General features: G+C 42.7%; 39 protein-coding genes (2 of these 39 only partly in view). 22 read left to right on the plus strand and 17 right to left on the minus strand.

Going from position 1 to position 57,671, the window contains the following annotated elements; genetic code table 11:
• From mrdA to BMW86_RS21855, 3 genes are all read left to right on the plus strand, one after another.
• On the plus strand, nt 1–686 hold the 3' end of the coding sequence (gene mrdA, locus BMW86_RS21845; RefSeq protein ID WP_089784070.1) for a penicillin-binding protein 2. The gene continues 1,270 nt to the left of window position 1, outside the view; 686 of the gene's 1,956 nt are visible here — the last part of the coding sequence; the start codon falls outside the window, past its left edge; its stop codon occupies nt 684–686.
• A gap of 36 nt (nt 687–722) precedes the next feature.
• Complete coding sequence (locus BMW86_RS21850; protein ID WP_089784071.1) at nt 723–1,517, plus strand: bestrophin-like domain; 795 nt, start codon at nt 723–725, stop codon at nt 1,515–1,517.
• 128 nt (nt 1,518–1,645) lie between these two features.
• Nucleotides 1,646–4,423 carry a pre-peptidase C-terminal domain-containing protein gene (locus BMW86_RS21855; protein ID WP_089784072.1) on the plus strand — a complete coding sequence of 926 codons (2,778 nt, stop codon included), beginning with the start codon at nt 1,646–1,648 and terminating at the stop codon, nt 4,421–4,423.
• Nucleotides 4,424–4,654: 231 nt separating this feature from the next.
• Here the strand turns inward: BMW86_RS21855 and BMW86_RS21860 are convergent, their stop codons facing one another.
• Nucleotides 4,655–7,333 carry an SGNH/GDSL hydrolase family protein gene (locus BMW86_RS21860; RefSeq protein ID WP_089784073.1) on the minus strand — a complete coding sequence of 893 codons (2,679 nt, stop codon included), beginning with the start codon at nt 7,331–7,333 and terminating at the stop codon, nt 4,655–4,657.
• A 182-nt stretch (nt 7,334–7,515) separates the two neighbouring features.
• Between BMW86_RS21860 and BMW86_RS21865 the strand changes: the two genes are divergently transcribed.
• The 3 genes from BMW86_RS21865 to BMW86_RS21875 all read left to right on the plus strand — a co-directional run bounded on the left by BMW86_RS21865 (nt 7,516) and on the right by BMW86_RS21875 (nt 11,849).
• Nucleotides 7,516–7,701, plus strand: a complete 186-nt coding sequence (locus tag BMW86_RS21865) for a hypothetical protein (RefSeq protein WP_089784074.1) — start codon at nt 7,516–7,518, stop codon at nt 7,699–7,701.
• Between the two features lie 138 nt (nt 7,702–7,839).
• Nucleotides 7,840–9,648, plus strand: coding sequence for a glycoside hydrolase family 9 protein (locus BMW86_RS21870; RefSeq protein ID WP_089784075.1), 1,809 nt, complete (start codon nt 7,840–7,842; stop codon nt 9,646–9,648).
• 398 nt (nt 9,649–10,046) lie between these two features.
• Nucleotides 10,047–11,849: a T9SS type B sorting domain-containing protein gene (locus BMW86_RS21875; RefSeq protein ID WP_089784076.1), complete on the plus strand. Its 1,803-nt coding sequence runs from the start codon at nt 10,047–10,049 to the stop codon at nt 11,847–11,849.
• A gap of 767 nt (nt 11,850–12,616) precedes the next feature.
• On the opposite strand, the gene BMW86_RS21885 is transcribed toward BMW86_RS21875, so the two are convergent.
• The 3 genes from BMW86_RS21885 to BMW86_RS21895 are packed head-to-tail and all read right to left on the minus strand — an operon-like array spanning nt 12,617 to nt 20,621.
• Nucleotides 12,617–13,030: a hypothetical protein gene (locus tag BMW86_RS21885; RefSeq protein WP_089784078.1), complete on the minus strand. Its 414-nt coding sequence runs from the start codon at nt 13,028–13,030 to the stop codon at nt 12,617–12,619.
• A 4-nt stretch (nt 13,031–13,034) separates the two neighbouring features.
• A complete protein-coding gene (locus BMW86_RS21890; protein ID WP_089784079.1) occupies nt 13,035–17,393 on the minus strand; it encodes a DUF6443 domain-containing protein in 4,359 nt (1,452 codons plus the stop codon).
• A gap of 9 nt (nt 17,394–17,402) precedes the next feature.
• Nucleotides 17,403–20,621: an RHS repeat protein gene (locus tag BMW86_RS21895; RefSeq protein ID WP_089784080.1), complete on the minus strand. Its 3,219-nt coding sequence runs from the start codon at nt 20,619–20,621 to the stop codon at nt 17,403–17,405.
• A 472-nt stretch (nt 20,622–21,093) separates the two neighbouring features.
• On the opposite strand from BMW86_RS21895, the gene BMW86_RS21900 reads away from it, so the two are divergent.
• Complete coding sequence (locus BMW86_RS21900) at nt 21,094–22,593, plus strand: S8 family peptidase (protein WP_089784081.1); 1,500 nt, start codon at nt 21,094–21,096, stop codon at nt 22,591–22,593.
• A gap of 55 nt (nt 22,594–22,648) precedes the next feature.
• On the opposite strand, the gene BMW86_RS21905 is transcribed toward BMW86_RS21900, so the two are convergent.
• Both BMW86_RS21905 and BMW86_RS21910 read right to left on the minus strand, forming a co-directional pair.
• The gene (locus BMW86_RS21905; RefSeq protein ID WP_177189354.1) at nt 22,649–23,179 is read right to left on the minus strand and encodes a DUF308 domain-containing protein; all 531 of its coding nucleotides are present in this window, start codon (nt 23,177–23,179) and stop codon (nt 22,649–22,651) included.
• A 249-nt stretch (nt 23,180–23,428) separates the two neighbouring features.
• Complete coding sequence (locus BMW86_RS21910; RefSeq protein WP_089784082.1) at nt 23,429–23,710, minus strand: hypothetical protein; 282 nt, start codon at nt 23,708–23,710, stop codon at nt 23,429–23,431.
• A gap of 57 nt (nt 23,711–23,767) precedes the next feature.
• Here BMW86_RS21910 and BMW86_RS21915 point away from each other — a divergent pair, with 57 nt between their 5' ends.
• The 3 genes from BMW86_RS21915 to BMW86_RS21925 all read left to right on the plus strand — a co-directional run bounded on the left by BMW86_RS21915 (nt 23,768) and on the right by BMW86_RS21925 (nt 26,655).
• Nucleotides 23,768–24,841 carry an SGNH/GDSL hydrolase family protein gene (locus BMW86_RS21915; protein ID WP_089784083.1) on the plus strand — a complete coding sequence of 358 codons (1,074 nt, stop codon included), beginning with the start codon at nt 23,768–23,770 and terminating at the stop codon, nt 24,839–24,841.
• A 9-nt stretch (nt 24,842–24,850) separates the two neighbouring features.
• The gene (locus tag BMW86_RS21920; protein ID WP_089784084.1) at nt 24,851–25,177 is read left to right on the plus strand and encodes a hypothetical protein; all 327 of its coding nucleotides are present in this window, start codon (nt 24,851–24,853) and stop codon (nt 25,175–25,177) included.
• Nucleotides 25,178–25,449: 272 nt separating this feature from the next.
• Complete coding sequence (locus BMW86_RS21925) at nt 25,450–26,655, plus strand: hypothetical protein (RefSeq protein ID WP_089784085.1); 1,206 nt, start codon at nt 25,450–25,452, stop codon at nt 26,653–26,655.
• A 346-nt stretch (nt 26,656–27,001) separates the two neighbouring features.
• Here BMW86_RS21925 and BMW86_RS21930 read toward each other — a convergent pair whose 3' ends face one another.
• Complete coding sequence (locus tag BMW86_RS21930; RefSeq protein ID WP_089784086.1) at nt 27,002–29,449, minus strand: MG2 domain-containing protein; 2,448 nt, start codon at nt 29,447–29,449, stop codon at nt 27,002–27,004.
• 184 nt (nt 29,450–29,633) lie between these two features.
• On the opposite strand from BMW86_RS21930, the gene BMW86_RS21935 reads away from it, so the two are divergent.
• Nucleotides 29,634–30,866, plus strand: coding sequence for a BaiN/RdsA family NAD(P)/FAD-dependent oxidoreductase (locus tag BMW86_RS21935; protein ID WP_089784087.1), 1,233 nt, complete (start codon nt 29,634–29,636; stop codon nt 30,864–30,866).
• Between the two features lie 59 nt (nt 30,867–30,925).
• Here BMW86_RS21935 and BMW86_RS21940 read toward each other — a convergent pair whose 3' ends face one another.
• Together BMW86_RS21940 and folK are read right to left on the minus strand one after the other, a co-directional pair.
• The gene (locus BMW86_RS21940; RefSeq protein WP_089784088.1) at nt 30,926–31,549 is read right to left on the minus strand and encodes a deoxynucleoside kinase; all 624 of its coding nucleotides are present in this window, start codon (nt 31,547–31,549) and stop codon (nt 30,926–30,928) included.
• Nucleotides 31,550–31,552: 3 nt separating this feature from the next.
• Nucleotides 31,553–32,050 carry a 2-amino-4-hydroxy-6-hydroxymethyldihydropteridine diphosphokinase gene (gene folK / locus BMW86_RS21945; protein ID WP_089784089.1) on the minus strand — a complete coding sequence of 166 codons (498 nt, stop codon included), beginning with the start codon at nt 32,048–32,050 and terminating at the stop codon, nt 31,553–31,555.
• Between the two features lie 101 nt (nt 32,051–32,151).
• On the opposite strand from folK, the gene sppA reads away from it, so the two are divergent.
• The 5 genes from sppA to BMW86_RS21970 all read left to right on the plus strand — a co-directional run bounded on the left by sppA (nt 32,152) and on the right by BMW86_RS21970 (nt 37,637).
• Nucleotides 32,152–33,909 (plus strand): signal peptide peptidase SppA, encoded by a 1,758-nt coding sequence (gene sppA, locus BMW86_RS21950; protein WP_089784090.1) that lies wholly within the window; start codon nt 32,152–32,154, stop codon nt 33,907–33,909.
• 336 nt (nt 33,910–34,245) lie between these two features.
• Nucleotides 34,246–35,340 (plus strand): ABC transporter permease, encoded by a 1,095-nt coding sequence (locus BMW86_RS21955; RefSeq protein ID WP_089784091.1) that lies wholly within the window; start codon nt 34,246–34,248, stop codon nt 35,338–35,340.
• Between the two features lie 25 nt (nt 35,341–35,365).
• A complete protein-coding gene (locus BMW86_RS21960; protein ID WP_089784092.1) occupies nt 35,366–35,917 on the plus strand; it encodes an SRPBCC family protein in 552 nt (183 codons plus the stop codon).
• Nucleotides 35,918–36,181: 264 nt separating this feature from the next.
• On the plus strand, nt 36,182–36,724 hold the full coding sequence (locus tag BMW86_RS21965; protein WP_177189355.1) for an SRPBCC family protein: 543 nt from the start codon (nt 36,182–36,184) through the stop codon (nt 36,722–36,724).
• Nucleotides 36,725–37,139: 415 nt separating this feature from the next.
• Nucleotides 37,140–37,637, plus strand: coding sequence for a DUF2911 domain-containing protein (locus BMW86_RS21970; RefSeq protein WP_089784094.1), 498 nt, complete (start codon nt 37,140–37,142; stop codon nt 37,635–37,637).
• A gap of 294 nt (nt 37,638–37,931) precedes the next feature.
• On the opposite strand, the gene bioA is transcribed toward BMW86_RS21970, so the two are convergent.
• The 8 genes from bioA to BMW86_RS22010 form a co-directional block, all read right to left on the minus strand.
• Entirely contained in the window at nt 37,932–39,200 is a 1,269-nt protein-coding gene (gene bioA, locus BMW86_RS21975) for an adenosylmethionine--8-amino-7-oxononanoate transaminase (RefSeq protein WP_089784095.1), read from the minus strand.
• 30 nt (nt 39,201–39,230) lie between these two features.
• On the minus strand, nt 39,231–40,556 hold the full coding sequence (locus BMW86_RS21980; protein WP_255372977.1) for an ABC1 kinase family protein: 1,326 nt from the start codon (nt 40,554–40,556) through the stop codon (nt 39,231–39,233).
• Nucleotides 40,557–40,571: 15 nt separating this feature from the next.
• The gene (locus BMW86_RS21985; RefSeq protein ID WP_089784096.1) at nt 40,572–41,198 is read right to left on the minus strand and encodes a TetR family transcriptional regulator C-terminal domain-containing protein; all 627 of its coding nucleotides are present in this window, start codon (nt 41,196–41,198) and stop codon (nt 40,572–40,574) included.
• A gap of 94 nt (nt 41,199–41,292) precedes the next feature.
• Nucleotides 41,293–44,067, minus strand: coding sequence for a hypothetical protein (locus BMW86_RS21990; RefSeq protein WP_089784097.1), 2,775 nt, complete (start codon nt 44,065–44,067; stop codon nt 41,293–41,295).
• Nucleotides 44,064–45,857 carry a hypothetical protein gene (locus BMW86_RS21995; protein WP_089784098.1) on the minus strand — a complete coding sequence of 598 codons (1,794 nt, stop codon included), beginning with the start codon at nt 45,855–45,857 and terminating at the stop codon, nt 44,064–44,066. The genes BMW86_RS21990 and BMW86_RS21995 overlap by 4 nt, the downstream gene beginning before the upstream one ends.
• On the minus strand, nt 45,858–46,565 hold the full coding sequence (locus BMW86_RS22000; protein ID WP_089784099.1) for a hypothetical protein: 708 nt from the start codon (nt 46,563–46,565) through the stop codon (nt 45,858–45,860).
• A complete protein-coding gene (locus BMW86_RS22005; protein ID WP_089784100.1) occupies nt 46,562–47,710 on the minus strand; it encodes an AAA family ATPase in 1,149 nt (382 codons plus the stop codon). Before BMW86_RS22005 ends, BMW86_RS22000 begins: the two co-directional genes overlap by 4 nt.
• Nucleotides 47,711–47,716: 6 nt before the next feature.
• On the minus strand, nt 47,717–48,343 hold the full coding sequence (locus BMW86_RS22010) for a hypothetical protein (RefSeq protein WP_089784101.1): 627 nt from the start codon (nt 48,341–48,343) through the stop codon (nt 47,717–47,719).
• Nucleotides 48,344–48,549: 206 nt separating this feature from the next.
• On the opposite strand from BMW86_RS22010, the gene BMW86_RS22015 reads away from it, so the two are divergent.
• The 6 genes from BMW86_RS22015 to BMW86_RS22040 all read left to right on the plus strand — a co-directional run.
• Nucleotides 48,550–49,317, plus strand: coding sequence for a 3-keto-disaccharide hydrolase (locus BMW86_RS22015; RefSeq protein WP_089784102.1), 768 nt, complete (start codon nt 48,550–48,552; stop codon nt 49,315–49,317).
• Nucleotides 49,318–49,626: 309 nt separating this feature from the next.
• Entirely contained in the window at nt 49,627–50,619 is a 993-nt protein-coding gene (locus BMW86_RS22020; RefSeq protein WP_177189356.1) for a sensor histidine kinase, read from the plus strand.
• Complete coding sequence (locus BMW86_RS22025; protein WP_089784104.1) at nt 50,616–51,380, plus strand: LytR/AlgR family response regulator transcription factor; 765 nt, start codon at nt 50,616–50,618, stop codon at nt 51,378–51,380. Before BMW86_RS22020 ends, BMW86_RS22025 begins: the two co-directional genes overlap by 4 nt.
• A gap of 133 nt (nt 51,381–51,513) precedes the next feature.
• The gene (locus BMW86_RS22030) at nt 51,514–52,275 is read left to right on the plus strand and encodes a hypothetical protein (protein WP_089784105.1); all 762 of its coding nucleotides are present in this window, start codon (nt 51,514–51,516) and stop codon (nt 52,273–52,275) included.
• Nucleotides 52,276–52,498: 223 nt separating this feature from the next.
• The gene (locus BMW86_RS22035; protein WP_143056658.1) at nt 52,499–53,287 is read left to right on the plus strand and encodes a hypothetical protein; all 789 of its coding nucleotides are present in this window, start codon (nt 52,499–52,501) and stop codon (nt 53,285–53,287) included.
• A gap of 650 nt (nt 53,288–53,937) precedes the next feature.
• Nucleotides 53,938–57,671 carry the 5' portion of a hypothetical protein gene (locus BMW86_RS22040; protein WP_089784107.1) on the plus strand. The gene runs 253 nt beyond the window's last position, so only the first 3,734 of its 3,987 coding nucleotides appear in the window; its start codon is at nt 53,938–53,940; its stop codon lies off the right edge, out of view.

Consider the following 57,671-nt stretch of genomic DNA (forward strand, 5'->3'; position numbering starts at 1 on the left):
CTATCGATACGGCCGGGATGAATAAACGTTATCACGGTCAGTGGAATTCCTGTACGGAACTTTATGTAGGCATGGGGCAGGGAGCAGTGGCAGTTACGCCTATACAGATGGCGAATGCCATGTGTATCATTGCCAATAAGGGATATTATTACCTGCCGCATTTTGTACAGCAGATTGAAAATGATAGTTCTGGTTTACTTGATAAATATAAGGAGCGTCATGTAGTAGCGCATATTATGGACACCGCTTACAAATCAGTGATATATGGAATGGAAGATGTGGTAGAGAGAGGATCGGGGCGGAATGCACAGGTAGAGGGAGAGATCATTTGTGGTAAAACAGGAACAGCGGAAAATAACGCTCTTGTGAATGGTGTGCTTAAAAAGATGAAGAGCCATGCATTTTTTGTAGCCTTTGCACCGCGGGATAATCCTAAAATAGCTATTGCAGTAATTGTGGAGAACGTTGGTTTTGGGAACACCTTTGCGGCACCTATAGCCTCCCTGATGATGGAGAAATACCTGCATGATACGATTTCGGTAAAGAAGAAAATGATCGTGAAAAATATTCTGGACAACAATACGATGGATCCCGTTGTACAGGCTAAATCCAGACTGGATTCCCTGAATGTGGCTACCACCGGATTAACCACAGATCAGATACTAAATTTTTACTTTCATAATTAATTTTATCTTTACGGGTATATCCCTTAATTGAGTATTATGTCCTTTTCCTATGCCCTTCTGAGTGTACCTCCGGTATTACTGATGTTCCTTATGCTGTTTTTTTTCGCTCTCGCGGGCGGATTATCTACCTGGTTTTTCCGGAAATTTATACGGATAAAAGTACTGCGCTCACATAACGAAGTAACGGGTAATATCTTTGCCTGTGCAGGAGGGTTGTATAGCCTGTTGCTGGCCTTTGTTGTTTTCCTGGTATGGGATGGATTCAATGATGCCAGTTCACATGCCGATATGGAATTCAGTGTGGCGAAGGGGCTATATCGTGATATTCAGTTTTATCCGGATACAACAGAATCAAGAAAAATAAAAGAAGTATACCTGGAATATATCAACAAGGTAATAACAGAAGAATATCCTGCCATGGATCGTCTGGAACCAATGCCTTTATCCAGTAAAAAAGCATTTGATAATGTATTTATTGTGATAGAACAAATGCAGCCACAAAACATTAATCTGAATGCCAGGTCAGATGAAATGTTCCGGCACCTGAACGAGTTAGCTACTAACCGTAGCTTACGGCAGTTATCTGCTAACGCAGGTATTTCTTTTGAATTATGGTTGCCCTTATTAATAGGCGGTTTTATCACACTTATTTTTGTTACCATGCTGGATATTGAGAATATGCGGTTACATATTTTCCTGAGTGCCATGCTGGGTGCTTTTATCGGTTTAGTGATATACCTAATTATCATTCTTGATTATCCTTTTTCAGGACATCTTAGTATACAACCAACAGGTTACCAGGAGATTTTACAATGGGATAAAGCGTTGTAATCCCGAAGATTTAACATACCCCTGATATTGAATAGCAGTAGTAAAGTGTACTTTTAAAGTACCTATATTGATAACCATGTCTACCCGTACCTGCATCCTCTATTATTTTAAACCCAAATCTGTTATTTATGAAAAAACTATCCTTCATTCTGATGGGGCTACTATTGGCTTGCCCCATCCTGAAAGCCCAGATCAGTAAGGGCGGAAAACCCTACAGTTATGCTGCTAACCTTGCCCCGGATGTTAACACCAAAACAGTCCCCGCAGTATCCTTAGCTAACCTGCGAAAAGAAGATGTCCTGCATGAGAAACAGGGATTGCCATTACGCATCGGTATTATCTTCCCGGTTTCTTATTCGCTGAACAATGCCGGTACCTGGAATACCCTGCCCAATGGCGACCGCATATGGCGATTAAAAATTGATGTACAGGGTGCGCTGGCTACCTCTCTTTATTATCAGGATTTTCATTTACCGGAAGGGGCTACACTCTTCGTCTACAATGAAGATCATTCACAACTGATCGGTAGTTTTACCAGCGCCAACAACGAGCAAACAGGGTTGTTTGCTACTGAGATCCTGAAAGGGAATATCAGTATAGTAGAATACTATGAACCTGCTGCTGTGAAAGGACAGGGCCGCTTTACTATCAGCGGGGTAAATAATATCTACAGTGATAAAATTCCTGAATCTAAAACAGTAAAAACAGTAGGCGCTTCCGGTAGCTGTAATGTAAATGTAAACTGCCCAGAAGGTGCCAACTGGCAGAACCAGAAAAGAGCTGTTGCACGTATCGTATTGAAACTGGGTAGTGCTTCTTATCTGTGTACAGGTGCGGTTGTGAACAATGCACGCAGTGATTGTAAACCGTATTTCTTAACAGCAAGCCATTGCGGATCTGATGCATCTGCATCTGATTTTAATCAATGGATTTTCTATTTCAATTATGAATCACCTTCCTGTACAAATCCCGGCAGTGAGCCTGCCAGTAATACTATTACAGGTTGTGTGCAGCGTGCAAGGGCAGGAGAGAGTGGTGATGCAGAAGGTTCTGATTTCCAGTTACTGGAATTTAATCAGGCTATCCCTGCTTCTTACAATGTATTTTATTCCGGATGGAGTGCTGCTACTACTGCAAGTCCGAGTGGCGTAGGTATCCATCATCCTGCGGGAGATATCAAGAAGATCTCTACTTATACTGCTACACTAACAGATGATAACTTTAGTGGTGTAGGTACTACACCTACACATTGGAGAGCTGTGTGGGTACAGACACAAACCAACTGGAGTGTTACAGAAGGTGGTTCTTCCGGTTCTCCGCTGTTTAATAATGTAGGGCAGATAGTAGGGCAATTGTCCGGTGGGCCTTCCAGTTGTACTGCTACCAGTGCCAATAAATATGATCTATACGGTAAGGTGGCGAGGAGCTGGACTTCCAACGGTACAGATGCCCTTCATCAGTTAAAGCCCTGGTTAGACCCTGATAATACTGGTGTATTACAGATCAATGGTACTAACTATCCATGCGGAGATACCACACATCCTACTGTTTGTCCGGACCCATATGAACCTAATAATACCTTAGCTACGGCATACACCATTACATCTGCTACCGATATACGTGCTACTATTAATACAGCCAGTGATACAGATTATTTTAAGATAGTAATTAGTGATACCAGTAAGGTTCGCATCATACTGGATAATCTTGCTGCTAACTTCAATCTCCGGTTATTATCCTCCAGTGGTGCGCAGTTAGCCACTTCACAGAATACAGGTATTGCTGCCGATTCTATTATCTATAATAATGCCCTTGGCACTTACTATATACAGGTATATGGTAACAGCGGTGTTACTTACGATAGTATCTGTTACCGGTTAAATGCTACCGTAACGGGTCTCAGTAGTTGTACTGATCAGATGGAGCCTAATAATACCTTGGCTACTGCTGCGGGCATTTCTACCGGAACGAATATACGTTCACAGATTTCTACTGCTACGGATGTGGATTATTACAAGTTCACCACTACCGGTACGAATGCTATTCAGATTCGTTTAGACAGCTTACCGGGTGATTATGATGTGAAACTGTTCTCTTCTGCTGGCACGCAGTTAGGCATTTCTCAGCAGAGTGGTACTACTGCTGAAGTGATTAATTACACGGCTGCTGCAGGTACTTATTATATACAGGTATATGGTTATGGCAGCGCTTTCAGTAATACAAAATGTTATCTGCTGAGGGCTTCTCTTACGCCTGTTACTGCCTGTACAGATGCTTTTGAACCGAATGAGTCCCGCACAGCGGCAGCTGCTATCAGTGTTAATACGGCCATCAATGCGCAGATTGCCAGTTCATCAGATGTTGACTGGTATAGCTTCAGTAATAGCAGCAGTCAGCCTCATATAGAGATTCTGCTGAGTAACCTGGCCGGGGATTATGATGTGTACCTTTATAATGCCAGTGGTACGCAGGTGGGTAGTTCTCTGAATGGAGATACCAGCAGTGAAAGGATAGTACTGAACAATGCAGCAGTGGGTACTTATACAGTGAGAGTAATAGGATATAATGGTGCTTCAAGCACTACAAAATGTTATAAGTTAACAGCTAATATCAGTAGTTCTCCTAAAGTGGCTATTGTTGCTAAAAACAGTAAGGTAGCAGGTAATGGCATACATGTGTATCCTGTGCCTGCAAGAGATAAACTGTATGCTGAAGTAACTGGTCAAAGTAACCAGCTGGAGTATCTTATTATTACTGATATGAATGGTAAGGTGTTATATAAGCAGCCTTATAGTGTGGTTGTTGGGTATAACAGACTGGAAGTATCATTACCGGAATCATTAAAGGCTGGTGTGTATATTATATCTGATGGGAAACATTCTCAGAAGTTTGTTTTACAGAGATAAAATTGGTGTAATCAAAAAGGATCTAACCAATACCCCGTTTGTAACAAATTAAAAGCTCCGTTAGGAGCTCCGTGTTTGTAGCAAATGTTTATATTCTCTTTAATTGACTCCGTAGGAGTCCCCTTCTATTCGCGACTTAGGGGACTCCTACGGAGTCTGTGTTTTGTTGTTTAAGGTGTTTTCTACAAACACGGAGCTCCTAACGGAGCTAAATAGAATAGTATTTTTTTATTACATCTTTACAAACTTAATCGTTGCAACTTTTGCATTTGTTCCCCTCAATACCACAACATATACACCATTCTCCAGGTTGCTTACAGGTATGCTCATGCTTGTCTGGTTTTTAATTTGTGTAGTGGTATATATTAGTTTCCCACCCACACTGCGTATTTCTAATGATGCCCATCCATCAGTTGGTTTCAGCGGGGCTAAAGCAAGCACACTACTCACCGGATTTGGGTATAAACGAATCCCATATTTAGCAGCCGGTTCAGGGTCTACAGCTGTTACCAACTGCACCGTGAAAGTAAGTGGGGTACTGAATACAGTAGCACTGCTAAGGCATCCTGCATTACTTGTGAGCCTGCAAAGGACCTTATCTCCAGTATATGCCGGTAAGTAAGATAACGTCGCTGTTGTTGCATTGGAGATGTTCGTCCAGGTATGTGTGCTGGTGCTGTCCATCCATTGATAAAGCGGAGAAGTACCTTCATGTGTAACAGTGGCAGTCAGTTGCGTCGCTGTTGACATGGGAAGGTCTATCGGGCCTTTTATCACGATCGTTGGCGTAACGATACTATCTACATATACTGTGATGATATTACTTGTTACGGTTTGTGTAATACAGGTGTTCGAGCTTGTCAGTCGTACCTGTACAGTGGAACGGTCTGTTAATATACCTGAGAAGGTGCTGCTGTTTGTACCTGCAGCTACGCCATCCACCAGCCATTGATACACGAGTGAATTTCCTGCATTTTCTACATTCGCTGTAAAGACAAAAGAATTACCGTAACAGCCTGTAGAATCTGTGGTACTGATAGATACAGCAGGAGTAGTATTTACTATTAATGTTACAAAGAATACCTGGCTGGTATCGGTACCTGTTTTACAACGGTATAACGATGAAGCCTGTATATTTGTTAATGAAAGTGTATGCGTTGTTTGTCCGGATATATTGGTATATCCGCTACCGGTATACTGCTGCCATTGATAACTGGTACCTGTAAGGGTAGAACTAAGGGTGAGATTACTGCCTGCACATACCTCTGTAGTATCTATGGTAACGGGGTTTATAATATTGATATCAACCAGACTAAGAGAAGTAAATGTACTGCCTGTACCGGGTCTCATATAAATATCCAGAGAATCCAATCCCGTGATGCTATCGTATACAATAGCCCTGTTATAATCAGGTGTATCAGCAGAGGAATACCTTGTCTCCATTGTTTTGGCGCTGATCCATGCCTGGCTGCCCAGGCGTGTTTCCATGATCCTTGGTGTGGTGGTATTATCTACGCGGGCACCCCATAATTTGAAACTGTATGTTTTTTTAGCTGTTAATCCGGTGATACGTAATATCACTCCATTAGGATTGATAGAGTTATACAGGAACATATTATCAGATAATGCAGTAGCCGGGTAATCATTTGATGCTACAGTAAAACCGTTGTAATTGATACCCCTGGTAGTAGCTGTTGAATTGTAAGTCCCGTCCGGCTGGCCTACGATTTTCATAGACACAGTGGTAGCGCTGTTATTCGTTGTTACAAGTTTAGAGATACCCGCGCCATCTCTGAAACCTGAAGAACCGCCACTGCCAAACCAGTTATTCCAGTAGTCGCCATAAGCATCGGGAGAAACCGTAGCCTGACCAGCAGGTGTGCCATTTGGCAGTACGGTATTCATACCATCACCACCGAGGTCTACGAGGATGCGATTAGGGCTGCTGATATTAACAGGAGTGGTATTGGAAGCCGTAGCAGGTAAAACAACGGTATTGGAATAAGCGGAATACGTTGTATTGGTATAAAGTGCTTTTACTCGGAAGTATTGCAGACCAGTACCGGTATAAGTCTTTTTTACAAGGGTAGGGTCGGAGATCACATCCAATTGTGTCCAGGTACTGCTATCAGCAGATGTTTCCACTACATAACCGGCTACGCCCTGTATGGCCGTGAAATAAGATTGCCAGCGGGCAAAGAGGCTGTCGGCAATCTGTTGGTTACCTGTTGTATTCAGGTGCACGCCATCTCCTGCCCCGTAGCCAGCTTTTATCTGGGCAGCGGTGGAAGCGGATGAATCAACGGTATTACTAAAACCTTCTACATATCGTTTGGGCCATATTACGCGGATACTGTCTGCAAGTGTTTTCAGCTGTTGTTGCTGTACATCGGTAAAAGTATTCCGTGGCTGGGTAGTTTCCCAGAAAATGGGGATGCCCCTGTTGAGGGCCATAGTATCCAGTTTCCTGAAATTAGCCAGGATTTGATTAATAGTAAGTCCGTTGGCGATATCGTTGGTAGGAAGGGAGATAAAGATGAAATCCGGATTGCTATTGAGAGCGCTGTCTATGTTTGTACCCACATTACCACCTTCAGCCGTGGGCATAAGGTTAGTACTGGAATAACCAGCTACTGCGAGGTTAATCCAGACAGGACTTGTTGTATTGTTGTTTAACCAGATAGAGATCTTGTCTCCTAATCTATCCGGGTATGAGAGTAAATAACCTGCCAGGGTAGAAGAACCTAGTCCAACCACACGTGGGCCTGTACTTAATGTTTTGTCATTAGTCGCCCAGCGTAAAGTGTAAGTGTTATCCCCGTTGTTATATACTCCCGCGTTTAGAACTGTTTGTGAAAAAACAGGTAAATAAGCCAGCCAAAAAACCAGCACACATATATACTTTTGCATAGGGATTAATACATTGTTCACATGACATGGACCTTAAAAAATACCGCATAATAGGTCCCGCGGGGACGAAGTTAGGGCATCTATAATAAAATTATAAATGATAAAAGTGTGAGTTATTTGTTAATTTTTACATGTGATGAATAAATATTAACCGGTCTGGCGGTATCCAGATACACATAATTATGACTATTTCAGGAAGTGAAACAACAGGACTCGATATCCGTCAGGAAATTGCAGGAAGGGCAATGGAAGCGATTATTTCCGGTGCATATGCCAATAACACGATTGTAACCCCCAGAGAGGCGGCAAAGCTGGCTTTTGACTTCGCAGAGGCATTTATAGCTGAGAATAACAAGCGTCAGGTATAACTGACTGCTATAAGACCGGGGATATTATAACACATTTGGTGTATCTCCGGTCTTATTCAAAATAATTAATAACCGTTCATCAATAATCCCAAAACAATCGATTCATTGGTTTATTTTAGGGTACATATCAATATTACCATGAGATATTCAACCATACTTTTGTTACTGTTATTCCCGGGAATGCTGATGGCCCAGTCAGTGAAATTAATTACCAATCATGTGGGATATGAGTACAGTAAATCCAAACGTGCTATTCTGATGGCTGAGTCCAAACTGGCTGTGGATAATTTCGAGCTGGTAGATGCCGCGACGGGTAATAAAGTGTATACCGGCAAAGTGGTGTATAGTGGTCCGGTGAATAAATGGAAACACTGGCTTTTCTGGACAATAGATTTCAGCGGATATAAAACATTTGGTAACTATTATCTGAGGGTAACGGCAGCGGGTAAACCGGTTGTTTCTTATCCTTTTATGATTAATAAAAATGTGCTTGAGCAGGCGACGGTCTCTGATGTGGTTTATTATTTCAAAGGACAAAGAAGTTCCGGGTTGCTGGATGCAGCAGATCATCACCTGTTATTATCGGGTAAAACTACGGATACTATAGATGCACATGGTGGGTGGTATGATGCTACCGGTGATTATGGTAAACATCTTTCTCATCTTTCTTTCTCTACTTATTTCAATCCTCAGCAGATATCGTTAACTGTATTTAGTTTACTGGAGACGTATGCGTTGTTGCAGAAAAAGCCTGGAACTGATTACCGGCAGTATCTGAGAAGGATATTGGATGAAGCGATGTATGGGGCAGATTATCTGGTGAGGCTGAAGGCACCGGATGGGTCTTTTTATCGTTCTGTTTCAGCGCCTGGTCCTGGTAAGATGGCAAAGGACCGTGTGATCCGTGCAGAAGACAAGGGGTATAGGATTAAGCAGTCGAAGGATCAGACGTATGGTGCGGTTGTTGAACAGAATGACTGGAGGAGTTATCAGTCGAGTTACCGTTCCGGTGCGGGATTGTCTATTGCTGCATTAGCTATTGCTTCTACGTATGATACTTCGGGAGAGTTTAGTAATGCGGATTATCTGAAAGCGGCGGAAGATGCTTTTGCTTTTTTAGAGAAGGAGAATAGTTTGATGACGAATGATAAGAAGGAGAATATTGTAGATGATTATTGTGCGTTGAATGCTGCGACGGAATTGTACAGAGCTACTAAAAAAGATATTTATTTGCAGGCAGCGAATAAAAGAGCGAATCAGTTGATGAATCGTTTACTTGCGAAAGGTTATTTCAGGGCGGATGATAAAGACAGACCTTTCTTCCATCCTTCAGATGCGGGGTTACCTGTTGTGAGCCTGTTGAATTTTTATAAGATAGCATCTGCGGATATGCAGTCTAAAGTGAAAGAGACGGTGCGTAAAAACATGTTGTACGAGTTATCTTTAACTGCTGAAGTGAATAATCCTTTTGGGTATAGCAGGCAGTATACAGAAGATACGGCTGGTGTTCGGAGAACGACTTTCTTTTTCCCTCATGGTAGTGAGGCATCTCCCTGGTGGCAGGGGGAAAATGCCAGGTTGGGTTCTGTGGCAGTAGCGGCGAGAATGTCTGCGCAATTATTCAAAGAAGATAAAGATCTGCATGATAAATTAGAGGATTTCGCGCTTAATCAGCTTAACTGGATATTAGGATTGAATCCTTATGATGCATGTATGTTACAGGGGACGGGGCATAATAATCCTGCTTATGGTTTCTTTGGAACGTTTGAGTATACCAATGCACCGGGTGGTATTGTAAACGGCATTACTTCCGGATTGGACAACGAAGATGATATCGACTTTAACTTATCGTATGCCAGCACAGGGAAGGACTACGACTGGCGTTGGGCGGAACAGTGGTTACCGCATGCAGCGTGGTATTTGCTGGCGGTAGCAGTGGGGGAGTGAGAATTCAGGGACACCCATTTTATGTTACTGTAGGTAGTGACTTAGTTTGAATGTTATGACAGCGTAGATTGCCAGGTGTAATAGATCATAAATACACTGGATCTGACTGTTTAGTTCTCTGATTTAGCTTTGGAATATGGGTTCAGGATTTGTTTTTCAATTTAACTTCACCTAATATTCACGTCAGATAAGGTGTATTTATGATCTATTACACCTGGCACGAAGATTATATAATCAAACTGAGGCACTACCTTACTGTAAACTTTTTTGTAACCTCATAAAAAAACTGTAAATTAGTAAACATCAGACGGACACAATAACCTCCAGCCCGGGAAAACCTCATATGCAACTTTAGCTTACTATAGCCAATTCTTAATATACCCCCAAGCCTCACAATTATGAAACTAACACTACTAATGTTATTGCTATGCAGTGCTATATCTGTATCTGCTGCTGATTATCATGTTGAAATCACGAATCATGCAAATACCAACGAAAGTCTTGCAGGTGGCAGTTATACAATTACTGTAACCGGTACCGGCACTGGCACAGATACTATAACAGTAAACTTAGCCACCAGCGGAACCGCTGTGGTAGGTGCACACTATCAGGCATTTCCGCTAACAATAAAAATCCCTGTCACAGCAGGCAGTGGAAGTATCACATTCCCGGTCGTTCCCATAAACAACAGAATAGTAGAACCCTATGCAGATGTTGTCCTCGCTATACAAAGCGCAACAGCTAAATCCTCAGCTACAGTCGATTTTGAGCCCGCACCAACTACGCTCAGGATCTACGATGATGATAGTTTGGATGCGAGGGTTAGTTTCACGGGAAGTACAAATGGAACGGAAGGCGGTCCGAATGCTACAGTTACAGCAAGTCTATCCAGCGATTATATCGCCGGACACACCATCGAGATCGTTGCTATCGCTAAGCTCAATTCAACAGCAAATTATGGCGATTATGACGGGCCTAGTTTTAGACTTGATTCGGGACAACATAGTGTAGTTGCGGAAATCGGTATCCTGGATGACAAGATTAAGGAAGACTCTGAGTTTCTATACTTCGAAATAGTCCGGGCTATCGGCGGTGATGTTGAATACAACTACGAAGTCTATCCTTACGGTTACGGCCCTATTTACATTTATGATAATAATGATACTATTGCTCCCGTCAGAGGTGCCGAAATCTCCATTTATTATGTTGGAAGTCCCAGAGAGCGTAATCCCACTGTGGATGGTGCCATTTACCTGCAAACAAATCGCGTCGGCGAGGCGGCTGTCAATGAACCAATTACTGTCAAAATCAGGATGGACGGAAATGCTACGGAGGGAGTAGACTATCTGCCATTGGATAGTGTGGTGATTCCACCAACAGAGTTAGGTTCCAGCTCTATAATAGTTCCTGTTCGTGTAATTGATGATAACATTATAGAAGGAGACGAATATATCCAACCCTATCTCGTAAGTGCAAGTACGCCATCTGGTGATTCCATAACTGTATCTAATTATTATGCCCCTACCAGGGTCCCTTTGTATGATGATGATATCGATAACAGGAATATCACCATCTCCGGCAAGACAAACGGAAAAGAAGGAGGGGCTCCTGCGGGTTTTACATTGTCCTATCCGGATAGCCTTGTATCGGCAGAAGATGTACACGTAAATTATCATGTCATTCCCGCCGGCACTACTGCGAGAAAAGGTGTTGATTACACAATCTCTCCTGTAGTGATTCCTGCTGGTCAGCACAGTGCAACAATACCCATCAACATCATCAATGATAACCAGTTTGAATTCACAGAATTTTTAAGTCTGCAGATAGATGAAGGATTAGGAGATAGTCTGCATTATCCTGTTGGTCCGGATACTGCTATTATTGTTTCAATTGAAGATAATGATCGCTTATTTACCCCATGTCCGCCAGATAGTAACAGGCTTGATATCCCTAATGTGTTCACCCCTAACGGTGATGGAAGGAATGATCTGTTTGTGATCCGCGGACTGGAAAATTATCCAAACTCAAAGCTCTCTGTATTCAACCTGCTCCGTGGCGGAGCACTGGTATACAGGTCTGAAAATTATAGCAATAATTGGGATGGACGTGGCGCCAGTCCAGGATTATACAGTTATATCCTAGAAGTAAAAGAACAAGGCAGAACTAAAATCTATAAAGGTAAACTCGTAATTATAAAATAGGCTTCAAATATTCTTTCATTGATGGAAATGCCTTCAGATGCACTGATACTGAAGGCATTTTTCTATTTGAAATTCTCATTCCTGAAAGGCCGGAAAGAAGGGGAGTTCTGAAATAGTCTTTTATCATGGTGAAGCAATGAGGTATGCAGGTAATTTGGCAGGTAGCTACTGAAGCCCTATTGTGCCCCCTGTTACTCCAAATTGATTTTCACTTATTATGAGCACCGGCGGCGGTTGATACAGAGAGCTAAGACGCTCTTCTGATTTTAGGGAAATAGTTTCCCGGCCGAAGGCGTGGTTATCTTCAGGTTGTTTGGTGTAGATGGCTCCTGCTGCCAGGTGGGCTTTTATTTGTTTATTGAGTTCAATTGGGCTTTTGTAAATGCATCTACGACCGCTTCTATGATAGTTACATCTGATTTGGGTAACTTCTCTATTTTGGTTAACAGCAGAACCAATTCTCTGGAGATAGAATCTTTATCATGGGAAGGATTTTTTTTCTATGATACCTGCCAGATAAATTTAGAGACACAGGGATTTTCCGGGTGTTCATAAAGCATGTCTGTCATTTAATGTGAAGGATTGGCTGAAGGAATTTATACCGTAATTATAAAATGCAAAAGAGATTGTATCGTCAATGATACAATCTCTTTTATATTTTAATGAGTACTATGAACTGATCTAATGCAACAATACATGGAACATTTGGAAGAAAAATATTTATTGTTTTATCAATGATTTTTTGGAGTACTTTTTGAGACAATTGCTTAAGAAGTTGACCCCGAAACAAACACTGTTACAATTTTATCATATTTATCTACCCATAATTGTAGGCCCAAATCATCTATGTCATAAACTTCTTGTTCCGTGTCATCGTGAAAAAAAACCGTTTCATGTTTAATGTTTATTTTGTTCATATTAAATTTCTCCCAAAAGACATTAATATCCATTTCAATTAGCATTATTGCATATAAGTAAATATCACCTCGACAAGCTATCGATGTTATCAACAAATCCTCCCCTGTATAAATTTCGAGCATGCCATCCTTCAAAATATAAGTGTTCCAATCATCATCTGTTTCTTTAGGGATGAATTCAAACTCGAATGCACTCAAATATTCATCTATACTTTTCTTAAATTCAAAAGGACCTACACTTTTGAAAGGAATTATTTCATACATATGATTATCTTTTATTCGCACGACTATGCTCTACACCTTTCGCTTTTTTTGCAGCATCCCGTGTGACATTTTTTATTTTTTGTTTTATTTTATCCTTTTCGCTACCTGTAGCAGTTTTTAACTGTTCCTGATATTGATCAATTTGTTTTTCCGCTTTTGTTTTTGCACGACCACTGTCGCCATGTTTTTCATTTTTCCCATTAGTACTTTTCTCTTGTGTATCTTGAGATTTCCCATGAGCCCCATCTTCTACTTTTCTAAAAGGATTTGAAAACAGGTTTTTTACACCTAACCCTAAAGTAGCGGTTCCATGTAAAGCTACAGGAATCGCAATTGCAGTTGCGCCGCCCGCAGTAAAGAATTCGCCTACTCCTGCTGCTGCGTTTTCCATTATGCCAGAGTAAATCGCAGCTACATCTCCTACTTTTTGACCAACCTGATAAGCAATTGCATTACCTCCTGTTAGGCCAGTATTATCTACATCAATTCTTCCTCCTCCAAATAAATTGTTAGATACATAGGCGTTAGTAGCTCCAGCAGCAGCGGATAATACCTGTTGCCCTGTTTGTACAATTGCAGTCCCTAACTTGTTTAACAATCCTGGTCCATCTTCCGGTTCATCGCCTAAAAAGTCGTTATATCGGATTGGATTATCATAATTGGAGGCATATGGGCTCCACATCTCCATATCCTCTATCTTCGGATCTATTTGATTCCATCGACCAAGTTGCGGATCAAGATTCCTAAACTGTGCATCATATACATCAAGATCTAAATCATCAGTATATTCTATCCCGTTATACTTCCTGTGATTTTCAGGATAATTCAGTCCTTTCAGCGCGTGGTTACTAATCCCTGCCATGGCCAGGCCAAATGGATAATAGTGGGTTTCTTCCAATACCGGCCCGCCATTATGGACTACTACCAGGTTATCAAAGAACACATCGCTTCCGCTTTCGTTATTTGTATAAATATACAAAAATCCGGTCTTTTTGATCACCATGCGAGATACGGTCAAGGGTTGTAGCACATTTGGGCTGCCCTGTATCTGCCGTACACCGCTATTATCATTTACCAGGGCAAACTGGTCATCAAAGAGGGCGAAGTTAAGATATGCTTTGGGCTTAGTGGAGAGATTCTGCGAAGTATCTATCTGCTTTAAGCTATTGAATACACTTGTAGTAAGACCAGTATTGATAGCAGATCCAATACCAAAGGCGCCATGAATACCGTCACTAATCCCTGAACCACTAAAGGCATTTAAAATGGCTGATATCATATCAGGGGGAGTAGTAACCGAAGTATTCGCTGCTGTACTGGTATAAACACCTGTAGCGTTGACCTGGATGGTATCTCCTGCCATTACACGTAATACTAATGATGGGCCTATTTTCTGGGCAGTAGAAGCATTCAGCTTAGCAACATAAGCATTCGGAGTGGTGGTGTTATCTGTAGGATAACCGGCTATGGAAGATATGGGCGTACGGGTATTATCGATGTTGCTGAATAACGCATTTTCAACAGCGCTGGCTGCCGTTTCCATGGTCGCTGTGTAATAAGCGGTATCACTTTTTGTTCCCAGCACCATACGCACATTCCCTATATGATCTTTAAGCAGGAAATCATAAGTATAGCTGACTGGCCTGCCAGTTTTATATACGGCGCGTATCCGCCCTTCTTCATGAGCGAGAAACATTAATGAATCCTGTTCGTAAACAAATCCACCGATGTAGTCAGTTACAGTGATTTTAGGTGTACTGGTTGTGCTGTCCGTAACAGTCTTCTTTAGCTTATTGCCAGCAGCATCGTATTGATACGTGATAATACCTTTACCCCTGATGTTAATGATCGCAGGAAGGTTGAGGTAATTATAACTGATAGCACTGATCCCTTTGTTAAGATCCTGTATCAGATTACCATTTCCATCATAACTATAATCATTGCCCGCATTAGTGCCATTGATGAAATCTCCCAATTTAGCAGACGTTGTATTACCGGAATCTGCTACAGCGGATAATTTGTTACTACCGGTAGCAGGGTAGGAGTAGCTGAGCTTATCTATAGCAGTAATAGCATTCCCAATCATCCCTTTTTGCGTCATGGTTTTAATGTTACCATTGGCATCATAAGAAAGATTACTCACAGAGAAGTCTGTTCTGTCCGTTGTCCAGTTTACGGAACCGCTATTTTGCTGACTAAAGTCCGCAGTTGTGAGGCGGCTCACTTTATCATAGTCGTAACCGTAAGCACGGGCAATGCCATCAGAACCACTCTTCCATTTGGCACCTGAGATATTACCATTGTATTGTTTCAGCTTAAAGCCAGCATCGTAATTTAACTCCTCTCCAAACCAATTGGTTGTACTACCTGTTGAATTGACAAAAGCTTTGTTGATTCCCTGTAACCAGCCCCGGATGTTATAGTTATAAGTTAAAGAATCCAGTTGTGTTGTTGCTCCAGTTACACCTAAACGTTTTTGTCTCAACTGTCCCAGCTCATTGTAAGTATTGGCCACAATTGTTTTATCATCACCAGTTACATCATTCAGGCGTTTTTTGATGGCTGATAACCGCCCGGCAGCATCATAAGCCATCATAGTCAAAATCGTTGTTTGCGGAGTAATACCACTACGTGGATTAGTATGACGCAGGTAAGTACTTAAAACCTTACCATTGAAATCATACAGGCTAGTAGTAATATCCTTGCCTCCAACAGCATTTTCAGCGCATTGCTGAATGACCCTGCCTTTATCATTATAGTAAAGTGTAGAGGTCAGCCATTGGTCTGTGCCTATTACCCGCACTTTAGTGCCGGTTACCAGACCGTTGATCATTGTGCTGGGGGTAGCAGGCAGGCTTTCTCCATAAGGGTTGTCAACTGCCTGGGGTTTGGATATATCTCCACTTTGATAATCCAATACGCCTGTATAACTATAATTATCATAAAAGGTGTAAGTGAGTGGGGTAAGATCGCTGGCTGCTATGGATGGTAAAGGATTGGTAATCGTCAGGTTTGTGGTGCCGTTGGTACCAGCAGGATTAATGTCTGCTGTAACAGTAGCACCAGCTCCGGTATCAAACCCATCTTGAAGTGCAATGCTTTGAGTAGCAGTATAACTGCTGCTACCATCATAATTTCCCAATACCAGGTCGGCAACCCCTGGGTATGTGTAGGAAATACTTTGTGTTGCAGATGTAGCGGTATTCAGACTTGCCTGAAGGGCTGCGGGTGTTGTGTTCTGCTTATAGATGGCCGTCATGATTGGCCTGTTTTGCCCATCATAAAAAGTGGTCATCCACTCTTGCGGAGACTTTGCCCGTTGCATACTATCCTGGGTAAATACCAGCCTGTCCCTAACATCATAGATCTGATAAACAGGTCCTGCCCCGGGTATCTTTTTTACCGTCAACCGGTTGCGGGTATCATACTGGTATTGAAAGCATAACTCACCGGCTACACCACTTGCATTCCATCCTGCACGCATAGTTATTTCAGTAGCCAGCGGGGGAATAACGAATCTGAGATTTCCAAGATCATCATAACAATAGTAAGTACATAACCAGCCTACATGCGCTGAACCAGTAGTGACAGACAATTGTACCTTTTTCAGTACCATATGTCCACTCTTATCTTTGTATTCGATAATGGTTGTACTGTCTTCGTTAATCGTTACATTTTTATAAAGATCTCCAGTTGCATATACTTGTCCGCTACTGCTGGTAGGGATGGTACTATTATCAGTGAAATACCAGATACGCACAGAATCGGTAGTTGTATTTACCAGGTATTGCTGTTGAGAAGGATGATTACCCCCGGTTTTCGCCCAGCTGTTTCCAGGGGCATAGGATTTTAACACCCTGTTGAGTGGAGAAGATTCAAAGTCTGTTTGCCCGTAATAAATGCTATCAGCACCAATATCAGCTATCATTGTAACATCCCTGTAGAATGAACGCTGACCAGCAAAAGGATCTGTCTTGAACTTCCCATCACTTGTTTGAGAAACATATGGAAGGTATTTCAATTGCTCTCTGCCATAAGCATCATACACAAAAGGAGTGACCACATCTCTTCCTGAAGGACTTATACCTTTGTTGACTTCCTGCAAAGGACGACCTAAACCATCAAAATATTGGGTAGATTGTCTAACCTCTGCCACTGTACGACTGGTAGCAATAACAGTATTTGTATCTGCTGTGGGCATACTGGGTTCCCAGGTGCGCACAAAATTAATAGTCGCATTAGTATAAGGAGGAGGAAGGGTAACAGGTGTTGCCGTAGGACGCGGCAGTCCGCCTGGCAAATTCTGCCCCTGTACTGTAATGCTTAACAGCAGCAACAACAGCACTTTAATTATAATTCGCATGATCTTTGTTTAAAGGTTAACAGGTGCAAAAAATTGATAGCTGAATTGTTTTAGAATTTTACCATCCATATCCCGGATCAGCTTTAATCTGCCCAACCTGTCATACTCATAAAAAACAGTCTTTCCGGTTGGATCAGTTTCACTGGTTACACCTACACCCACCTGATATGTATAAGTACTTACCAGTGCGTTTGATGCAACAAGTCCGGTCCGGATCTTATTCAATTCTACTCTTAATACAGCATCACTGGAAGGATTACGCAGCACATTCATATTCACAAAACTGATCGCTGCTGCATAAGTACTGCCTGTGATCCGGGCAACAGGATAGAGGTTGCTGTAGCCCCAGATATACACCTCATTCACATCATTCACCATATGCTGTTCCCGGATATTCCCGGTACTGTCATAGGTATCAAAACTCAGCTCCTGCTCATAATTGGAATCTCTTACCAGATCATTGTTTTGAATATAAGTTGGCGTAAAACTGGCTAACGGAATACTCCTTTTTAATTTATAAGTCCCAGCCATAACCACTCCCTGGATATTGGTCTTGTATTGAACCTGTGCAGCAGACAACGTAGTAGTCACTCCGGCACGGACCTGCTGGACATACTGCTCGATCATGGTGCTGTGGATATTACTATCCTGCATCATTTTCAAAGCCTGTAAGCCTGAAGACAATGTACCCGAAGGAATAATATAGTCTGTAGGATACTTGTTGTAGATCCACAAATCATCTTTTTTAGAATTAACCTTATGAATGCGGGTAGGCTGATAATGTTGCTTATTATCATAAGTCATATCAGTTGTATTTACAATGGAATCTGTACCAAAATATTCCGTCTGTTTAACTGATTGTGGCACTGCCGCAAAGCTGTTGTAGCTGTACTTTCTTGAAAGAAAGTTCTCCACACCTGGCCCCACCGCAAAATGACCTTTTAGTATATAAGCAGCCTTCCAGCCCAGTATTGAACCTTTCAGATATGTTTCATAGGTTGTTTCTGTTTTCCTAAGCAATTTACCCGTGTTGTCATATACCAGTTTCTTTGCTTCCATACCATTGCTGGGATAATTATTGGTAAACGGAGTGAAGGGATAACTAACATAAGCATTAGCATCACTGGACAAATAGTAGACATACCGCGTACTGCCATTTTCGTTAGTCGCCTCCACTACTTCCAGATAATTGATACTTGATCCGTGAGAGTACATCATTTCATTATTGGCAGAAGAACTCTTGATCTTTGTAGGACAAGCGTATTCCTGAAAACCTCCAGTACTGGTTGCCGGAGGACACATCTTTGTAAAACTATATTCATAATCAGGTTTAGTGTATAACCAACCAGTGGACCGTGTTGAATCATTACCGAAGCGATACAGGTAAGTTTTTATGATGTCATTACTATGATTAATGCCATCATAACTGGTTATCCTTTTTATGCGCAAACCACCCCCTCTTGCAATACCGGTATAGCCTGTGAGGTGCTTATATTTAAGGCTTAACTGAACCTTTTCATAGTTAGCAGTAGGCTCATCATGACCGGATTCAATATACATCCGGTATTGACCCGCAGTCAGATCAGTATAATTATGCCCTGTCGGAATTGAAATCAGGGTATTGTCTGATAACTTTTTCAATGAAATCCGGGCATAGTTACCACAACAGGATTGCAGTGTAACATCTGTGATGATCGACTGAGCCGTATCAAGCGTGAAGGAGACACTATCTGATGCATAATTGGGATAGATGATCTGTGCAGAATAATATCCTGTCCGGATCTCTTTTGCCGTTGTCAGTGTTTGATACGTCGGGTCATGGACAATCTCGTTCACATTAAACCTGCCATAGGTATTATTCTCAAATTCAAATGTTGAATATCCTCCTGTAGGGAATTCGATTTTTTGGATGATCCCGGTTTGGATATAATCAGCATCAGGTTCACGGTTTGCCCCGTCCGTATTGGAACTACCTGGTATCAGGGTGGTATTACCGGCACCATTGTAACCACCCCAGTGATCCTGGTCTCTGGAATCCAGGGCCGGAAAACCGTGAGCGGTATTGTAGGTTACTTTGTAAGAGGAAATCGTATTCCCGTAAATATCTGCATTATTCACCTGCCTGAGCTGCAAACGGATCAAATTGTTATAATCAAATGTAAAACGCCTTACAGGATTATAAGTACCATTCAGCAAACCAGACTCCACTACAGACCCCAAAGCGTAAAATGTGTCTTGTGCCGTATTGGAAAGATCTGAACGTATATAAGTATAATTAAAATCAATCCGTCCACCAGGATAATCAATCCGTTTAACTTTAGTCTGCTGCGTAGTGCTGGTGGAAATACAACCTTTAAAAACCGGTTGATAAGGGCTGGTTGGGCAGCCCACTAACGGATCTATCGGCATAAGGGTGTTCAACGTTGTTAACGTCTGGGAGGTTGAGCTTACTCCAAAACCTGGATCAGCAATGTAGGTAAATTCTATCCTGCGTTTAGATTGTGGCAGAATAACCGATGTCAGATACCAACTGTTGATGGATTCACTTTCATCTGTCGAGCAAGCCGACACAGTTTCTGTAATTTCCGGATTTTTAAAAATGTAGATCGTGCCATTTTCTGTTGTTACAGTGAAATACATATTGCCAAGGTCAAACTTCGCCTCAATTTTTATGTTATGATAAGGCATTGTGTACACGGTATAGTTAGCTCCAAATACAAACTTGCCTGAGTTACCACCAAAATTGTAAGAAAATTCATCGGGTTGCGTATCATTTGTACCATCAGCGGAAAGTCTGAACCTTTCATAGGTAGAATCCACTGCATCCGTTTGCCAGCCCAGCGGAATCTGACTGTAACCGTTCTGTCCAACATAGCCTGCTTCATCCGGTTTACCTTTTATTACCCGGGTGATTGCACCACCAGCATTCATCGACCATCCCAGACCTACATAAGTAGCAACTTCCGCTACACCCATACCAGAAGCATGATACGAAAGGTCAATATCCATGTTAAATTCATTGCCCACAGCGATTTTCGTAAGCGGTACAGAAATGTTTGGCAACCCGTTACTCAGACTTACCGGAATGTCTCCATACTTGCCCAATGCAGCAGCATTTGGTGCCGGAGGTATAACCTTAAATTTTGTGGGGTTTAAGTCACCTTCCTGCGCATAGAGACTATTACTTAGCAGCAAGAGGAACAAAAGCCAATAGCTTAATATTTTCATGATGATCTTCTTTTGTCCGAAAAAGTTATTTGTGTTTTGATTGCAGGTGATTCACTACTACACCGGCAAAGGGAATCAAAGGCCCGCGGTGGGAAGAAGAATATAATACTGCATTGGAGATAATTGGTGGGATTAACATTTAAATACTACGGTATAACAATTAAATATTTATCATGATGCAAAGCTAAAGTGGAAATGCGCAGTCTATCTACGCAATAAAAAATAAGATAAATAAACGATATCATTTTTTCTACAATACTTTATCATTTTGCATATACCTGCAATACAAAAACTCGTACTCCTACATTTTTAAAATCATAATTCACGGAAGGCGGATTATTCTAAATAATTTAAGTACATTCATTTAGCCCTAATGTAGCATTAGTGTCCACCAAAAGACCTAAATAGAACAATCAACAATCTAATTTCAGTTAAACCTCAGTTTTTGTTAATCAATTAAAATTTAATCGTAATGAGTACAAATCGACTATTGCGTTATGCATTACCACTTATGATGCTGTTCATTGTAACTGCATGCCAGAAAGACCAAAAACTTATTAATGTACGGAATACCGCACTGACCCGTACACAGCAGGACAGACAGTTCCTTATTATTGCCAAAGAAGGGGTTAAATTAGATGCCATCTCAGAAAGCCTCACTAAATTAGGCGTTAAGAAATTTAAACTGAAAGAAGCTATCCAGGAATTAGGTTTGATCCGTGTACAGACACCCGATCCTTCCTTCCCCGACAAAGCCAGAAAAATTGCAGATGTAGAGTCTGTTGTAGTAGACGTAGTGATGAACTTCCGCCTGCCTACAAAAACTTTCCGCTCAGACCTTACTTATAAACGCAGTACGCAATCTGCGAATGCCAAAGCCAGCGCAGTAGCAGTAAGTAATCCTTACAGCTTCCTGCAATGGGGTCTGAAATCTGTAAAGGCTCCTGCAGCCTGGCAGAAAGGTTATAAAGGTAATGGCGCTAAAGTAGCCGTACTGGATGGCGGTTTCCTGCTGAATGAACCAGATATCGCCCCTAACATCATTTTAACCCACAGCTTTGTTGAAGGTGAAGAAGTACAGTATCATGGAGCATCAGGTTTCAGTCATGGTTCTCATGTGGCTGGTACCATTGCTGCACTCGACGATGCCTATGGCGTAGTAGGAGTAGCACCGGCTGCTAAACTGATCCTCGTAAAAGTATTGGGAGATGCCGGCAGCGGTTCTTTCAGCAGCATCATAGACGGTATCTTCTATGCTGTTAACCATGGTGCAAACGTAATTAATATGAGTCTCGGCGGAGAACTGCCACGTAAAACCTACACCGATGATAATGGTACACCGGACGATCCTTCCGACGATTATGTAGTTGAGTATAACAAAGACGTGAAAGACCTGATAAAGGCTATCAACAGGGCTACATTATGGGCTACACTCAACGGTACTACCGTAGTAGCTGCTGCTGGTAATGATGGCTATAATTATGATCAGGAAAAGAGATTTATCACCTATCCCGCTGCTGCATTAGGTGTACTGTCTATTTCCTCTAATGGCCCGCTGGGCTGGGGTATCAACCAGGACACTACTTTATACGTGCCTTCTATCTTTACCAACTATGGTAAGGCATTTATTTCCTATGGTGCTCCGGGTGGTAACTACGCTATTCCTATTAATACGACCGTAGTAAATGTTGGCGGTATTGTTAACTATGAATACGTATTTGATTTTGTATTCAACATCGGATACTGGGATGAAGCTACCGATACTTACTATTACGGATGGGCTGCAGGTACCAGTATGGCGGCACCTCATGCCTCTGCAGTCATCGCATTGCTGTATGGTAAATATCCTAAGATAAATCCTTTACTGGTAGACCTTATATTAAGACAATCTTCCACTGATTATGGCGCTCATGGTAAAGATGCTTATTTCGGAAACGGAGAAGTAAATGCCGGAAAAGCGGTTGGATTCTAATTAAACTATTTTGAAAAAGGGGTTGCCTGTTTATAAACAGGCAACCCCTTTTTTATTACAAGTTAGAAGAAGACTTCAGGCGAAACGCGGATAATAGGTAATAAAATGCACCAAATGCTGCATATCCGGCCAGACTGGTAATCCCCATTTTAGGATCATGCGCAAGAATGATAAAAGAGCTTCCACCAATAATTGACTGCCCTCCACTGATGATCATAGGCCATTGTCCACCCAGTTCTTTACGGCGTCTCAGCGCTAATATCAACTGAATTAAACCGGTTAATATCGCCCATATGCCAAATACGATCAGCGCTTCGGGAACACCGTGCTGTAATGCCAATGCTACAGCGATAGTGGTAATTGTACTGATAACAGCGTTTAGATACTGAGGCATTTTTGATGAAGCTCCTTTGTTGGCGCGGATATCCAGGAAGGTACCGAATACGTCCCAGGCAGGGTAAATAACCAAAAGAATAGAGGCCACTGTAAAGTTGGATGCCGCGAAGATGGCTATTAAGATAACCCATATCACGGAAAAAGCAGCACGGGTGAAGTAGAGTTTGCGTAAAGCAGCAGAAAGTGTCATGGTCTTTAAGTTTTTTGTTAAAACGAAGTTCTACACAAATAACCACAGAGATTTTAACCCAGGTTAATATTGCAATAATAACCCTGCTTTTTACTACAATATTGAAAACCAGTATGACCGCACAAGAAAAGCTGGATGAGATACGTAAAAAGTGTAGATGAGTTCAATGCAGATAGTGTAGAGATTCGCTCATCCTACGTTCATCCTACGTTCCGAACGTAGGATGAACGTAGGATCACTCTTATCAGACTATATCTTCTGAAAATCATTAGAAGCTATCAGGTACCATTCTCCATCCAGTTCCAGTACATCTCCCGGTGCCACGGAGCGGGTGCCATTGGCAACAGCTGCTTCGGGTTGTACTTCAGGGAGTTCTGTCCAGGGGAGATCTGAGTTCTGGCATAGTTCGAAGGCCGCTCTAAGGTCAGCAACTTCCACATCAGCAATGTGCTGAAGGTTCTCCACTTTTATTGTTTCGCTGGTCATGGGAGAAGCCAGTGTATAATCGGGGTTGAAATAAACTCTTACCATGATATTCCGGCAGCAAAAATAAGACCATTGTATTGGTAAATTTTGTAAGTTCGGCGTATGCAAAGAATGTTCGTTTTACTGTTTTTCTGTTTGCCATTGGCAGCTGCTGCACAGCAAACCGTTATTAAAAGTGATGACAGCCATATTCACTATGTGGGAAGGGTGGCTGTAAAAGAGGATGCTGCTGAATTGACATGGACAGGCACCGCTGTGAAGATCAATTTTGACGGCACCGGAGTGCAAGCCATTTTAAAAGATGAGAGGGGAGAGAATACCTTTAACGTGATCGTGGATAATCAGGTAGTAACAGTTATTCATCCCGATAGCAGTAAGCAGTTGTATACCCTGGTGAGTGGCCTGCCTGCGGGTAAACATAGCCTGGAACTGTTCAAAAGAACAGAGTGGGCAATGGGCAAAACCTGGTTTTACGGGTTCTCCCTGGATGAAAATACCAGCATACTGGCGGCTCCTGCCATCAAAAAAAGGAAGATAGAGTTTTACGGTAATTCAATTACCTGCGGATATGCGGTAGAAGATACTACTGGTCAGGACAGGGGAACAGCCCCTTACGAGAACGGATATATCAGTTATGCCGCCATTACGGCCAGGCACTTCGACGCAGAATATTATGCCATCGCTAAAAGCGGTATAGGCGTACTGATTAGCTGGTTCCCGTTAATCATGTCGGAAATGTATGATAGATCAGACCCTAACGATGCGAACAGCAAATGGGATTTCTCTAAATATACCCCGGACCTGGTAGTCATTAACCTTTTCCAGAACGATGCATGGCTGGTTATGAAACCTGAACATGCGGAGTTTAAAGCCCGTTTTGGAGAGAAAGCTCCCAATGAAGAACAGATCATCACCGCTTACCGTAACCTTGTTACATCCATCCGTACAAAGTATCCAAAGGCAGCTATTATCTGTGCCTTAGGGAGTATGGATGCAGCAAAGAAAGACGCTCCCTGGTACGGCTATATCCAAAAGGCAGTAGCCGGATTAAAGGATAAACGCATCTACACACATTCCTTTGGTTTTAAAGGAACAGGCGGACATCCCAGCGCAGCAGAACAGGAGGCCATGTCAAAAGACCTGATCAGTTTCATCCATCAGAAAATAAAATGGTAGTTTCGCAGTGTGAAAAATGCCCTTTTATTTTTAGTGCTGATAACGTTGTTTTCCTGTACAGGTACTACACCACAGGAAAAGGCGGAGCATAGTGTGGAAATGTATATGCCTTCGTATTTAGACTTTCCTAAAAGTTACGAAGGCATTGAATTTGAAAAACTGCTGAAAGATAGTCTTACAGGCAATGCCTGGCATATCAGTCATTTATACCGCTCTAAGAATAAGAAAGGGGAGATCGCAGTAGCCCAGCGGGTATTCTTCCTGGATACCCTTTTCCAGGTAAAGAAAGTAATGACGTTAAAAGAATATAGCGATCTTACCGCCCCCAAAGAATAATAGATTATTGATTATCAGTATATAAGGTAATATTTCCCCGCCGGAAACGTTAAAGGGCATTACTATGACACAGAAAGTATAACTATTGATTTAAAAGATGTAAGTTTGCAGACTTCCCATTAGATTACTAACATTACTCCCATTAGATAACTTATTGTAAAACAAACAATTGTATCTGCTATGCAGTTGCATGCTCAGATTTCTGCGGATTTCTCAGCCGGCCTCAGCAAACAGAGAGGAGTTACTATGTCAGAATTTAATCAGATAAATATATGGATAAGCTTAAACTGAAATTACAGGAATACTATCAGCACTGCCAGCAGCAGGAAACGCGCACTAAAACAGGCAGAAAAGCTGCCGGACGGGTAGCTGCGCCGGAGATGGAGAATGATATTCTGCTACAGTTCGGCTTGCCTACATCCAAACGGTTTGTGCAGATTTTACATGATTTTGTGAGTCACAGCCAGGTAAATGATCATCTGCTGGATTATGTGAGTAAGAAATTAAAAGAGGCCGCCCGTAAGTACCTGCTGGCCCCGGTAGTATCTGATATAGATCAGCTGGGACAGGCAAGGGAACAAAAGCGGAGTCCGTACGACCTGTTACCGGAGTTAGGCTACCCGGTGAATGAGTATGCTATTTTCCTGATAGGAGAGTTGTTATACCGCCGTAATATGCCCGCTACAGATGTACTGGATGAAATGAAAAAGGTACAGCAGGCTGATAGCTGGAATGATGTGCTGTTACTGAGTAAGATCATTCATTACACCAAACATGAGCTGTATACTATTGTGAAACAGCTGGACCTGCATTTTGTAGACGAATTTGTACAGTACACCCGCAGACAGGATACTTCCAAAGCGCCTAATAAAAAGGCTACTCCTGCCACTGAAGGATATACGCCAAATCTCCGCTCTGTTACCAAAATACAGGTAGAGGATATCGTATTTGATGAACAGGATACACCCAGTCTGGTAGGTAAGCTGAAAACAGGTTCCCGTTTTACGAATATAACGGTGACGATGGAATTTACTGCCTTAACACAGGTATTGATGAGTGCAGGTGAACTGGGAGCAGAAGTAAACAGTTTTATTAAAAAGAAACTGGCAGATGCAGGAAGAGAAAGACCTACGGTAATAGATATACGTGTAGAGTTCGGACAACAACTGATCCTCGACAACTGTTACCTGGAAATTTATAAACCACAGCACAGACATGGACAGAAATGGGTAGAGGATAAAGACAATTTATTCTTCGTGGAAAAGATCCTTTCTAAGAAGGAATTTGAGAAGAGAAGCAAGGAAGTGGAAGTGAAGCAGAAAATTCAGGAATGTCTGGAACTGATAGGTAGCTCTTATGGCTCTTACCAGCGTTTGCGCAGACTGGGTATTACAGATGAAGAAGCTAAGCTGCGTGCAGGTTTACAAGATGAACTCCTATTTAAGTTATCTACGTATCTACATAAGCTGAAAGATTAAAAAAACAAATGAAAAGTAAAAGGGTTCCGGTGTTACCGGAGCCCTTTTTTAGTTGGTTTTTGATTGTTTTGCAGTAGATAATAGATAGATGAGTGTACTTGTCCCCTTGAAATATTTTTATTCAGTTAGTAAGGGATGATAAACCCTGACCCCCAAGCTCTCACAACTTACGTACGAAGTGAGAGGCCTGGAAGTTAAGGACAACGTGCTTTGCTTTTATCAATACAAACTTAGTTTTTAAAAAACTTTTTATCGTTAATCCGATGTTAAAGAATTAAAGAAAAAAAAAGCCATGGTTCAGAAGAACCATGGCCTTTTATTGTATACTATACTTGTCGGTATATCGTTAGTAAAGCTGCTCTATATGTCCCAGCGTGCCATCTTCACCCATACCTTCAATAACTACACGGAAACGTCTGGTGAAGTCATTGTTGAAGAAGGAGATTTTAGCAGTATGTGTTAAAGTATCAGCAACCAGGTTTGGATTCCAGTAAAGAGTGAGTCTCTTATCCTGTAAGATGTGAATGTCTTTACGCACGGTGTAATCCGGTGCATAGAATTCTTTCACAATGTTATATCCACCTTTTCTGTATTTATCAAAACCACGGGTATCGATATCAGATCTGCTATCACCACCACGTCTTAAGTAAACCGCAATTGCACCGCTGCTTCCTCCGAAACCACCTACGAAAGTAGGGCGAAGTACCTTGATGTAAGCCACATCGCTGATGCTGATGTTATTCAGCATATTGATATCTGTAGGCATTTCATTCAGGAACAGTACCGGAGCACCACCGCGCCATGTAAGAGCAGGTTTGGTAACATCGGTAGTGTTGATAACAAGACCGGATACTTTTGACTGCAGGTACTGGAAGATAGTGAATGCACTTGGCTCATCCTTGGTAAGGTCAAAACCCTGACCATCACCCGCAGAGAACATACCAGTTGTGTAACGGTCTCCTGTGCTTTGTGCTCTTCTCAGACGTTTTTCACGAACGTTTACCTCCTGCAGGAAGATTGGTTTCTGCTGGATAGATTTGTTTACTGCATTGCTTTCAGCTACAGTAGACAGGAAGGTGCGGAGCACAGTGTTGTCGATTGTAGCCGGCTCCCTGAAAGGATAAGGCAATGTAAGAGGAGTATTCTTATCGAAGAAATGCGGTTCGAACTTCACGTTTACGTCTTTCCAGGTTTTGTTCGGATCGTTTGCACGGTAGAATACGTTGATGGTATCCACGAATTGCAGACGGTCTACAGCAAACTCACCTTTATCATTGGTAGTTACAGAAGAGAAACCGGTAGAAGTATCGATTGGCTGTTTCAGTACGAAGTCTATTCTGCCATTTGCCAAAGGAACAGTACCCTTGTTGGTAGTAGCTACACCTTTCAGCAACAAACCCTGTTCGTAAGGGAATTTCACGTCTGGTAAGTAGTTATGCAGGATTTTCTCCCAGCTAAACCTTCTCCAGCCGTTTGTCATCATGATCAGGTCCAGGTTACTAAGAGTAGCCGGGTCCATATCTTTGAAATATTGTGAGGGATTCGCAATGTAACCTTTAATGTCGGATGTCAGTAACAGATTGGATAGGATATTATTCTCGTCTTCATCTTTTACTACCTGGTCAGCATCAGTGATAGAAACAGACAGGCTGGTCAGCAGCGTATCAGGTACTTTTAGTTCCAGTACATTTCTTTGTCTTGGTTGCGTGTTGATCGTAGTGTTCTGGATAGCGATAGGCAGCGCATCCGCTTTTCTTACGAATGCCAGCCTTTCAGCCAGTGGTAATCCTTCACTGTTGAAGATAGTGAACTGGATGATACCGGAAGGAAGGTCTTTGGTTGGTACGAACCCGCTTATCTGTCCTTCAGCAGCGTTCAGTTTAGCCTTGTATACTATGTGCTGCTGCATCTGGGCAACAATCATCATGTTATTATATACAGGGTTGTCTTTGGTAGCTGGTAAAGTCTGGTAGAATACGCGGGTACCTTTGTTGAATATTTTCAGTCCGGCGCCAGCGGTTTTCACTGTTGGCAGCAGTACTGTTTTTTGTCCCTTGGTAGTTTGCACCAGCGCTTTGTAGGTTTCCCCGGCAACAGGTGTTAAGTCAAACATGCCCATACCATCATGCGTTGTTTTAATCAGGGCAACTGTTTCACCTTTCAGGTTCTGTACGATACCATTCACTTCGGAAGGATAACCGCTCTGATCGATAGACTTGAAAGCCACACGGCCCGCAACTCCAGCTATCAGGTTACCACCTTCAGGGAAGAATTGTACAGAGAAATCACTGGTGGTTCTTGGTGCACCCGGCTGAACACTGTTCTTGGAGGGGTCAAAAATCTCGATGTTCTTGTAGTACAGGAACTCTGCATCAAAGTTGAGCATCCAGGCGGTGTAAGCGCGAACCTGGTATTGCCCTGCTTTTACTAATTCAGGAATTTCGAATGCGCCGGAAGCAGTACCTCCACCGATCGATAATAACTTCTTCAGCACTACTGTACCGGACCTGTCAACCAACTCTACATACAGGTTTGTAGCAGAGAGGGATGGCTGGCCCTGGAGCAAAACGTACGCTTTGAACCACAGGGTTTCTCCGGCAGCATAATAATCTTTGTCCAATTGCAAGTAAACTTTCTCCTGGGGGAAGCGTTTGCTGTACTGCTCCAGGGTTTGAGTTATTTTATCCTGCCACTCGTCGGCGGGATAAAATGCAAGGGCAGCTGTTATACCCATCAGACAGACTGGGAGCAGCCACTTTAAACCGTTTCTTTTTTTAGATAATCCAGATTGCATGTGGAACAATTAGTTTGCGACAATATAGTATCAAAAAATATAATATGCAAAATAGTATGAAAAAATAATATATGCAAATAATGTTATTAATTATTAACAAATTAGGGTGTGAATTCTTTGAATTATTATTGCAAAATAAGTGCGAGTTACGCAGGGGCGTGAAAGCACGATTGAAACTAACAAGATGATAAACAAGAGATTAGTTGTAATTGGGGGCGGAGCAGCCGGTTTTTTTTGCGCAATTAACGCCGCAAAGTTATTTCCTGCATTGGAAATCAAATTAATAGAGAAAAGCAACAAATTACTCTCAAAAGTAAAAATATCCGGTGGAGGTCGCTGTAATGTCACCCATAATGCCCCCGACTTAATATATATGTCTAAACATTATCCGAGGGGACAGCATTTTGTTAAAAAGGCATTTAGCCGCTTTTTTGTGCCCGATACCATAGAATGGTTCCGGGAACGTGGGGTAACCCTCAAAGCGGAAGCAGATGGCCGTATGTTCCCGGATACGGACAGTTCCCAGACGATCATCGACTGCCTGCTGAAAGAAGCTGATAAGTACCGCGTGAAGATAGACATGAGCACCGCTGTTACTGCTTTAACGCAGGCTGGCAACGGCTGGAAGGTGAGCTTACAGGATGGCAGCGTATTGGAAGCCGACTTTGTATGTGTGGCTGCCGGTGGATACGCCCAGGCGGATAAGTTCTCCTGGTTACAGGCAACCGGCCATAAGATAGTTACACCGTTACCTTCCCTGTTTACATTCAATATGCCGGGCAATCCTATTACAGAACTGATGGGGGTGAGTGTGCCGGAAGCACATATAAAGATTGCCGGTACCAAATTACAGGAGAAAGGACCGCTGTTGATCACTCACTGGGGAATGAGTGGCCCGGGCGTATTACGCCTGTCTGCCTGGGGAGCGCGGGACCTGGCTCAGATGCAGTACAACTTTACAGCGATCGTGAACTGGTTGCCGGCATTTAATGAGAACAGCCTGCTGGAAGAAATGAAGGAGTTACGCTTCTCTATGGGCGGACAAAAAATGCATACCAAAAACCCGTTTGGATTACCGCAGCGCTTATGGCAGTTTTTGCTGTTACAGTCTGGTTTACCGGAAGAGGTGCGCTGGGCAGATGCACCGGCAAAGGATGTGAACAAACTGGTGAAACAACTGGTAGTAATGGAATGTACGGTAAAAGGGAAAACGACCTATAAAGAAGAGTTTGTGACCTGCGGGGGCATACAGTTATCGGAGATAGATCCTGCCACCATGGAAAGCAAACTGGCTCCCAACCTTTATTTTGCGGGGGAGGTGATGGACGTTGACGGTGTTACCGGTGGCTTTAATTTTCAACATGCGTGGACCAGCGGATGGATTGCTGCTAACAGTATCAGCTCTAAACAGGGGTAAAAAGGTAAAGGGCATTTTGGTATGTTGTATATAACAGAACGCCCTTTGTCTTTATTTTCTTATAAATAATGAATGCCCGGTTCGTATTCTTTTTCCAGTGCGTTTAGTAAAGAATCAAAGTCAGTGGGATTATTCAGGAAATCTGTTTTAGTGGTATCTATCATTAAAGTACGTATGGGATGTTGTCTGATATATTGCATATACATATCATGAACACTCACAAGGTACTCATCGGCTATCTGCTGTTCGTAAGAGCGGTTACGGGTTTTGATATTCTGTTGCAGCTTAGTGATAGGAGCATTGAGGAAGATCAGTAAATCCGGTTGAGGTAATTGCGGATTGATGATCTCAAATAATTTCTGGTATAGACTATATTCTTCTTCTTTCAGATTTATTTTAGCGAATAAAAGGCTTTTGATGAAGAGGTAATCTGAAATGATGAAGTTGCTGAACAGGTCCTGGGCCTGCAACATATCTTTTAGTTGTTTGTAACGTTCTGCCATAAAGAACAGTTCCAGTGGAAAAGCGTATTGCTGGGGCTTTTCATAAAACTTAGGCAGGAACGGGTTCTCTGCAAATTCTTCCAGTATAATTCTTGCGCTGTAATGTTTTGCCAGTCTGTTGGCCAGTGTGGTTTTACCTGCACCTATATTCCCTTCTATTGTGATGTATTTATAGTTCATTCTTTAGTGTACTTCTTCCGGAATATATTTTTTGGCAGGTAACGGGTCTGTACACTGCTGTAACAAGGTGTTAATGTCTTTATGTAAAACAGGATGTTGCCAGTCGGGTATTATCTCCTGTAAAGGTATTAATACAAATTGCCGGAATTGTAATTGCGGATGTGGAATTTTAAGTTCCGGCAGGTTGATGATCTCATCATTATAAAATATAACATCGATATCAATCACTCTTGCTCCCCATTTCTGCTGCCGGATGCGTCCTATTTTGCGTTCTATTTCCAGTACGGTATGAAGCAGTGTTAATGCATCCATTTCCGTTGAAACCATTACACCCTGGTTCAGGTAATCCGGTTGTTCCATACCTCCCCATGCAGCGGTTTCGTATAAAGCAGATACTTTTTCTACTTTCCCTACCAGCATGCCTATTTGTTCAACCGCCTGTTTCAGATGACCGGTACGGTCTCCCAGGTTACCACCTATAAGTAATATTGCTTTATTCATGTATCTTCAACGGCCCAAAAGTAGACATATTCTTTATTTTTGGGAAAAGTGAGTTTTCAATTAACCACTATCTGGTTGACTATTAAATCCATAAGTAACAAATGCGTAGTTTTTTTAAAACATTCCTTGCCATTTTACTGGCTTTTGTGGTACTGATATTCATAGGGATTATTATTTTGTCTGTCATGATAGGCAAGGCACTTGCCCCGGAGCAGATGACCATAGATGCTAACTCGGTACTGGTGATAGAAACCAGCCAGCCCTATAACGAAGTGAAAAGCGTAGACCCGGTAAGTGCCGTATTACGCAGAGGGCCACAATCTACCCCCGGCCTTTTCGACGTGGTACGTTTACTGGAAAATGCTGCTACTGATGATAATATCAAAGGAATTTACCTGAAAGCAGATAATAATGTGAACGGATTCGCTACCAATGAAGAGATCCGTAATGCACTTCTGAAATTCAAACACTCCGGTAAATTCATTTATTCCTATGGAGAAGCGATGAGCCAGCAGGGCTATTACATGGCATCCCTGGGAGATAAGGTATATGTGCATCCTAAAGGAGGCATCGACTTTGGCGGTTTTTACAGTCAGCTGATGTTCCTGAAAGGTACGCTTGAGAAGTTGGAGATACAGCCACAGATCTTTTATGATGGGCGTTTCAAAAGCGCTACAGAGCCTTTGCGTGAAACACAGATGACGGTAGCTAACCGCATCCAGACCACCGCTTACCTGGGAGAGCTGTACAGCAACTTTCTGCAACGTATAGGGGAGTCCCGTAAGATTGATACGGCTACTTTACATGGTTATGCCAATGAAGGACTTATCCAGAGCGCTGAGGATGCTGCTAAATACAAGCTGGTAGATGGCCTGCGTTATGACGACCAGGTAATGGACGAGATTAAGAGGAAGTTAGGTTTGAGCGGGGATGATAAAGTGAACTTTGTTTCCCTGAAAGATTATGATAATGCAAGACCGATTGTTTATAAAGACGGTGAGAGCAAAATAGCGCTGATTTATGCGCAGGGAGATATTAAAGGGGGAGATGATGATAATGAGACGACTATCAGTAGTGGTAACTTTATAAAACTGATCCGTAAGGCTCGTCAGGATAATTCTATTAAGGCGATCGTGTTCCGGGTGAATTCTCCGGGTGGTAGTGCCCTGGCATCTGAAACGATCTGGCGTGAACTGGAACTGGCAAAGAAGTCCAAACCTGTAGTGGTATCTATGGGTGATTATGCAGCTTCCGGTGGTTATTATATCTCCTGCATGGCGGATTCCATCTTTGCACAGCCGAATACTTTAACCGGTTCTATTGGTGTATTCGGGATGGTGTTTAACATGGAGAACTTCTTTAAGAATAAACTGGGGATCACATTTGATGGTGTAAAGACCGCTCAGTATGCTGATCTTGGTACGGGCTCCCGTCCGATGAATGAAGTGGAAAAACGCTTTATGCAGGGTTCCGTGGATAGCATCTACAGTACTTTTAAAAGCAGGGTGGTAGTTGGCCGTAAACTGAGTGGCGCTGTGGTAGACAGTATTGCCCAGGGCCGTGTATGGAGTGGTATACAGGCAAAACAACTGGGACTGGTAGACCGTATCGGTGGCATTGAAGACGCTATTGCCTGTGCCGCAAAGCTGGCGAAAGTATCTTCTTACCGTTTACGTGAATATCCTGAACCCAAGAGTACGATGGAGAAGCTGATGAAGAGCCTGGGTGGTGAAGCTGATGCCAATGCGCTGAAGAGCGAACTGGGTGTGAATTATAACCTGTACATGCAGGTGAAACGTATACAGAGCATGAACGGGGAAATACAGGCAAGAATGCCGTACGACCTGGATGTGAAGTAAGCCTGCTTTTTGTAACCAAACATAATAGGCTCCGTTTCCCGCAAAACATAATAGGCTCCGGTAGGAGCCCCGTGTTTGTAGTAAATGTTCATCTTCTCTTTAATAGACTCCGTAGGAGTCCCCTGAAATTCGGAAGGGGACTCCTACGGAGTCTTTGTTTTGTTGTTTAATATGTTTTCTACAAACACGGGGCTCCTACCGGAGCCTATTGTGTTTTGTTGTTTATTGCATTTGATACAAACATGGGGCTAACGGAGCCTTTTTTTACTTCTTTTTATGGAATGAGCAAAACAATAGCTAGTTTTACGCGATTTTTTAAGCAACAGATCTAGTAGTATGGCGGTGAAATATAACCAATGGAAGGCCTTGCTGGCCATGGCCAAAGCAAGTTTGAAAGCGATATTGAGAAGTCCTTCGGCAGTTATTTTCAGCCTGGGTTTTCCGCTGGTATTTATCCTGGTATTCGGTTTTATAGGGGATAGTGCGGTATCTGTCAAAATAGGGGTGGATAAGGCCACGGATACCAGCAGTTATGTATTTCAGGCGCTTCGCAAAGAGAAAACCCTGAAACTGATCATGGATAAGTCAGCCGCAGAGATGCAGGACGATCTGAAAAAAGGGCATCTCACCGCTATTATCAATATTACGAAAGATGGTGCGGCTCCTGCCTGTGATGTAAAAGTAAGTACCTCAACAGCTTCTGTAGATAAGATCCAGTTATTCAATTCCATCCTCAAAGGGGTGATTTACCAGGCAGATGATAACTTCTACCCGCGTAAGTCTGTTGCCAAGATAGAACCTATGATCGTTTTACCCGGCCGCCGGTATAAAACCATTGACTTTATCCTGCCTGGTCTGCTGAGTTTTTCTTTGCTGAGTGCTGCCGTGTTCAGTACGGCATTTTTGTTCTTTAACCTGCGTCAGACGCTGGTATTAAAACGTTTCTTCGCTACGCCTATCAGGCGTATTCATATAGTGCTGGGTGAAGCGCTGGCCCGTCTGGTATTCCAGGTGGCAGGTGCGGTGATCATCCTGGCCATTGGCTACTTTGCTTTTGGCTTTACGCTGGTACATGGCTGGAGTACTTTCTTTGAGATGTTGTTACTCACTGCCTTCGGGGTAGTGGTATTCATGGGTTTCGGCTTTGTGGTGAGCGGCATTGCTACCAGTGAGAGTACTATTCCACCTATTGCCAACGTTATTACATTACCACAGTTTCTGCTGGCGGGTACATTTGTACCGGTAGATGCTTTCCCTTCCTGGTTACAGCCTGTGTGCAGGATCATGCCACTGACTTACCTGAACGATGCTTTTCGTAAAATAGCCTTTGAAGGGTTGCATTTATGGAATATTGGACTGGAATTAGGTGTTATCACGCTTTGGGGGATAGTAGTCTATGCAGTAGCTGTAAAGGTTTTCCGCTGGGAATAAGCGGATTTTTTCATAACTTATACGTATGCAAGCCTTATATATCATCCTGGGAACATTGGCCGTGCTCATCCCCGGTCTGTTTGTAATCAGCCTGTTTTTGCCGGCTACTGTTAAAGTGGTACGGGCCAGGGTAGTGCCAGCTACCGTTGCTGCTGTTTTTCAACAAGTAAATATATTACGGAACTGGGAGGGATGGTCTCCCTGGCATCAGCTGGACCCTGCATTAAAGCTTACTTACAGCGAAGCAGAATGTGGTGTAGGGGCTGGTTTTCAATGGGAAAGCAAACACAGGCAGGTGCGTAACGGGCAGCTTACTATTACGGAGTGCCGCCTGCACGAATATATAGCGCTGGATATGCAGTTCATGAGACAACGGATAGCCAAGGGCTATTTCCGCTTTGAACCTGCCAGAATGGGGACACTGGTTACCTGGGGATTAAGGGCAGAGCTGGGGCAACATCCGGGAAGGAGATTGATGGGGCTGATGATGGATAAATGGATAGGAAAGGATTTTGAGAGGGGGCTTGAGAATTTGAAGAGAAGATGTATCCGGGAATCATCTGTAAATAATTTATGACAGCGTAGATTGCCAGATGTTATTGATCATAAATACACTGCATCTGACTGTTTAGTTCTCTGATTTAGCTTTGGAATATGGGTTCAGGATTTGTTTTTCAATTTAACTTCACCTGATATTCACGTCAGATAAGGTGTATTTATTGATCAATAACATCCGGCACGAAGATTATGTAATCAAACTGAGGTACTACCTTAAATACATAAGCAGAGTTATGTATTTAATTAATCAAATAGGGCGAGATTTATGCCTGTATCCAATTTTATGCGAGTTATCAAGTTATTTTTACTGAGTGTTTTCTTTTTAGGTTTACTGGTTTTCCTGTTATCGCTGCTATTGCCTTCCCGGGCTATTGTAGAACGCTCCGGCGTGATTGATGCCCCTATCAGCACTGTCTATGCTCAGATCAATGATCTTAAAACCTGGCAACACTGGAATCCCTGGACGGCTCCTGGTACTGCACAGGAAATTAAGTATTCCGAACCAGCTTTCGGAACAGGTGCTTATTATACATGGGCAGGTGTACAGACGGATAAACGTATAACCGGCAAAGTAACTATTACCAATAGTGATTCTCTGAAAGGAGTATATTATAATATGGATTTTGAAGGGATGAAATCCGTGAAAGCCACCTTTAATCTCAGACCGGCAACCACCGGTACCGGTACCGCTATCCTCTGGCGGCTGGAAACAAACTTAGGCTACTTACCCTGGTGGAAGTTCAGGGGTTTCCTGGCAGACCGTCTTACCGGCCCGCAGTTAGAAGACGGGCTGACTAAGCTAAAGAGCATTTGTGAGGGGAAATAGGGCTCTCTACAAACACGGGGCTCCTACGGGAGCCTTACATGTTGTTTATCAAGATTAATATACTACAAACACGGGGCTCCTACGGGAGCCTTACATGTTGTTTATCAAGATTAATATACTACAAACACGGGGCTCCTACCGGAGCCTTACATGTTGTTTATCAAGATTAATATACTACAAACACGGGGCTCCTACCGGAGCCTTACATGTTGTTTATCAAGATTAATATACTGCAAACACGGGGCTCCTAACAGAACCTCATATGTTGTTTATCAAGATTAAATTAATATACTACAAATATCAGGCTCCGTCAGGAGCCTAATGTTTATAGATAAATAAATCATAATTTCTATGAGTGGTAATTATTGTTGCCACTGAATGGCTTAATTTTCTGCAAACTTTAAACATATTGTTTATGAAACACGTTCTCCTATTTTTTGCACTGTTGGCTGGTACCAGCAGTTTCGTATCTGCTCAGGATAAAAAGCCTGAAAGCCCACGTGTAACAGCTGAAGGAAAAAATGTTAAAATTGCCTACGGACAACCATCCAAGAAAGGAAGAGTTATTTTCGGTGAACTGGTTCCTTTCGGAAAAGTTTGGCGCTTAGGTGCTAACGAAGCCACTGAAATCACTTTCACTAAAGATGGTAGCTTCGGTGGTAAACCAGTTAAAGCTGGTACTTATACCCTGTTCACCATTCCTGAAGCAGCTTCCTGGACTTTCATACTGAACTCCGAACTGAAACAATGGGGTGCCTACAAGTATGATGAGATCAAAGGTAAAAACGTACTGGAAGTAAAAGCAAAAGCAACTAAGATTGCTGCTCCTGTAGAAAAGCTGACCATCACATTACCTGGTGATAAACTGGTAGTAGAATGGGATCAGACTCAGGTTGAAGTTCCTGTAAAGTAAACACGTCAAACTCATTTAAAAAGGAGGGTGTATCAACTGATACACCCTCTTTATGTTTGCAGCAAAACATAATGCATTTCGTAACAAAACATAATAGGCTCCGTTAGGAGCCCCGTGTTTGTAGAAAATGTACTATACAACAAAACAAGACTCCGTTAGGAGTCCCCTATAATTTGTTATTATAGGGGACTCCTAACGGAGTCTATTATGTAGAAGATGGATTATTGCTACAAACACGGGGCTCCTAAAGGAGCCTTTTTAGTGTCTTCTAATACTTTCGATACACCCTCCTTTTTATAATGCTTTTACGCATTCCTCAATGCTTTTATATACCCTATCCAGCTGCTCATTTGTAATACAATAAGGCGCCATGATATACAATGTATTACCCAATGGTCTCAGCATAATCCTTTTCTCTTTAAAGAATTTATGCAGATAATCCGCCAGGTTATTGATATAACTATCTTCTGTATCAGTCACAATTTCAAAGGCGATGATCGTCCCCTGAACCCTTACATTTTTTATCAGTTTTAAAGTTTTTAACTGCGTCGCAAACTGACGATGCTGCGTTTCTACTCTTACACGATTCTCCTTACAGGAAGGCTGTAAAAAGAGATCTAAGCTGGCCAGCGCAATCACACAGGCTAAAGGATTCGCTGTAAATGAATGCCCGTGAAAAAGCGTTTTCAGCTTACTTTCTGAAAGGAATGCGTTATAAATCTCCGCAGTGCAGGTAGTGATACCTAAAGCAATACTACCGCCTGTCAATCCTTTAGATAAACAGATAATATCCGGTGGTGTAGAGACGTTCTCCATTGCAAAGTTGCGTCCTGTTCTGCCGAAGCCAGTCATGATCTCATCTGCTATCAGCATGATCTGATGCTGATGGCAATGCTGCAGTAATTCATCAAATACATCTGCCTCATACATCAACATTCCACCGGCACCCTGTACCAGTGGCTCAAAGATAAAAGCAGCGATATCTGAAGGATGTAAGGCATCTACCTGTGCTTTTAAAGTGGTGATATTGTCTTTGGTAGGAGTGTCTATGAAATGCACATCAAAGAGGAAATCGTCGAATACACGGGTGAATACACTGCGGCTGCTTACGCTCATCGCCCCAAAAGTATCCCCATGATAAGAATTACTGAAGGCCAGTATTTTATTCCTTTTCTGGCCTTTATTATGCCAGTACTGGATACACATTTTCAGTGCCACTTCTACCGCTGTAGAACCGTTATCCGAATAAAATACGCGTTGCTGATGGCCTGGTAATATAGGCAGTAATCTTTCTGCGAGGTTCACGGCAGGAGGGTGGGTATAACCCGCAAAAATGCAGTGCTGCAATTCTGTAGCCTGTGCTGCCAGTTGTTTTGCAATGTAAGGATGGGCATGCCCGTGAATATTTACCCACCAGCTGGAAGTAGCATCCAGGTAGCTGTTCCCTTCTTCATCATACAATAAAGTCCCTTCTCCTCTTACAATACCTACCGGTGCCGGCGCAGTCTGCATCTGTGTGTACGGATGCCAGATCACCTGTTGATCCCTTTCTGATAATGTCATGTCTTATTGATTTCAACGACGCAAAGGTAACTATTGCAGATGAAATGCCGGGGTGTTTGCGGGATACCCTGTTTTAATATTTGCTTTTAAATCACTGAGGATAGAATATAACCCGAAATAAGTACGGTTTACGTACAAAGAATGACGGGAGCCACGGGCTACTTTAGAGTCTTTTACTTCTTTTAAATTGGATACATAGTCCATGTAGGCATAGATCTCATTAAAATAAGATTCATCTCCAAAGTCAAAGCTGTCGAGGGTAAAAGGCAGCGTTAACATATCTATCATCTTCTGAAAAAGTTCAGAGAAGAACGTGATCTCTTTTTCTGTATCCGAAGGATGGATCATTTCCAGGTTAGTATAGATCTGTCTGCGTTTTACCTCATCCTTTATCACTTCTTTATCTACTAAAAGGAAATAGTTGATGTAAAAATCTTCCGGAATTTCTTTGATACAACCGAAGTCGAAGATACCAACAGTACCATCATCGCGCATCAGGAAGTTACCGGGATGCGGATCGGCATGTACTGTTTTGAGTGTATGTACCTGGAACTGGTAGAAGTCCCAGAGTGCCTGTCCAATTTTATTGCGTACTTCCTGACTGGGGTTCCTTAACATGAATTCCTTCAGGTGAAAGCCGTTCAGCCAGTCCATGGTAATAATCCTTTCGCTGGAGAGTTCCGGGTAATAGGAAGGGAATACGAGGTTAGGAATATGTGCGCAGAGGGAAGATAATTCCACAGAGCGGCGCAGTTCCAGTTTATAGTCGGTTTCTTCCAGCAGTTTGCTCTCAATCTCATCAAAGTATTTATCCATATCTACTTCGTTCATACCTACAATGCGGATAGCAAAGGGTTTTACGATGCGGAGATCGGATTTTACACTATTGGCAACGCCGGGATACTGTATTTTGATGGCCAGTGGCTTGTCCCATTTCCAGGCGCGGTGTACCTGGCCAATGGAAGCAGCGTTGGCCGCTTTCATCTCAAATTTATCATAGAGCTGGGAAGGGGATTGTCCCAGTGTTTTAACAAAAGTATTGACTACCAGTGGACCGGAAAGGGGAGGAGCGCTGTACTGCGACATGGCAAATTTGTCTGTATAGGCTTTAGGCAGCATGCCCTTATCCATACTCAGCATCTGGGCTACTTTTAAAGCGCTTCCTTTGAGATCGCTTAAAGTATCATAGATATCTTCTGCATTGTCTGCATGTAACTGGTCCTTGCTCAGAGAGGGGTCTAAAAGTTTTTTCGTGTAATGTTTGATATAATTTGTTCCTACTTTCAGTCCTGTTGTTACAAAGCGGCTGGCCCTTTCTACCTTTCCGGTAGGAATGTTAGTCTGTTCTTTCATCATCCCCGATAATTTTGTTTACTTCCTCGTAAACATGAATTTTCCAAAGTCTACTAAACTGTCAAATGTATTTGTGCTGATCAGCTGAAAGCTCAGGTTTACTGCTTTTTCAATAGCGGCATCTGTCATTTCAAACTGGTTGCTATCGTCTTTTGTCCAGTAGCGGAGTACAAATAACGCCTGCATCCAGAAACCGTGTACGTATTGGTCTGAGATGAATTTGCGTTCTTTGATCTCGTTGCTGGTATATCCTTCTTTCACGATCTCTCTGATATAGTCATAGAAAGCAATACGGAAGGTTTCCAGTTTATCCAGATGAATACCGGGAATCCTGTAGTTTTCTTTCTGTTGCAGGATATAACTCCTGTTTTCTTTCAGTTTCTGTACCCACATGAAGTAGAAGGTGAGCAGTTTTTCCTGTGCGGAATAGTTCCTGTAGATCTCATCCTGCTGTAACTTTTCTATGGTATCCTGGAAATAGGATAACCAGAGGTCTTTTTCAACAGCATCAAAAGAAGAGTAGCTGTCGTAAAAAGCAGTTTCAGCTATACCCAGCTGCTGACAGAAGGAGAAGATGGAAACGGGTCTTTTGCCGTTTTCCAGCCAGAAAGTTTTATAAGCGTCGCGAATAAGTTGCTTGTCCATTGTTTCCGGGATTTTTAGAAGTGAATTGGCTATGAACCATATCAAATTTACGTCAGAATCGCCGGATAATGATCAGATAAGCGTTAAGGAAAGCCTAAATAGCATGTATTGTTATAACACCTTTATTATCAAGTATAACGCATTGATTCTTTTCGCCAGTAGATAAGATTTCCTTGATGGGATCGGTGGAGTGGATCGTTTTGATCAATATGGGTATATTTTTTATATTATATACTTCTGCATAATATTCTGATGCGATGATGAACAGATCTCCGGGAATGTATGCTTTTGCCACACAGAGGATGGGTGCGGCGAAGAAGCTGCCGATGGTTTTCATGCCTCTTTCTACACTGATCAGGATACTTCCTTTTTTTGTGCGGGCAATTATTTTATTGCCGGGTGTGTCTGTTAAAGAAAAAATATCTGCGTCCAGTGGTAATTCTTCACAATATCCAAGATAATCCACGCTGTAAATGGATTTATTCATGTGGAAGTAGAGGATATACTTGCAGATCAATTGTTGCATAAAGTGTAGGTGCTGAGGAATAAGAAAATTACCGTTTAATTTACATTCAGATACATTGATCTCCCTATCAGCAATATGATGGTTGAGGTTCATCCGGCTTTCATCAGGAGAGACTGTAATGGTTGTTAATCTGGATGCTTCCTCATTGAATGCAAAACAAAGAACATCCTGCTCCAGTTGCTTATTCACGCGGATGTGCAGTTCCTCATGAAAATGACGATTAGCAGGTAGATCTTTATCCTCAAAAGAAAGTATTTTTTCCAATGTTCTTAATGGCAGTATAATGTCATTACTGGCATTAATATTATGAGGGAAAAATGGATATACGTGTTCCATTTCCTCACCTTGCGGAGGGTAGTCCTGATATGGATAGTAATCCCAGCTATAATGTTCCTGGTAGCCTTCTGTATTGAGGCGGACCAAATGCAGTTTGCTGTGACCCTGTCCGAAAATCAGCATCTGTTTATGATAAGTGGCAGAGCCCATCCATTCTACATGCTTATCCAGTTGTATCCTTATCTGATTTCCCGTTTTATCTTTTGCTGTCACACTTGCACGACTGTTTTTATACAGGTTGAAATCAGTAACCAGTTGTTCATCCTCAGGTAAAAAATGCTTTAATAAATGCATCTTTTCGGTGTTACCCATCATGGCATCCTGACTGATAACCTTATACGCCAGCTCTCTCGCAGTTTCTTTCGCCGCAGGGTTGGTGGTGGCTTTATTTACATCAACCAGCACGCTCAGGAAGCTATTTTGCCTGTTTACGGGTGTATGGTGTTCATATATTTTAAGCAGGCATTCAGGTAACTGCCCTTCTTCTGTACGCATGATCATCTGGAAGTACATGGTCAGGCAATCTTCCTGTTTGTTCCCGGCAGACCAGCCATCCAGTAATCTGGCACGGGCTTCTTCGGGGAGATGTAGTTTTTTATCCAGGATGAGTGCCGCTTTCTGATAATCCTGTTGTAGCAGGGCCACGTCTGTGCTTTTCCTGAAATACTGTGTTGCTTTTTCAGGTTGAGCGAGGAGCAGGAAGAGATCTCCTGTTTTTTCGTATTGTTCCAGTTCTTTGTAGCCCTCAATCGCTTCCAGCAGTAACCCTCCTTTCTCTAAACACTGGGCTGCTTCGAGTGGTTTATGTAAATGTTCTTTGTACAATATAGCTGCTTCCCTATAGTATTGTCCTTGTTCCAATACTCTTGCTGCTGCCTGGAAATTTCCCAGCAGATTAGCGTAGATGTAGGCCGCCTTTTTGAAGTCCCCTTTTTCTTCTGCCTGTTGGGCAGCTTTATGATATTTGGAGGTGAGGGATTCTGCATAATTGTCTACGTTCCATCCATCTGCACGTTCACCACCTCCAAGTCTGTTTACATTAAAATTGGTATCGCGGCTACCTAAACGGCCACTGGGAGTAGCGCTGCCTCTGCTGGCATATTTTGATGCAAGGGGGATGGCATAGCGGAGCGCTTCATCCATATCCTCATCAAATAATTTCAGGAGACGTTCCAGTTCCCTGTTCCGGCTCTTTTCAAGGTTGTCTTGGGTAGGGGTGTTACCATTGTCGCCTCTGCTGCCAGCTTTGGAACCTCTGTTGCCGCCATCATTTTCACTTTCCATCCAATTCATGAAGCGCTGTATCCAGTTATTGGGCAAAGGCGCTATCGGATTGCGGGGGAATAGAGATAATATTTTCAGGATAAGCCAGATGGGGAGCATGAACATTTTCGCTATCACATCCAGGAAAGCCATGAATCCGGTGGGTGGTTTTATCACTCCCGGGATTTCTGACAAAGGCTGTATATCGATACTTTCCTGTAACTGATCCAGTAGTTTATTTTCTTCCGGATTATCTACACTGATCTCATGCAGTTTTGCCATAGCAGGTAAACCGGGATGAGCATGTTCCCAGCTGGTGTTGCGCTGTTCGGCAAATGAGAGCAGATTGACAGGCTCCTGCTGATCTTCTTTATTGAATCCTACAAAGCCGATACCCGGATGAAACACCTGCCATTCCCAGATGAGCAGATCGTTTAGTTCATCATCGCTTAGTACCGGGTGCAGGCTGGCATGAACAGGAATGAATAATTTATTGCCGATGGCGGCATAGGGATGTGAGAGTACAGACGCATCAGGTACTTTGTCATTGAATACCACGAACAGACCCGCAGGAGTGATAGACCCGGTATTAGCCGGAATGATAAGGCATGTTAATTCGTTCAGCGGTATATTCCAGTTGTCAATTTCACGGAACCATTGTGCAGGAGAATTGCCCCGGATGAAAGTCCCGGCGATATCCTGACAGGATTGCGGATCGTATGTTAGCTGCAGGACTATATTCATTTCAATGCCTCTATAAATGATTGGATATATTTTTCGTAAAATTCCTGTACAGGCATTTTCTTCTCAGGGGATTTCCCTGTAAAGTATTCCGTACCGCATGTTGCACCATCAGAAGCGCAGCAGGCAATTGAACGGTTCAATATCAGTACGATCGTTACTTCTGGTAAGTTTGGAGCACGCAGGTGTAAAAGTCCACGTGAGTCTAAAAATGCTTCACAACCATTTTCCCAGGTGAATTTTAAAAGTTTATAATTGACATCCGGGATGTTTATCTGTGTTGGATTTTCGGATATTGCGCTGATTCTTTCTCTAATGTAATTATGAAGCGGCCTTTTTAAGGAGATACCAACGCTGTTATCATTTATAACGAGGCTACGACTATCCAGCATCAGGTATTCTCCATCTATATATATTTGCTCGATATTGGTAAGAACGCTGTAACCATTGTTGATGTGCTGTTTTATATCTTTTGGATGAAATTCGTAATCCGATGGTAGAGGGCTATCTGTACCTTCTCCCGATTTACTGTATATTCTCCCATGATTAGCATTGACAGTGAAGCGTGTATTACTAGTATCTATGATGAATTGTTCCTGATGAAATACGATTGTATGTGGGTCCCTTAGCTGGATTTTAGGCAAGCAATCGGTGGTGGTCATTGTCAGTGTCTTCGTATGTATATTATACAGTCTTAGTATCTGGGGTGAGCTGGGAATGTGATGAAGGATATAGATGAGAGATTTTTCATCCTGTCCGAAGTAATATTTACCAGGGGGAATGAAAGACATTAATTCTATAGCACCTTTAGTCTTTTCAGGCCAGTAAAGCAGGCGTTGGTCCTGTGTGATACCGATTACGCCAAATGCGCTGAACATATGTTCCTTATCAGGAAGGATCTTACTGCTGGGGAAGTAAAGTGGTGAAGGCGTCTGCTGGAAAAAAACCGGTAAGTCTTTTCTATCATAGGCTTCTTCTTTTCTCGTCTTTATTATCTTCTTTGTTTTTGATAATAATTCCGGTAAGTCCAGTGAGATATTGTGTAGCAACCGGCGGTTACCGGCTTTATATTTAAACAGTTGTAATTGCCCTGATCTGCTTACAGTGATCAGGAACCCATGAGCTGTTCTCAGGTGGGCGAAAGCAGCCTGGAAAGCGGGTGTGTAGAACAGTTGCTCATCTGTGATGAGGAAGTATTCCTGCTCACGGCCAAGGGGATGTTCTTTTGCAAAGGCTGTTAAGGCGCCTGCACTGTGCAGGGCGGGCGATAACTCTGCCAATGCGCCGATGATATCTGGTTTGGTGAGCAGTTCCATTTCGCTGTAGGTATTGCCCTGCAATGCGAACGTACTGACGCTTGCTTTTTCTTTGTTATTCATGCGACAGGCTAATGCTGTAGCGATGGCGAAAATGCGGGGTGTTCCCCACATTTTGATGCTGGTATCTACGAGGATGAAACGTTGCCGGACATGATGGGTGGGCAGTTCTTCCCTGCGCAGGTAGAGGGCTTCATTGTTGGCTAGTCTTGCCATTAAGGAAAGGTCGTCATGTGCAAGTTCGCTGAGGAGCAGTCTGTCGAAGTTGCCCCTGTTGGTGATATCGGATACGCCGCCGAATGACAGATCGCTGTTGCTGCGTGTCTGCATAGGGATTTTCAGCGCAGCGATGAGGCGTTGCGTTAATCGGGCCAGCCCTTCAGTCTGAGCGTCTCCGGCCAGTTGTTCCAGCAGGTCTGCCGGTTGTTGTTCCGGTAGTACCAGTGGTAATTGTTTAGTATCGAACTTTGACGACATTTAAATCATACTATTAGTAAGCCTTACCGCGCTTCTGGTGGCAGGTACAAAGCAATCAAACTTTATTTTTTCCCATTGACCATTTTCATGGAACAGTAGTATACCATCATTCACAGGGTTCAGTGCTTTTGCTACCAGCGATGTTATGGCTGGTGGATCAAAGTCGTAACCTGCCGGTAACAGGATGTTATTCCTGAGTATATATGTTTTACCTGGTAATGGTATGTTCGGCGTACCTATAATCAATGCTTCACTGTTTTCTGAAACAGCGAAGTAGAGATGTTGCAGTCTTACAAGCGGCGCTGTGCTGACATATGTTTCCCATGTTTCCAGGGGAGTAAGCAAAGCATCGCTTTCCTGTATGATTACATTCCTTGCCAGTTTTATCTGTAGAGGTTCTTCCAGTATGCCTGGTAAGGCAGATACAGGCAATGTTACTTTTATGAATGATAACAGCGGTACCCATTCTAATGCAGGCAATGTATCAGACGGTGTCAGGGCTCCGGGCGCATAGATACGTTCCTGTTCATCCATGAAATAAGTATACCTCGCCGGTAATACACTGATCTTTTTATCCGGTTTACCCGTAGGTATTCCTCTCACCCAGATCTCTTCTCCGGAGCGGGCAGCAAGTAGTCCGGGGAAAGTACGAACACTACCTAATGCCGCCGCATGAGCGGATGATAGTACTATTACGATTTCCATCATACTGTCTGTATTATTTTCTGCCAGAGTTCTTCAATTGGCTGTAACACATAGTTACGCTGTGTTTCATTGCTGATCCATTCACTGCGTCCATTCAGATAACGCAGTCTGTCTTTTATCAGTGAGCGTTCTGCACCTGAAGCCGTATCCCATTGCTCTGTCATTTGCAGCACTTCTTCATAGATAGTATCCGCATCGGGAGCACTATTGATATTGGCACGGGGATGCTGCTGGGGATGGGAATCATCTGTAGCAACAGCCGCATTCACAATGCCTGCAATCACTTCCTGCTGTTCCTCTGTATCCCAGATATAACGCAGCACCCAGAGATCAGAACGCAACGCCGTACGACGGTTGCAAAGTAACGCACTGGCCGCTATGAGGCGTTGCAGTTTCACTGCACGCCTGTCTGATATCAGTACACCGGCATTACGCAATAACTGCACGAGTTCTATGTAAGCAGGTCTTACAATGCTGAGGTCAATACTGGTAGTGAGTGATTGCAAATGTCGTACTTCCTCTTCCGTTATACCGGTATAATCAGTTTCAGTAGTTTGCTCCATATCCCAACCGGCATGCAGTACTTTTTCCAGTTGTGCAGGATCTACGTTCCCGCAATGTACCCTGATGAGGAAGCGATCAAAAAGGGCCTGTAAGGACTCTTCTTCCGGCAGATGATTGCTGGCGCCTATAAAGATCAGTGCGGGGAGTTTTTTTGTCTCCTTGCCACGGCGGAAGATCTTTTCATTGAGTGCCATCAGCAGGCTATTGAGGATGGCGCTGTTCGCGTTCAGCAATTCATCCAGAAATACCAGTGATGCTTCGGGTAGCATGCCATCTGTATTGGTGACCAGGTCTCCATCGCGCAGTTTGCGGATATCGAAAGGGCCGAACAGTTCATTAGGTTCTGTAAAGCGGGTAAGCAGGTATTCAAAGGTTTTGCCTTTGATATGACGGGCTAACTCACGTACCATGGCGCTCTTGGCGGTACCAGGAGGGCCCAGCAGGAAAAGGTTTTCCCTGCCTGCGAGGCAAATGCCCATAAGATCGATAATGTCGTCTTTACCAACGAAAGTTTTTTTCAGCTGTTGCAGTACATTATTCAGTTTGTCTATTATGTTGGCGTCGGACAGAATAACAGGTTCCATAGTTTATTAATCGTTAAAAGAGGGTTCAAATTGAGGCCACAAATCAGCGGCATAGGCGCCTAATGCTTCCAGTACCAGTGGATAACAATCAGGCTGCTGACATTTGTGGAGATTTCTGGCGGTAATGATCCGGTCTATATAAGCCTGCTTCAGGGAAGCATCACTGAATATAACGGAGAGGTCTGTACTTTCAGACATGGAGATAGCTGCTGAAGAGAAAGGCCATAATTGCGCTGTTTCCTTCATCAGTTTAACCAGCGGATCATTGGGCGATAATCCTTTTGCCAGGTCAAAGAGATCTGGGAGATAACGCAGGGTGAGGTCTGCGGAATACATCGCAGCGGGCGTCTGTTCTCCGGAATAGGGAAGCAGTTGTTCCTGCATGGTTGTTTCGTCCAGGTTTCTCAGCAGGATGAACTGTACGGCTGTGTAGAGATAACGGGCTGCCCAGAGGGCTGCGTTTTCATCAAAAGAAGGCGCGGTGGCTGGCATTTCCTGTATATCATCTTCATAGTATTGTTGCAGATGAACAGTAGACAGGCGCAGGTCTTCTGCCTCAAATGGCAGCAGCTGTGATACTACTTTTACTTTCCCATCGTTGATCAGTCCTGCTATAAAATTCGTTAGCTCCATGTAAATATCTTTATAGCAGAATATATAGTGTCAGTTGATTGCCCCATGCTTATCAACATCAGTATAAAGTCCCCCGGATTTCATATTAGCTCTAAGGTAATGAGTATGTGTCTTATATGCAAGTCTGTTATCATATAATAAATATGATGACCGGATTGTTAATTGTTAGATCTATTTTTAACTTAGGGAATTAAATTAAAGTGATCATGTATAAGAAAACACTTACAACGGCCGCTGCCGTTGTTTTTTCAGCCGCGTTATTTGCTCAGACAAAACCAGAAGAGACAGAAGTATGGGAACCGGTCCCTGTAGTAGTTACATCGGGTAAAGTCAATACAGATGCACCTTCAGATGCAATCATACTGTTTAACGGGAAAAACCTGGACCAGTGGGTATCTGTAAAAGATTCTACTAAACCGGCTTCCTGGAAGGTAGCTGGTAATGCATTTACTGTAGATAAAAATGCAGGGAACATACAAACGAAAAGATCTTTTACCAATTATCAGCTGCATCTTGAGTGGCAGGTGCCTAAAAATATAACAGGTACTGGTCAGGGTAGGGGTAATAGTGGCTTGTTCCTGGCGTCTACCGGTCCTGGTGATGATGGTTATGAACTCCAGATCCTGGATAACTACAACAATAAGACATATGTGAATGGTCAGGCTGGGAGTATTTACAAGCAAACGCCACCGCTGGTGAATGCTAATAAGAAACCAGGAGAATGGCAGACTTACGATGTGATCTGGACGGCGCCTCATTTCAATGCAGATGGTTCTTTGTTGTCTCCTGCCAGGGTAACCATGTTCTTTAACGGGATACTTGTGCAGAATAACACGGAGCTGCGTGGTCCTACCAAATACATCGGCAAGGCTACTTATGAGAAAGCACATGGCGCTTGTCCTATTAAATTGCAGGCACATGGAGATAAGAGCGAGCCGCTTAGTTTCCGGAATATCTGGATCAGAGAATTATAATCAAACTTATTCAGCAAACGCAATAAACAACCAAACACAATAGGCTCCGTTAGGAGCCCCGTGTTTGTAGAAAAAAATAATCTTCTCTTTATTGACTCCGTAGGAGTCCCCTTCTATTCGCAACTTAGGGGACTCCTACGGAGTCTGTGTTTTGTTGTTTAATATGTTTCTATAAACACGGGGCTCCTAACGGAGCCTTTTCCTGTTTTAAATATTTGACCACCGATTTTTACCGCTTCATCCGTATTTTTTCTACATTTAAGTGCAGAACGCTGGTACTTTGTACTTATGAATGCTACGATGGGGAGAATGTTTTACATATATAGCTCACTTTTTATCTCGTTTGCGCTCAACTTACCTAAATTGCTGGCACTCAGGAATGAAGGGGTGGTGGCGCATTACTGGCGTTTTGATCCCTATGAGCTTATCTTCCAGACTGTCATCAATTTCATCTTCTGTCTTTGCATTTTTTATATCAACAGGAAATATTTCCGTACACCTGTAAACCGCTGGCGTTTAAAGGAAGAAGGACTGGCATTACTGATCAATTTTGTTTTACTGCTCCTGTTCACGATGATTACCGTGAAAGTGCAGAAAAGGTTGTTCAGCCCGGGTTTATTACCAGGAAAGGGAGTAGGGATGAAATTCCTGATCAGTATGTTGCTGATAGCCATAGAGCTGAAGATAGTGGATATCCTGCGGCATGCCCGTTCTAAAGAGATGGAGAATGCACAGCTGAGGAATGCACATCTGAAAGCAGAGCTGGGGTTATTAAAAGGACAGTTACAACCGCACTTCTTTTTCAATGCATTGAGCAGTTTGTCTGGAGTGGTAAGAGAAGATCCTTCCCAGGCGCAATATTATATCAATCAGTTATCAAAAGTATATCGTTATTCCCTGCAAAAGAATGATAATAACCTGGTGAACCTGAAAGATGAACTGAATGCCGTACAATCCTATGTAGCGTTGTTAAAAATGCGTCATGAAAAGGGATTTGAACTGAAAGTAGATATAGGAGAAGCGGATATGCAGTACCTGTTACCGCATATGTCCCTGCAACCATTGATAGAGAATGCATCCAAACATAATATAGTGACGGTTTCCCGCCCTTTACGGATCCATATATTTATAGAAGATCAGCAGCTGATAGTAGAGAATAATATACAGCCGGTATCTTTTCCGGAAGCAGGGACGGGGATAGGATTACCTAATCTGAATGAACGTTATAAGATCTTAATGCAGCTGGAGATCAGTATTATGAAGAAGGATGGAAAATTTATTGTCAAACTGCCGTTAAAATGAGAGTAGCAATTATAGAAGATGAACCGGCCACTGCCCGCAACCTGCAGCATATGTTACAGGAGATAGCGCCTGAAGCTGAAGTACTGGCCATATTACCAGGAGTAACAGATGCTGTGAGCTGGTTACAGCAACATGCGCAGCAATGTGATCTGTTGTTTATGGATATCCGTTTAAGTGATGGATTATCATTTGAGATTTTCAGTCAGGTACATATTACGTTGCCGGTGATTTTCATTACTGCTTTTGATGATTATGCCTTGCAGGCATTCAAGGCCAATGGCATTGATTATATCCTAAAGCCTTTTGATGACGGAGAGCTGAAACAGGCGTTGGTGAAGTTTAACCGGTTGCGTACACAGGGTGGAACAGATAGTTATGCGCAGTTATTAAAGATTGCAGAAAGCCTGAAGGGGAATACCTCTTATAAACAATCTTTTTTGGTACATACACGGGATAAACTGATTCCGCTAACAGCCGGGCAGATCTCCTGGTTTTATACCGCCAATGAGATTGTATATGCCGGTACAGCAGATAACAAACAGTATATCATAGAGGCCACAATGGAGCAATTGCAGCAGCAACTGGACCCGGCCTGTTTTTTCAGGGCTAACCGGCAGTTTATTGTGCAAAAGAAGGCCATTCTGGAAGTAGATTTTTACTTTAACGGACGTTTATCCCTGAAAATCAATCCTCCGGCAAAAGAGCAGATTTTGATCAGCAAGGCAAGAGTGCCTGAATTTCGTCAGTGGATGAATAGTTAAAAGACGTATCTAAATAAATTGAATAAGTTCACCCCCCATATTTGCCGTTTCACCGGAAAACGAAAAACTTCGCCCTGATAAAACATCTAACTAGCAGTTAAATTATTTATCACCAATTTTAAAAAGTCATTCTATGAAAAGAGAACGCATCACTTTCAGTAAAGCTGCATTGTTATTCGTTTGTTTATCCGCAGGTATTTTATTTACTATTTCTTCCTGTAAGAAAGATGATTCTACAACTACTGACACGATATCTGATGATGATGTATCAGAAGTGGTAAGTCAGTCAGTATCTACACAGAGTGGGGGCCTTGTTACCCAGTCTACTGCTGCCGCCAGTATGACTTCCACAGTTAGTTCCATGAGAACGAGTGCTAAGATCGCAGATCAATGTGGTATTATGCATGATACTACTATTACGGGAGCAAGCGAGGCAGGCGCTGTTATCACCTACAGCTATAACTGTAGCTGGAACTGGCTGCTGACCTGCGATGGTACTACTCCGCAGACATACGTATGGAATTATGCAGGTAAGGCTTCTTATGATGCACCAAGAATGTCTTCCAGCGACAGTTCAAAGGCGAACATTACTATTACCGGTTTAGGTGGGGACAGTACATATTATGTAGTGAACCAGACTTATGTACGTAATGGTAGTCAGACTTCTAAAATCAATGAGAAGCGTTCTTTTACGAGTGTGATTACGATCACTTCTGCTGATATCAGAATCAGTAAAAGTACGCTAAAGGTTATCTCTGGTACAGGTACTGTTTCAATAAGTGGTACAGTAACCGGTGGTAAATCTTTTACACGCACAGGAACGATTACTTTCCTGGGTAACGACAAGGCAACACTTGTTTTAACAAATGGTAAGTCTTACACGATAGAATGGTAGAATTGTGGTAGGTAATGAAACTCCCGGCAGGAAATACTTCTTACCGGGAGTTTTCATTTTCAATAGTTTACACGCATTAATATTTAAATAACGCAATAGAATGTGTATTTCTACGTTTATATTATGATTTTTAAGTATATTATATTAGCTTTGTGAAGGTTCATGTGAATTATTTAAATCAGCATCATTTTATAATCACTAATCACTTAATAATCTACATTCTATGAAAAGAGTAAAGTTCCCCTTATCGCGTAGCAAGTCTGCTATTCTGTTAATGTTCGTAGCTGCTGGTATTTCTATGGCAATTCCAGCATGTAAAAAAGATGAAAGCACTGCTCCTGCTGTATCTCAGGAAGATGCATCTACTATGGTAAATGAGTCACTGTTTTCTACTGAAGGAAATGGTTTGCAATTCCAGACAGATAACGCAGTATCTGTTGCCGCTAATTATGATGGCGCAAGACAAGGCGCAAAAATTACCAGCGAAGATTGCGGTATTAAAAAAGAGAATAGCTATGTTGTGAAGAGCGAGCCTAACACCTCTGGTCTTTCTTACAGCTATAACATCCTTTGGAACTGGACTTTAACTTGTAAAGAAAGCGAGCCTGTGTCTTTTGCTATGGCTACTACTGCTAATATCTCTTATACCACTAAAAAGGTATCTGTAGTAGATAGTTCTGTAGCTGCATTCACCGTTTCTGGTTTACAGTCAGACAGCGCTTACCTGTTAATTAATCAGACTTATAACCATACAGGTAGCTACACTATCACTTCAGGCGATACTGTTTCTACTTACCACAATACCATCAGCTATAAATCTACTGATGTAAAGGTTAGTAAAGCAACCCGTATGATCGTATCTGGTACTGCTGAAGTTACTATCAGTGGAACAAACGCAAAAGGTCAGGTATTCAGCTACTCCGGTACTATTACTTACCAGGGTAGTTACAAAGCAATATTCGCTATTAAAGGTGGATCTAGCTTCAACCTTACCTGGACTGGCAGACAGTAATCAATTAATTAATAATAAAAAGCCCGTCCGGTATTACCGTGACGGGCTTTTTAATACTAATTGCTGATGTATTGAAGAGGTTCTGATCGGCTCTTGAACAGGATTATCCTCCGTTTATCCTCCGTCTTTTAACGGAGGATAAACGGAGGATAATCCTGTTCAAGTCCTGTTTTGTTCCTGTTCTATTCCTCCTGTCACTGCTATAGAAGTTACTTTATTATTAGTTCCTGGCTACATCATTATAGCGGCAAGCCTCTTAACGTTTACCTTTGGAACAAAGGTCTTCATGTTTGCGAAGTAAACATTTTAATTGTCTCTGCACAGCGGAGACAATGCCATAACGTTTTATCATTCCAGCCTTTGCCAAAGGTTTCTACTAGTTTGTGAGACAACTTTTTTACTATTTCTTTGTCATATCCAGCCCTTTGATTGCTATTACTTCTGATGATCCCCCATCAGTTATTCAATTTCTTAACTCAGAAGATACAGTTGTTATTCAATACTTAACGAATTGTGTTTTATATTATATAGTTGATGTATACACTTTGTCGATACTCCTTATTAGGTTTTTAGTCCCCTATCCCCGTCTTTTATAAAAGGTCCGCAAATCGATTTTCATTATTAATCCTCGCACCCAATTTTTAACTATTATGGATAGTGTTACTCTTCATTTCGATTTCAGCCACCTTCAACATTTAAATAAGGATGGCCTGAACATTAAATTCGTCAATTCAAACAAAAATGCCGTTGTAAAAGAGCATACCCCTCAAACGCTGGCACATTACCGGAGTACGAATAAACTACTGCAGGTATTATCAGATGATGCATTGGGCAAATTCACGCATTATGTGGAGCATGCGGAGTTTTCATCAGAAGAGATAGGGTTTAATGTGATCACCTATCCTTCTGCACGGCCAGGCGCAGTGGCTGGTGAAATAGCCGCTATGTATAACTACATTCCGAGGGAAAAGCTTAAAAAGGCAGTAAGTGTTATGAATGCTAACGGCAGAAATGCTTTCCTGCCGGCAAAATTAAAATATTATACCGCTGCTACCTTAAAACATGCAGCGCCACTTGCCCTGCAGGAATTAACCGATTATCATTCAGATACTAACCTTACGGTAAATATCCTGGATACAGCCCTTTCGGTTGTAATGCAACATCCTGAGATAGCAAGTGTGCTGGCAGATGTACATTACCGTATAGCAGAAGATATCATCCTGGCAGACCCTCTTTTTACGGACCTGTGGCAATACCTGCTGATGCACCCTGCCGAAGGAGATGCTCCCTGGTATGATAATACAATAGTAAAAGATCCGGCCGGCAATATTATGCCGCCTGCCAGCGACCTCATAGATTGCGACGGAGAAGTTATTGTATGGCCCGTTATAGAGATAGAGGGAAAAGAGGTGAGCGCTATACCACAATACAATCTTTCTGATGGTTTGAAAGAGGTGATGACGCCCCTTTTGCAAAGTATATTACAAAAACTGAAAGATACATCCTGGCTGAAAGGCTCCCAATGGGATGCCATCAATGGCAGTACAGGCGAAACCAGTGTAAGTGACCAATCAGACCCTGTACTGAAGGCTGAACATTTATTGGGAGACAGTGGTAAAACCAAATGGACCATTAATAATAAGACTTCAGAATTTGGCCTTCACCTGTATTGGGAAACCTTACAGTTTGACGATGCCTCAAAAAGGCTCAGCTTTGAAGTGAAGAACTGGCCTAATCGTGGATTAGGTGTTTATTGCCAGTTTAAAACACCTGATGGCGCTATTATTAACAATCCTGCCAACTGGGAAAGCGCTACCGGTGGTTTGAACGGGCTGGTAAAAGAGTGGTTTGAAAACAGCACCAGTAAAAAATACCTCACTTATATGGGTGCTGGTAGCCTGTTTTTTGGTTTTCCTGTTTGGGCGCCTAAGGTCAGGCTTTCTTTCCCGGTACCAGACAATGCCAGTACTGTCAATGTATTTTTTGGCGGGTTAGGAGTAGGCAACTGGGATATGGATGTAGATAAACTGGGCCTTGTTTATACTTCTGTTGTTTGTTACGGTATACCAGCTTTGTTTTCAGCTTTATCTGTTGGTGTTTCCTCCTCCCAATGGTATGCAGACTTTTTTAAGAAAAGGGAAAATGTAGTGATATTGGTATCAGCTTCACTGGCCTGTTATACGCTGATTGTTGGCGCGGCAACACAAAACGGAATGGATATAGAACCCTTTCTTATTAAAGCCGCAGAGTTTGTAGGAGGTATCCTGTTCTCTCAGGGCATGAAAGAATTCATGGCCCCTGCAGTAGCACAGGTATCTAAAGATAAGGTCATCCAAAGTACACCGGTTACGGGTCTGGCACACCAGCTGATTAGTATGACCAGTGCAATTACCAGTATGGTAGCCACCACTACACAAGTGTTAATGTCACCAGCCACGTATAATATCGAGGCTAAACGTTCTATGCAACTGACCGTACAGGTTAAACCAGACCCTACGCATGGCACCTCTTCCCAGGCTCCCATCTGGCCTAAGGCAAGCGACAATTACCAGATCCTGGTTCAATACGAAGGCAATACCTCTTCAAAAAAGAAAGTAGGCAAAATGCCCCTGAAAAGTGATGAACCGATTGAAGTACTTTTTTCAGAGAAAACGCAGGATGAATTACCAGTAGCACCCGGACAAAAAATGCAGATCATTACTACCGTTTATTCAAAAGAAGAATGGATTGTAGGGCAATGGACAAGCGGCTGGATGGATGCAGTACCTACAAAAGATGGCGCACGCAGAGAAGAAGGGTCTATTATTGAACGACTGGTCCCTTTATTATCTTCCACAAAATACCAGCATCTTGAAAAGCTGGATTATAATGGTAAGGAAAAGAAATACCAGTGGATTAAAAAAGCAGATGCACCCAAAGCTACACGGGCCATACTGAATCATCAGGACCTATCCGAACTGGTCAATCTTACCATCAATAACATTGCTTATAAGATCGGTTATTGCTACCGTGGGGGACAACAACAGCTACCACTTGATTATGGAACGGGCAAACAATCCACGCCGATGTACCTGTTGAAAGCTGTGTCAACACTGGCCAATCCGGGTGCAGGTATGAAGGTTTCCACCCTTGGACAGAGCATACAATCTTACATTGCCTTTGACCAGTTTGGACCAGCAGGTCTTTTTGGTGTGGATCAGGCGGAAAGTTTTATGCCGGACCTGAATACAAAACCCGCTGTTGCAGCTGCGTTACGAAGTCTGTTTTCTACCAATGGATTCGCGCTTCCAGCTAATGCAGTTGTTACCGTGGTGAAAAAAGATGCGTCGTGGACAATAGGTATACCAGGGAGTAATCCATTATATGACCTCCGCCGGGAGGTAGATGTGATTAAAGTATTCAGGTGGCCTACACCGGAGTTTAGTCCTAATAATTTCTATCTCGATACAAGGACTTATGATACACAGAAAATGTATCACCTGCGCCTGGTTGATCTGAATGATGAGAAAAATCCATCGTTCGACTTTGCATCCCGCAAAAGCTGGGGTGCATTCGCGATGGAGCATATCAGCGCTGTTGCTATTCATCCAAACAATTTTGCACTGGCTATCAGCTACCGGAATAATAAAATCGCGATTGTTGAATTACCGGCAACAGGGATGGACGAAGCAAAAGCGCCCATAGCTATTCCTTTGTCTGGTAAAGGCGTGCGGGAAGGCTTGCTGCAGGGCCCTGTGGCTATGACTATTGCTGCCGATGGAAGGATTCTGGTACTGGAAGATATTAACGCGCGGATCCAGGCTTTTGATACCAGGGGTAACAGTGTGCCCTGCTTTAAAGCAGAACTTTCCTTTCAGGTTTCATCGTCATTAAAAGCAACACTGTCTGCAAAAACAAGCTCCGTTTTATTGATGCAGGCACTGCAAAAACAGGTGCCGGTATACTATCCCAACAGTGATCAGCGCTACCTTCTGGTATCCTTAACCAGCTTAACCAGCTCATTCAGAGAAGAGCTGAATACAGGCAGACTGAGTAATGCACTACGGGAAAAATTCAAAGCAAGGCTATTATCCCTGAGCAACGATGCGGTATGCCATTGTACGGAAAAAGATAAACTATGGCTCATTGTTGATCCAACAGAAGGTATCAGTTATGATGTGCGTTTTAATGGCGAAAAAACAAACGAGATTGATGTGTACAGAAGTATGAACCTGACCATTGGTGAAAAATCGCCGGGCAAAATATGGACGGTGGAAGATCAGACCAACAGTCTTTATTATGATGTGCAACTGAATGAAACTGCTATTATATTCACCCGTTTATCTTCTGTAATGAAGCTGAAGGATGCTCCCGGCAGTCAAAGGACCTACCTGGATATCAGCAG

It is taken from the genome of Chitinophaga sp. YR573 (assembly GCF_900110995.1).
GTDB lineage: Bacteria > Bacteroidota > Bacteroidia > Chitinophagales > Chitinophagaceae > Chitinophaga.

Excerpts from the sequence above, each read along its gene's own strand:
- BMW86_RS22035 (WP_143056658.1), top strand. The coding sequence starts at position 52,499 with ATGAAAAGAGTAAAGTTCCCCTTATCGCGTAGCAAGTCTGCTATTCTG.
- BMW86_RS21875 (WP_089784076.1), top strand. The coding sequence starts at position 10,047 with ATGAAACTAACACTACTAATGTTATTGCTATGCAGTGCTATATCTGTA.
- folK (WP_089784089.1), bottom strand. The coding sequence starts at position 32,050 with ATGAATAAAGCAATATTACTTATAGGTGGTAACCTGGGAGACCGTACC.
- BMW86_RS21905 (WP_177189354.1), bottom strand. The coding sequence starts at position 23,179 with ATGACACTTTCTGCTGCTTTACGCAAACTCTACTTCACCCGTGCTGCT.
- BMW86_RS21985 (WP_089784096.1), bottom strand. The coding sequence starts at position 41,198 with ATGGACAAGCAACTTATTCGCGACGCTTATAAAACTTTCTGGCTGGAA.
- BMW86_RS21925 (WP_089784085.1), top strand. The coding sequence starts at position 25,450 with ATGGATAAGCTTAAACTGAAATTACAGGAATACTATCAGCACTGCCAG.
- sppA (WP_089784090.1), top strand. The coding sequence starts at position 32,152 with ATGCGTAGTTTTTTTAAAACATTCCTTGCCATTTTACTGGCTTTTGTG.
- BMW86_RS21895 (WP_089784080.1), bottom strand. The coding sequence starts at position 20,621 with ATGAAAATATTAAGCTATTGGCTTTTGTTCCTCTTGCTGCTAAGTAAT.
- BMW86_RS22000 (WP_089784099.1), bottom strand. The coding sequence starts at position 46,565 with ATGATGGAAATCGTAATAGTACTATCATCCGCTCATGCGGCGGCATTA.
- BMW86_RS22025 (WP_089784104.1), top strand. The coding sequence starts at position 50,616 with ATGAGAGTAGCAATTATAGAAGATGAACCGGCCACTGCCCGCAACCTG.
- bioA (WP_089784095.1), bottom strand. The coding sequence starts at position 39,200 with ATGACATTATCAGAAAGGGATCAACAGGTGATCTGGCATCCGTACACA.
- BMW86_RS21855 (WP_089784072.1), top strand. The coding sequence starts at position 1,646 with ATGAAAAAACTATCCTTCATTCTGATGGGGCTACTATTGGCTTGCCCC.
- BMW86_RS21860 (WP_089784073.1), bottom strand. The coding sequence starts at position 7,333 with ATGCAAAAGTATATATGTGTGCTGGTTTTTTGGCTGGCTTATTTACCT.
- BMW86_RS21970 (WP_089784094.1), top strand. The coding sequence starts at position 37,140 with ATGAAACACGTTCTCCTATTTTTTGCACTGTTGGCTGGTACCAGCAGT.
- BMW86_RS21995 (WP_089784098.1), bottom strand. The coding sequence starts at position 45,857 with ATGTCGTCAAAGTTCGATACTAAACAATTACCACTGGTACTACCGGAA.
- BMW86_RS22020 (WP_177189356.1), top strand. The coding sequence starts at position 49,627 with ATGTTTTACATATATAGCTCACTTTTTATCTCGTTTGCGCTCAACTTA.
- BMW86_RS21980 (WP_255372977.1), bottom strand. The coding sequence starts at position 40,556 with ATGATGAAAGAACAGACTAACATTCCTACCGGAAAGGTAGAAAGGGCC.
- BMW86_RS21960 (WP_089784092.1), top strand. The coding sequence starts at position 35,366 with ATGCAAGCCTTATATATCATCCTGGGAACATTGGCCGTGCTCATCCCC.
- BMW86_RS21870 (WP_089784075.1), top strand. The coding sequence starts at position 7,840 with ATGAGATATTCAACCATACTTTTGTTACTGTTATTCCCGGGAATGCTG.
- BMW86_RS21930 (WP_089784086.1), bottom strand. The coding sequence starts at position 29,449 with ATGCAATCTGGATTATCTAAAAAAAGAAACGGTTTAAAGTGGCTGCTC.
- BMW86_RS21955 (WP_089784091.1), top strand. The coding sequence starts at position 34,246 with ATGGCGGTGAAATATAACCAATGGAAGGCCTTGCTGGCCATGGCCAAA.
- BMW86_RS21900 (WP_089784081.1), top strand. The coding sequence starts at position 21,094 with ATGAGTACAAATCGACTATTGCGTTATGCATTACCACTTATGATGCTG.
- BMW86_RS21865 (WP_089784074.1), top strand. The coding sequence starts at position 7,516 with ATGACTATTTCAGGAAGTGAAACAACAGGACTCGATATCCGTCAGGAA.
- BMW86_RS21910 (WP_089784082.1), bottom strand. The coding sequence starts at position 23,710 with ATGGTAAGAGTTTATTTCAACCCCGATTATACACTGGCTTCTCCCATG.
- BMW86_RS21990 (WP_089784097.1), bottom strand. The coding sequence starts at position 44,067 with ATGAATATAGTCCTGCAGCTAACATACGATCCGCAATCCTGTCAGGAT.
- BMW86_RS21890 (WP_089784079.1), bottom strand. The coding sequence starts at position 17,393 with ATGCGAATTATAATTAAAGTGCTGTTGTTGCTGCTGTTAAGCATTACA.
- BMW86_RS22015 (WP_089784102.1), top strand. The coding sequence starts at position 48,550 with ATGTATAAGAAAACACTTACAACGGCCGCTGCCGTTGTTTTTTCAGCC.
- BMW86_RS21885 (WP_089784078.1), bottom strand. The coding sequence starts at position 13,030 with ATGTATGAAATAATTCCTTTCAAAAGTGTAGGTCCTTTTGAATTTAAG.
- BMW86_RS21940 (WP_089784088.1), bottom strand. The coding sequence starts at position 31,549 with ATGAACTATAAATACATCACAATAGAAGGGAATATAGGTGCAGGTAAA.
- BMW86_RS21915 (WP_089784083.1), top strand. The coding sequence starts at position 23,768 with ATGCAAAGAATGTTCGTTTTACTGTTTTTCTGTTTGCCATTGGCAGCT.
- BMW86_RS21935 (WP_089784087.1), top strand. The coding sequence starts at position 29,634 with ATGATAAACAAGAGATTAGTTGTAATTGGGGGCGGAGCAGCCGGTTTT.
- BMW86_RS22030 (WP_089784105.1), top strand. The coding sequence starts at position 51,514 with ATGAAAAGAGAACGCATCACTTTCAGTAAAGCTGCATTGTTATTCGTT.
- BMW86_RS21965 (WP_177189355.1), top strand. The coding sequence starts at position 36,182 with ATGCGAGTTATCAAGTTATTTTTACTGAGTGTTTTCTTTTTAGGTTTA.
- BMW86_RS21850 (WP_089784071.1), top strand. The coding sequence starts at position 723 with ATGTCCTTTTCCTATGCCCTTCTGAGTGTACCTCCGGTATTACTGATG.
- BMW86_RS22005 (WP_089784100.1), bottom strand. The coding sequence starts at position 47,710 with ATGGAACCTGTTATTCTGTCCGACGCCAACATAATAGACAAACTGAAT.
- BMW86_RS22010 (WP_089784101.1), bottom strand. The coding sequence starts at position 48,343 with ATGGAGCTAACGAATTTTATAGCAGGACTGATCAACGATGGGAAAGTA.